The sequence below is a fragment of the Nocardia anaemiae NBRC 100462 genome (assembly GCF_001612725.1).
Lineage (GTDB): Bacteria > Actinomycetota > Actinomycetes > Mycobacteriales > Mycobacteriaceae > Nocardia > Nocardia anaemiae.
In genome coordinates this window covers 1-47,372 of sequence record NZ_BDAZ01000027.1, presented here as the reverse complement: position 1 = coordinate 47,372, position 47,372 = coordinate 1, and the positions used below count along the sequence as shown (strand labels likewise).

General features: G+C 63.6%; 49 protein-coding genes and 5 pseudogenes. 12 read left to right on the top strand and 42 right to left on the bottom strand.

What is annotated here, in order from left to right:
* From NA5_RS18360 to NA5_RS43230, 11 genes and pseudogenes are all read right to left on the bottom strand, one after another.
* The coding region (locus NA5_RS18360; protein WP_062987648.1) for a DUF6301 family protein at positions 1 to 355 on the bottom strand (355 nt) is incomplete at its 3' end.
* Between the two features lie 108 nt (positions 356 to 463).
* Positions 464 to 916, bottom strand: a complete 453-nt coding sequence (locus NA5_RS18355) for a DUF6301 family protein (RefSeq protein WP_157110492.1) — start codon at positions 914 to 916, stop codon at positions 464 to 466.
* A 638-nt stretch (positions 917 to 1,554) separates the two neighbouring features.
* The gene (locus NA5_RS40480) at positions 1,555 to 1,698 is read right to left on the bottom strand and encodes a hypothetical protein (protein ID WP_157110491.1); all 144 of its coding nucleotides are present in this window, start codon (positions 1,696 to 1,698) and stop codon (positions 1,555 to 1,557) included.
* A gap of 129 nt (positions 1,699 to 1,827) precedes the next feature.
* A complete protein-coding gene (locus tag NA5_RS18350) occupies positions 1,828 to 2,277 on the bottom strand; it encodes a TY-Chap domain-containing protein (protein WP_062987644.1) in 450 nt (149 codons plus the stop codon).
* Positions 2,274 to 2,663 carry a DUF6301 family protein gene (locus tag NA5_RS18345; protein WP_062987642.1) on the bottom strand — a complete coding sequence of 130 codons (390 nt, stop codon included), beginning with the start codon at positions 2,661 to 2,663 and terminating at the stop codon, positions 2,274 to 2,276. Before NA5_RS18345 ends, NA5_RS18350 begins: the two co-directional genes overlap by 4 nt.
* 176 nt (positions 2,664 to 2,839) lie before the next feature.
* Positions 2,840 to 3,190 (bottom strand): hypothetical protein, encoded by a 351-nt coding sequence (locus NA5_RS18340; protein WP_062987641.1) that lies wholly within the window; start codon positions 3,188 to 3,190, stop codon positions 2,840 to 2,842.
* A 33-nt stretch (positions 3,191 to 3,223) separates the two neighbouring features.
* Complete coding sequence (locus tag NA5_RS18335; protein ID WP_062987639.1) at positions 3,224 to 4,369, bottom strand: DUF6301 family protein; 1,146 nt, start codon at positions 4,367 to 4,369, stop codon at positions 3,224 to 3,226.
* A complete protein-coding gene (locus tag NA5_RS18330) occupies positions 4,366 to 4,695 on the bottom strand; it encodes a TY-Chap domain-containing protein (protein ID WP_062987637.1) in 330 nt (109 codons plus the stop codon). The genes NA5_RS18335 and NA5_RS18330 overlap by 4 nt, the downstream gene beginning before the upstream one ends.
* Positions 4,696 to 4,822: 127 nt before the next feature.
* Positions 4,823 to 7,438: a hypothetical protein gene (locus NA5_RS42295; protein WP_062987635.1), complete on the bottom strand. Its 2,616-nt coding sequence runs from the start codon at positions 7,436 to 7,438 to the stop codon at positions 4,823 to 4,825.
* A gap of 140 nt (positions 7,439 to 7,578) precedes the next feature.
* Positions 7,579 to 8,112, bottom strand: a complete 534-nt coding sequence (locus tag NA5_RS42290) for an SUKH-4 family immunity protein (protein WP_245672282.1) — start codon at positions 8,110 to 8,112, stop codon at positions 7,579 to 7,581.
* Positions 8,113 to 8,221: 109 nt separating this feature from the next.
* Positions 8,222 to 8,593 (bottom strand): annotated as a pseudogene (locus tag NA5_RS43230) (toxin glutamine deamidase domain-containing protein); the annotation flags it as partial.
* 69 nt (positions 8,594 to 8,662) lie between these two features.
* Between NA5_RS43230 and NA5_RS42285 the strand changes: the two are divergent.
* The 3 genes from NA5_RS42285 to NA5_RS42275 all read left to right on the top strand — a co-directional run bounded on the left by NA5_RS42285 (position 8,663) and on the right by NA5_RS42275 (position 11,599).
* Positions 8,663 to 8,908 (top strand): hypothetical protein, encoded by a 246-nt coding sequence (locus NA5_RS42285; RefSeq protein ID WP_062987631.1) that lies wholly within the window; start codon positions 8,663 to 8,665, stop codon positions 8,906 to 8,908.
* Between the two features lie 1,482 nt (positions 8,909 to 10,390).
* A complete protein-coding gene (locus NA5_RS42280; protein WP_062987627.1) occupies positions 10,391 to 10,714 on the top strand; it encodes a hypothetical protein in 324 nt (107 codons plus the stop codon).
* A gap of 465 nt (positions 10,715 to 11,179) precedes the next feature.
* Positions 11,180 to 11,599 carry a hypothetical protein gene (locus NA5_RS42275; RefSeq protein WP_062987625.1) on the top strand — a complete coding sequence of 140 codons (420 nt, stop codon included), beginning with the start codon at positions 11,180 to 11,182 and terminating at the stop codon, positions 11,597 to 11,599.
* On the opposite strand, the gene NA5_RS42270 is transcribed toward NA5_RS42275, so the two are convergent.
* From NA5_RS42270 to NA5_RS18260, 8 genes and pseudogenes are all read right to left on the bottom strand, one after another.
* Positions 11,596 to 11,826, bottom strand: coding sequence for a hypothetical protein (locus NA5_RS42270; protein ID WP_169811325.1), 231 nt, complete (start codon positions 11,824 to 11,826; stop codon positions 11,596 to 11,598). The two genes, NA5_RS42275 and NA5_RS42270, sit on opposite strands and share 4 nt — an antisense overlap.
* A 2,299-nt stretch (positions 11,827 to 14,125) precedes the next feature.
* Positions 14,126 to 14,413 (bottom strand): annotated as a pseudogene (locus NA5_RS43500) (WXG100-like domain-containing protein); the annotation flags it as partial.
* Positions 14,414 to 14,515: 102 nt separating this feature from the next.
* Positions 14,516 to 14,839, bottom strand: a complete 324-nt coding sequence (locus NA5_RS43495; protein ID WP_157110489.1) for a WXG100 family type VII secretion target — start codon at positions 14,837 to 14,839, stop codon at positions 14,516 to 14,518.
* 82 nt (positions 14,840 to 14,921) lie between these two features.
* A complete protein-coding gene (locus tag NA5_RS18280) occupies positions 14,922 to 15,365 on the bottom strand; it encodes a YbaB/EbfC family nucleoid-associated protein (protein WP_062987617.1) in 444 nt (147 codons plus the stop codon).
* A 4-nt stretch (positions 15,366 to 15,369) separates the two neighbouring features.
* The gene (locus NA5_RS18275) at positions 15,370 to 16,050 is read right to left on the bottom strand and encodes a hypothetical protein (RefSeq protein ID WP_062987615.1); all 681 of its coding nucleotides are present in this window, start codon (positions 16,048 to 16,050) and stop codon (positions 15,370 to 15,372) included.
* A gap of 135 nt (positions 16,051 to 16,185) precedes the next feature.
* Entirely contained in the window at positions 16,186 to 16,548 is a 363-nt protein-coding gene (locus NA5_RS18270) for a hypothetical protein (RefSeq protein ID WP_062987613.1), read from the bottom strand.
* Positions 16,545 to 18,614: a hypothetical protein gene (locus tag NA5_RS18265; RefSeq protein WP_062987611.1), complete on the bottom strand. Its 2,070-nt coding sequence runs from the start codon at positions 18,612 to 18,614 to the stop codon at positions 16,545 to 16,547. The genes NA5_RS18270 and NA5_RS18265 overlap by 4 nt, the downstream gene beginning before the upstream one ends.
* Positions 18,611 to 18,892, bottom strand: a complete 282-nt coding sequence (locus NA5_RS18260; protein ID WP_062987609.1) for a hypothetical protein — start codon at positions 18,890 to 18,892, stop codon at positions 18,611 to 18,613. The genes NA5_RS18265 and NA5_RS18260 overlap by 4 nt, the downstream gene beginning before the upstream one ends.
* 474 nt (positions 18,893 to 19,366) lie before the next feature.
* Between NA5_RS18260 and NA5_RS42865 the strand changes: the two genes are divergently transcribed.
* A complete protein-coding gene (locus NA5_RS42865; protein WP_281201723.1) occupies positions 19,367 to 19,492 on the top strand; it encodes a hypothetical protein in 126 nt (41 codons plus the stop codon).
* A gap of 114 nt (positions 19,493 to 19,606) precedes the next feature.
* On the opposite strand, the gene NA5_RS18250 is transcribed toward NA5_RS42865, so the two are convergent.
* The 5 genes and pseudogenes from NA5_RS18250 to NA5_RS18235 form a co-directional block, all read right to left on the bottom strand.
* Positions 19,607 to 19,972, bottom strand: a complete 366-nt coding sequence (locus NA5_RS18250; protein WP_084484238.1) for an acyl-ACP thioesterase domain-containing protein — start codon at positions 19,970 to 19,972, stop codon at positions 19,607 to 19,609.
* Positions 19,973 to 20,096: 124 nt separating this feature from the next.
* The gene (locus NA5_RS42260) at positions 20,097 to 20,579 is read right to left on the bottom strand and encodes an SGNH/GDSL hydrolase family protein (RefSeq protein WP_245672284.1); all 483 of its coding nucleotides are present in this window, start codon (positions 20,577 to 20,579) and stop codon (positions 20,097 to 20,099) included.
* Between the two features lie 73 nt (positions 20,580 to 20,652).
* Positions 20,653 to 20,889: pseudogene (locus NA5_RS42255) on the bottom strand (GDSL-type esterase/lipase family protein); the annotation flags it as partial.
* A gap of 299 nt (positions 20,890 to 21,188) precedes the next feature.
* Entirely contained in the window at positions 21,189 to 21,782 is a 594-nt protein-coding gene (locus NA5_RS18240; RefSeq protein WP_157110488.1) for a hypothetical protein, read from the bottom strand.
* Positions 21,783 to 22,398: 616 nt separating this feature from the next.
* The gene (locus tag NA5_RS18235; protein ID WP_062987601.1) at positions 22,399 to 22,971 is read right to left on the bottom strand and encodes a hypothetical protein; all 573 of its coding nucleotides are present in this window, start codon (positions 22,969 to 22,971) and stop codon (positions 22,399 to 22,401) included.
* A gap of 185 nt (positions 22,972 to 23,156) precedes the next feature.
* Between NA5_RS18235 and NA5_RS18230 the strand changes: the two genes are divergently transcribed.
* Genes NA5_RS18230 through NA5_RS18220 form a run of 3 tightly spaced genes read left to right on the top strand, consistent with a single transcriptional unit; the run spans position 23,157 to position 25,967 of the window.
* On the top strand, positions 23,157 to 24,008 hold the full coding sequence (locus tag NA5_RS18230; RefSeq protein WP_062987600.1) for an alpha/beta fold hydrolase: 852 nt from the start codon (positions 23,157 to 23,159) through the stop codon (positions 24,006 to 24,008).
* Positions 24,009 to 24,042: 34 nt separating this feature from the next.
* Positions 24,043 to 24,489, top strand: a complete 447-nt coding sequence (locus tag NA5_RS18225; RefSeq protein ID WP_062987598.1) for a VOC family protein — start codon at positions 24,043 to 24,045, stop codon at positions 24,487 to 24,489.
* 23 nt (positions 24,490 to 24,512) lie between these two features.
* Positions 24,513 to 25,967 carry a dihydrolipoyl dehydrogenase family protein gene (locus NA5_RS18220; RefSeq protein WP_062987596.1) on the top strand — a complete coding sequence of 485 codons (1,455 nt, stop codon included), beginning with the start codon at positions 24,513 to 24,515 and terminating at the stop codon, positions 25,965 to 25,967.
* Positions 25,968 to 26,159: 192 nt separating this feature from the next.
* On the opposite strand, the gene NA5_RS18215 is transcribed toward NA5_RS18220, so the two are convergent.
* Together NA5_RS18215 and NA5_RS18210 are read right to left on the bottom strand one after the other, a co-directional pair.
* Positions 26,160 to 27,107: an alpha/beta fold hydrolase gene (locus NA5_RS18215; protein WP_062987594.1), complete on the bottom strand. Its 948-nt coding sequence runs from the start codon at positions 27,105 to 27,107 to the stop codon at positions 26,160 to 26,162.
* The gene (locus NA5_RS18210; protein WP_062987592.1) at positions 27,107 to 27,535 is read right to left on the bottom strand and encodes an SRPBCC family protein; all 429 of its coding nucleotides are present in this window, start codon (positions 27,533 to 27,535) and stop codon (positions 27,107 to 27,109) included. The genes NA5_RS18215 and NA5_RS18210 overlap by 1 nt, the downstream gene beginning before the upstream one ends.
* Before the next feature lie 229 nt (positions 27,536 to 27,764).
* Here NA5_RS18210 and NA5_RS18205 point away from each other — a divergent pair, with 229 nt between their 5' ends.
* Positions 27,765 to 28,814, top strand: a complete 1,050-nt coding sequence (locus tag NA5_RS18205; protein WP_062987657.1) for an alpha/beta fold hydrolase — start codon at positions 27,765 to 27,767, stop codon at positions 28,812 to 28,814.
* A gap of 22 nt (positions 28,815 to 28,836) precedes the next feature.
* On the opposite strand, the pseudogene NA5_RS39355 reads toward NA5_RS18205, so the two are convergent.
* Positions 28,837 to 29,241: pseudogene (locus tag NA5_RS39355) on the bottom strand (ATP-binding cassette domain-containing protein); the annotation flags it as partial.
* On the opposite strand from NA5_RS39355, the gene NA5_RS18195 reads away from it, so the two are divergent.
* Positions 29,229 to 30,002 (top strand): SDR family NAD(P)-dependent oxidoreductase, encoded by a 774-nt coding sequence (locus NA5_RS18195; protein WP_062987588.1) that lies wholly within the window; start codon positions 29,229 to 29,231, stop codon positions 30,000 to 30,002. The pseudogene NA5_RS39355 and the gene NA5_RS18195 overlap by 13 nt on opposite strands.
* Positions 30,003 to 30,303: 301 nt before the next feature.
* Here NA5_RS18195 and NA5_RS18190 read toward each other — a convergent pair whose 3' ends face one another.
* The 3 genes from NA5_RS18190 to NA5_RS18180 are packed head-to-tail and all read right to left on the bottom strand — an operon-like array spanning position 30,304 to position 33,025.
* The gene (locus NA5_RS18190; protein WP_245672281.1) at positions 30,304 to 31,848 is read right to left on the bottom strand and encodes a multicopper oxidase family protein; all 1,545 of its coding nucleotides are present in this window, start codon (positions 31,846 to 31,848) and stop codon (positions 30,304 to 30,306) included.
* Positions 31,845 to 32,258, bottom strand: coding sequence for a hypothetical protein (locus NA5_RS18185; protein ID WP_062987586.1), 414 nt, complete (start codon positions 32,256 to 32,258; stop codon positions 31,845 to 31,847). Before NA5_RS18185 ends, NA5_RS18190 begins: the two co-directional genes overlap by 4 nt.
* Complete coding sequence (locus NA5_RS18180; RefSeq protein ID WP_062987584.1) at positions 32,255 to 33,025, bottom strand: SGNH/GDSL hydrolase family protein; 771 nt, start codon at positions 33,023 to 33,025, stop codon at positions 32,255 to 32,257. The genes NA5_RS18185 and NA5_RS18180 overlap by 4 nt, the downstream gene beginning before the upstream one ends.
* An 80-nt stretch (positions 33,026 to 33,105) precedes the next feature.
* Between NA5_RS18180 and NA5_RS18175 the strand changes: the two genes are divergently transcribed.
* The gene (locus NA5_RS18175; RefSeq protein WP_062987581.1) at positions 33,106 to 33,723 is read left to right on the top strand and encodes a TetR/AcrR family transcriptional regulator; all 618 of its coding nucleotides are present in this window, start codon (positions 33,106 to 33,108) and stop codon (positions 33,721 to 33,723) included.
* Positions 33,724 to 33,765: 42 nt separating this feature from the next.
* Here the strand turns inward: NA5_RS18175 and NA5_RS43225 are convergent.
* From NA5_RS43225 to NA5_RS18160, 5 genes and pseudogenes are all read right to left on the bottom strand, one after another.
* Positions 33,766 to 33,864: pseudogene (locus tag NA5_RS43225) on the bottom strand (LuxR C-terminal-related transcriptional regulator); the annotation flags it as partial.
* On the bottom strand, positions 33,843 to 34,046 hold the full coding sequence (locus NA5_RS40475) for a hypothetical protein (RefSeq protein WP_157110486.1): 204 nt from the start codon (positions 34,044 to 34,046) through the stop codon (positions 33,843 to 33,845). The pseudogene NA5_RS43225 and the gene NA5_RS40475, both read right to left, overlap by 22 nt.
* Positions 34,047 to 34,412: 366 nt before the next feature.
* On the bottom strand, positions 34,413 to 35,204 hold the full coding sequence (locus tag NA5_RS18170) for an alpha/beta fold hydrolase (protein WP_062987579.1): 792 nt from the start codon (positions 35,202 to 35,204) through the stop codon (positions 34,413 to 34,415).
* Positions 35,205 to 35,528: 324 nt separating this feature from the next.
* Positions 35,529 to 35,945: a hypothetical protein gene (locus NA5_RS18165; protein WP_062987577.1), complete on the bottom strand. Its 417-nt coding sequence runs from the start codon at positions 35,943 to 35,945 to the stop codon at positions 35,529 to 35,531.
* A gap of 30 nt (positions 35,946 to 35,975) precedes the next feature.
* A complete protein-coding gene (locus tag NA5_RS18160; RefSeq protein WP_062987576.1) occupies positions 35,976 to 36,476 on the bottom strand; it encodes a DUF2231 domain-containing protein in 501 nt (166 codons plus the stop codon).
* A gap of 138 nt (positions 36,477 to 36,614) precedes the next feature.
* Here NA5_RS18160 and NA5_RS18155 point away from each other — a divergent pair, with 138 nt between their 5' ends.
* A complete protein-coding gene (locus tag NA5_RS18155) occupies positions 36,615 to 37,307 on the top strand; it encodes a helix-turn-helix transcriptional regulator (protein ID WP_062987652.1) in 693 nt (230 codons plus the stop codon).
* A 261-nt stretch (positions 37,308 to 37,568) separates the two neighbouring features.
* On the opposite strand, the gene NA5_RS18145 is transcribed toward NA5_RS18155, so the two are convergent.
* The 4 genes from NA5_RS18145 to NA5_RS18130 all read right to left on the bottom strand — a co-directional run bounded on the left by NA5_RS18145 (position 37,569) and on the right by NA5_RS18130 (position 44,125).
* Positions 37,569 to 38,303: an O-methyltransferase gene (locus NA5_RS18145; RefSeq protein WP_062987650.1), complete on the bottom strand. Its 735-nt coding sequence runs from the start codon at positions 38,301 to 38,303 to the stop codon at positions 37,569 to 37,571.
* 170 nt (positions 38,304 to 38,473) lie between these two features.
* Positions 38,474 to 42,388, bottom strand: coding sequence for a non-ribosomal peptide synthetase (locus NA5_RS18140; protein ID WP_063813469.1), 3,915 nt, complete (start codon positions 42,386 to 42,388; stop codon positions 38,474 to 38,476).
* A 100-nt stretch (positions 42,389 to 42,488) separates the two neighbouring features.
* Positions 42,489 to 43,598, bottom strand: a complete 1,110-nt coding sequence (locus NA5_RS18135; RefSeq protein WP_245672279.1) for a hypothetical protein — start codon at positions 43,596 to 43,598, stop codon at positions 42,489 to 42,491.
* Positions 43,565 to 44,125 carry an alpha/beta hydrolase gene (locus tag NA5_RS18130; protein WP_062987567.1) on the bottom strand — a complete coding sequence of 187 codons (561 nt, stop codon included), beginning with the start codon at positions 44,123 to 44,125 and terminating at the stop codon, positions 43,565 to 43,567. Before NA5_RS18130 ends, NA5_RS18135 begins: the two co-directional genes overlap by 34 nt.
* Positions 44,126 to 44,559: 434 nt before the next feature.
* Between NA5_RS18130 and NA5_RS18125 the strand changes: the two genes are divergently transcribed.
* Positions 44,560 to 44,910: a hypothetical protein gene (locus NA5_RS18125; RefSeq protein WP_169811323.1), complete on the top strand. Its 351-nt coding sequence runs from the start codon at positions 44,560 to 44,562 to the stop codon at positions 44,908 to 44,910.
* A 358-nt stretch (positions 44,911 to 45,268) separates the two neighbouring features.
* Here NA5_RS18125 and folE read toward each other — a convergent pair whose 3' ends face one another.
* The 3 genes from folE to NA5_RS18110 all read right to left on the bottom strand — a co-directional run.
* Complete coding sequence (gene folE, locus NA5_RS18120; protein WP_062987563.1) at positions 45,269 to 45,865, bottom strand: GTP cyclohydrolase I FolE; 597 nt, start codon at positions 45,863 to 45,865, stop codon at positions 45,269 to 45,271.
* Positions 45,866 to 45,868: 3 nt separating this feature from the next.
* Positions 45,869 to 46,282: a hypothetical protein gene (locus NA5_RS18115; protein ID WP_062987561.1), complete on the bottom strand. Its 414-nt coding sequence runs from the start codon at positions 46,280 to 46,282 to the stop codon at positions 45,869 to 45,871.
* A 373-nt stretch (positions 46,283 to 46,655) separates the two neighbouring features.
* On the bottom strand, positions 46,656 to 47,372 hold a 717-nt coding region (locus tag NA5_RS18110), incomplete at its 5' end, for a TetR/AcrR family transcriptional regulator (RefSeq protein ID WP_062987560.1).

Here is a 47,372-nt window from a genome sequence, read left to right as displayed (position 1 = left end):
ACCGCACCTGCGGATAATCACCCGGCAATCGCGTAGTTGGCTCACCGAGCGCCTCAGTAAGCGCACGCGTCATGCGCACGAACGCGTCCCACACGTTGTCGGCCTCATCGGAGTCGATGTCGGTCACCCGTTGCACGATGTGGTGGGCCTGTCCATCCAAGCCGTCGACACGGCCACTCGCCAGCCCGAATCCTGTATCAAGGCGTGCCGAATCCGGGCCTATTCGCTCGACATGCCAACCGAATTCCGCGGCCAGTTCCGGCACGTCAGCCAACCGCCACGACCAATCCAGCGACCGCAATCGAAGCGCCAGCACGACAATCTCGGCGTCGTCCAGCGCCCGCCAACCCGTCATAACCCCGCCCTATCGTCACTCTCAACACGGCCAGTCCGCTCTCGCCCACCCTCGCACATGCACGCGCCTGGCATGATCCGCAAGGACCAGTCCTGTCGACGGGCGTTATCAATCTTCCTGGTCGAGGGCGCTGAGCCAGTCGTTGGTCACCAGCTGTAACCGGACCGTGTGGTGGAAATCGATCAGCCGCAGGGTTGTTTCCGGACCGGCCCAGCGGATTTCGGGAACCCTAATGTCGAGGCGAGCGGTTGGTTCGCCGATGGATCTGTTCAGTATGTCCGCCATCCGGGCATATGCCGCCACCGTTTTATCGCGGCCGTCCGGGGTGTCAGGCGCCGGGGTACTGACAGTGACTTCGATGCGTACCGCGTCGCCGTCGAAGCCGATGATGTCGACGGTGTCGGGGCCGAGACCGGAGGCGAACTGAACCTGGTCCGTCGAGTGGATCGTGGGTTCTTGCCAACCGAATACGATCACCAAGCGCAGCAGATCGTCCATCCGCCACGACCAGACCAGCGTACGCAGTTTCTCGGCGAGATCGGCGATCTCGTTGTCGGACAACGCCTGCCATCCGATAGGCCGCGGCATCGGCTGTGCGACGGGTATGTGGTCGGCGACGAAGAGGGGTTTCGACGCAGGTCGAACTGCGGGGCGTGTCAACACCTTTTCGGTGGCCGCCGCGTAGTCGAATGTCAGGTCGTCGTCGGAAGTGATACGGGCTCGCGGTGCTTCGGGGGGGCGGTGTGCCGTATGTGAAGGTGGCGCCCCACATTCGCGTGCTGGATTCTTCCAGAATTCTGCGTGCGCGCTCCAGTAAGGCAGCGCTGGGCACTGCGTCGCTTACCGTTGCATCCGCTGACAGATGCCGACCGATGACAGTCAGTCCTGCTGCGCGGCAGCCGACTTCGACGAGCCCGATCGCTGTCGCGATGTCGAAAAACGGGAGGGCATCAATAGTGATGGACCATTCATCGGCGCCGGTGCGCAACAGCGTGATAGCGGCGGCGCGAATTGACGGGTATCGCGGGTGGTTTCGGATTTGGCACCCCAATTCGCTGCCCACTGCATCCTCGGCAGCTCCGGATGGGGTAAGCCCGATGACCGCTCGAAGTTCCTCGCGTTGAGCTTGATCGAGCCGACCAGTTGTGACCAGGCGAAACCGCCGCTCCAGCCTCATTCAAGGCCTCCCGATGTTGCCTTCACGACTGCGCTACCAGGCGCTCGGGCGTTGTGCCGCTGTCCAGCCACGCAACTGCGATCTTTCTCGCAACGGCCCGATAGAGCATATCGTCGGTGCCGTTCTCCGACGCGATTACCTCGGTGGTCTTGTTCAGGACCAACATTGTACTGGCTGCCTTGTGTATCGGTGTACCGGTAGCGAACACGCTCCTCGTCTTCCTCAATTTTCTCGATTTCTGCGTATAGCGCCAAGGTCATGCTCTCCTTGTCCCGAAAGCTCGAATGACAACCGATCAATCCTGACGTGCCAGCCCGAGCAGTGGCAGGTGAAGGTCGCGTTCGTCCGCGTTCTTGTTCCACGCGGTGTAGGTCAACGACCCCGGGTCGCTGATTCGGAAAGCGTCACGGAGTCCGGTCACCACCATTGCCGCCAACTGGCGGTATATGGCTGAATTGACCGGCCATGGCAGTTCGATCCACCAATAGGGGCCATGGTCGTCATCGGGTTCCTGCCAGCCTGACTCGGTGATCAGGCGGTGACCCGTTTCGTCAGGCCGTGCGGCGGGTTCGAGGAACTCATCACCTACCAATTCGGCCAGTAGCTCGTTATCGGTCTGCGCGAACTGCGCGAACCGCTGGTGGCCTGAAGGAGGTCCCGCTTCGACGATCTTCACAATCGCGCCTGCCGGCAGTACAGCTAACTGCTCGGCCAGTCGCTCGGTAAATTCCGCCCATTCCGTCATGTCAGGCCCTGCCGTTCGAATTCGGTGGATCTATCGAGAGCCGCCAGCGAGATATTCGTCTGATACGTCAGCTGGACAGTATGTGCGAGACTCAGATTCCTCAGGCGCACTGTTGTTTCCGGGAATGCCCAACGGATTTCTACGAGTCCGGTCGCAACCGCGCTCGCGGAGTCGGTCACCATCGACTCGACTACCCAGTCGCGGCCTGTTACCGCAACGCTGCTCAGCCCGATATCGCAGTCGAGCATGACCCAATCCGCTAGGGTCATTAATACATACCAGTCGAACCTTTCCCCTATCGAAGGCACATCCTGCAGCTGCCACGACCAGTCCAACGACCGCAGTTCGACTATCTCGTCATCGGTCAGCGCACGCCATCTCACCATCGATTCACCTTATTCATATTGCCGGATCGGACGGCTGGTACCAGTGAAAATCGGAGATCCGATTATCGACAAACCGATCGATGCCACGGTCATGGCCATGCATTAGCGCTGGCGCAGAGACGCGCTTCAGTAGCAATAGCCCTCAGCGCATCCGGATCTATCTCGGGGCCACTGGATCAGTTGATGGTGCGTTCCTCGCTCAATGGGTTACCGGCCGCATCGACTTCCTCATAGTCGATACTGAATTCGACTTTCGCGCTCCGGCACTGCGCGGCAAGTTCATGTAGCCGGGCAACGGCGGCCTCGACGGCGCCATCGATGTGGCCTTCGAGGAGGAAATAATTCGGGGGATTCTGCGGTGATGCCTCATAGCAGAGCAGTTCGAAGTCGTCTGTTTCGTAGTGCGTTTCCCATCCTCGGCGAGGCCGCACACGTAGATCGTCGGTCGAAAGCCACGATCTCAATATCTGCTCGACAATTTCCGGATCATCGGTTTCGAAGCTTCCGTGGAACGACGTACTCGGCACGAATCTACTCCAATCTCACAATCGTAATCTCAGCTATTCTACCGAGCGGTGTCTGGCTTCGTCTTCATCGTAGAAGGTCGTGATACCCGGGCTCTGCCGCAGAATCATGCGGATCGAGGGCGGCTGGTAGGCGAGTGTCAACGTGTTCTCGATGCCTTCCCATTGGGCCCACATGTTTGTTCCGGTGGCGCGCCTGGTCGGCTCGCCGTAGCTTGCGGTAAGAGCCGTTGTCATTCGAGTGAAGGTCTCATCTAGTTGTGAGCGACTGTTGTCGTCACCAGTCAGGGTGGCGACCGGCAGATCAATGAATTCGGCATCGCCACCGCTGCCACCGATGTAACAGTTACCAGGAACGGATCTGGTGTCCATGGTGATTTGGTCGGATTCTACGTTTTCCAGTGACCAGAACGTTGCGGCGCCGCCGAGGCCGAGCAGGTCATCCATCCGCCACGACCAAACCATGTTACGGAGTTCACCGGCTAGTTCGACAAGCTCGTCGTCCTCCAGTGCTGATCGTCGAAAAGGTGGGGTGCGGAGTTGGTTTTCCTTGGCAGACCGGAACGGTCGGGTTTCGGGATCGACCTCATATACGAACGGTTCGAACGCCGAGCTCGGAGTCCCGTCACGCAGTACTCGGTCAACGATCTTGTCTGCTTTTCGACGTCTTTCCGGATCGCCGACGACGGCCGACCGTATCGGGATGGTGTCGTGGATCGCGTAGATAGAGGGATCGAAAGGTGGCAGGGGTTGATCGACGACCGCAGTGGCGTCATCGAGTGTGGATATCGGCGTGGTAGAGGTAGGCGAGCGTTCCGGTGATGCAATTTCGGTCTTGGCTGAGGGGGGTTCGGCAGCTGGTCGTCGACGCTCGGCAATAGTGAACCCTACTGCACGGCAGCCTAATTCGGCGAGACAGAGCCACTTGGTGTATTTTGTGCCGGGTATGGCATCGAGGGTGAGGGTCAATTCTCTGGTGCCGGTGCGCACCAGAGCGAGAACTGTCGAGGTGACCGTTCGGTATTTGGGGTGCTGTTCGGTCCGGCGACCCAATTCGGTGCCAACGGGGTCGACCCCGCTTCCGGATAGGCTGAGCCCCAGGCAGTCTCGCAGTTGATCGAGGTGGGATGGGTCGAGCCGATCGTGCAGGACCAGCGTCAGTTGTCTTTTCAGAAGTTTCACGTCGCATCGATCCAGTTACGCCCCAGCAATGAAAGGATCAGAAGCTTGTTATCGTCATTCGATTTCCGCGCGTCGTGAACCGGGCGCGTCGCGATCAACCAATTATCGACATGGTCGGTGTCCGGTAGTTGCCAACCGGCATCGCTAATTCGTAGTTGCCCCTCCGAGGTTGGGCGGCCGATCGGATCAAGGTGTGCATCACCAGACGATTCGGCCACCATCAACTCCTTGTCTATGGCGAATTGAACGAACCTGCTGATCGTGCTGACGGTCATCACTGCAAGCTTCTCGGTCAGTGACTCGGCGAATGGCGCCGGTTCGGTCACCGCTAGTGTTCCTTTTCCTGTGGAGACCCGTTAAAAGCGTGTGTCGATCGACGCCATTCCATCACGTGATCACCTTTAGTTGCTCGATCCCTGGCCAACACCGGTATCCAATATCCTTCCGCTCACGCTAGCGTTCGCGCTCCAGCCCTCGCTCGAGCGCCTCGATCTCCTTGGCTCTTGTCCGGTGCGGGGCCTCTTCGGGACGCTCCCGAACAGACTCGCGCGCATCCTGGCCTTGACTGAGCTCCCATAGGAAGCGTTGGGCAATGATTTCGCTCGGGAACCCGCGGTCGATTCCCTTGGCAGCTTCCGCATAGCGGCGCGCGAGCGAGTCGTACGGAACTTCGATCGGTTCTCGTCCAGGCTGCCGGTAAATCAACACCCCCTTCTCCGCAGACCTTCCGATCGGATCGTGATTGCGGACCAATTGATAGACTTTCGGATCGAGGGTCCGCATTTTATCCGCAGTCAGCTCGAGGACCTTTGTCTGCCCGACGGTCTCGTTGTGGTCCTGCCGAACGAGTTCACGACCCAAAACATCTAATACATTTTCATATGTCCGGGCGCGTTCGGCCTCCAAAATCCGAGTCGTGATATCGGTCTGCACGCGATTCAGCCCCAGCGTTTCGAGCGCGCGTGAATCGACTGCTCGTTCATGTTCCACAGCACGGTGAATCTGGTTGTACATCTCGCGCACCTGCGCGGGATCGGGTTCCTTGCCCAGCGCGGCGGCTTGTTCGAGTTCCCGGGCCCGCTCGCGGATTAGTTCCACGAATTGTGCAGTTGCTCGTTCCTCCGGTTCGCGAGCCTCCATGACCTTTTCGGTAGCCTGGCGCACGAATTCATTTCGGAACGCATCGCTAGCTCTGCCGAGGGTACTCGCGCGATCAAGTTCCAGCCCGTGAGCGACAATTCGTTCATGCTTCGGATCCAGCCCCAGTTTCTGAAGCGCTCGAGCTTCCATTTCTTGCTCATGCCGAATGACGCGTTCCACGGCATCGTAGTTATGTAGCACATCGGCCAGTTCCGGGGCCTTGCCCTCAGCAAGGATGCGCTCCAATTCACGAGCTCTGTCCAGTTCGTGCTGGACGAATCGTGCACGTTCCTCGAGGTGTCCTTCGCGAAATTCTAATACCTTCTGGGTGGCAGTCTCTAGGAGGTGTCGTTCGGCAACTTGGAGTTCAGCTGTTACCGAATGATTTTGCTCGTAGGTGCTGATTTCCAGAAGGTGCTCGACCATTTTCGCCGAGTTGCCCAGGTCGAAGTCGCGCAGCACGTCCAGGCGGCTTTCGAGTTCGAGCCGTTGCGCCGTGGTCAAATGATCTCTTGCCAAAACGAGATCCCTGCTCACCCCGGCCAGTGGACCTCCCCGCTCCAGTGCGCTCCATGCCCGGTCGAGAGCTTCCTTTGCTTGGGCGTGCGCGATCGTTGCCTCGATATTCGGCAGTCGGTCATTCGCCAGCTCGACGACCAGCTCCATACTTTCCCGCCAATAGGGGGCGATGGTCTCCAACACCTGCTCGCGCTGGGCCGCGAAATCGCGGGCCAGCTCCTGCTCACGTTGCGTGATCAGGTCGCGTGGGGGAGGGCTGGCGCGCTGATTGCCGTCGAGATTTTCGGCAACATCGGGAACCGGTTTGTCGTTTGGGAGCTCACCCTGGAAGCGGTAGAGGTCCTCGATCGCGCGCTGCGCTTCGCGCTCTCGGGCCCCGTTCAACCGGTCGGCTAGTTCCTGTGCCCGATCCTTATCGGTTGTTTCGACGACAGGAAGTTCGGGACTTGAATCGAACGCGCTATCCGGAACGATCAAAGATATGTCCTCGATGTTCAATTCTGGATATTTTGACTGAATTTCCTTGGCTGCCGCTTTGAGTGGCTTGGAGATATCGGATGTGGATCTGACAACTCCTTTCAGGACGGCGTTCGAGAATGTTCTTGCTTGGCTGTTGTAGGCGTTCTTGTTGGCATCTATTTGCTGAGCTAGATCCCATATTTCGGATCGGGTGAGATCTTTCAGCTTCAACGGCACTGTCGGCGCTGCATCAGCAGCTCGGATTGCGGCGCGACCGTCAAAGCGATCGGCAAGCAATTCATAGAACCGGTCCCGTTCGATAACGAGCGCGAAATCTACATCTTTCGCTTCGGGTTTGCGCAGCGCGGACCCTTGAATGTACGGGTCGAGGTCACCGAGTCCTGCGCGGTGGAGAGCTTCGTGAAAATCTCGAGCGAAGGCGTTGAAATGTTCGGCGCTGTCGAAGCGGTACGGGTAGCCGCGTTCCGAAACAACGTTGGCCCAATTATCTATGTGGCGCGCGAGGGTTTCTGCGTCAACAGGTTTCGCGATGCGCGATCCGGTCTGTATGAGATCGGCGATGCTGCGATCGCTGAGTCCGTGCTGGCGCCCTTGCTCGACCAGTGCGTTGAGCTCTCGGTCGCTGTAGCTGAGCGCGAATTTCTCGGGATCGCCTGCGACTCGATCCCGGACCTTGTCGATGAGTTCCTTGGCGGGGGTCTGTGATCGGTCGTCGGAGATGCGGCGACTGAGTTCGCTCTTGTCGACCGGCTCGCGGGACTGATTGCCGCCAGAGCTTTCTGCCTCGCGGGCGGGTTGGGTGGTGTGCTCGGGCTTGCCGATATTGAGGTTGTCCTGTAACGGATTCCGCGTAAGGCTCGGGTCGCTGCGATCGATATGGGGCTGGTCGCGATGTTGCGGTGCTTCAAATTGCCGGGGCTCGTCGAACACGGATCGACTACGCGGCTGGTCCGGCGGTTCGATATGGTCCCGAGGTACGTCGAACCCCTCTGTGCCGGCTGGTACCCAGTCGGGCGCCGACACCGATGTTGGAGCTTCAACACCTCGCTGTAGCTCCGTGTGGTCGGGGCCTAGTCCTCGAAGGTCCCCTGTTCCGGCCAGGTCCCGTCCTGGCGGGATTTCCATTCCGCCCACGCCGCTGCGCGTGTCGCGCGCGCCCAGGTCGGCCGAGTATTGAGTGGGTGCTTGGTGATGGTCAGTTGGAATTCCTCGGTCGGCTCCGGGGGTTGGACCAGCGACTCGATCCGGACTTGATACTGGATCATCTCCGAGTCCTCGTGTGTGCGTTGGATTGTCGTCCGGGTGCGATGTGGGTAGATCTGGGCGCCCTGGACCGGTTGGCCCGCTTCGATCGCCTGGTCGTACATCTCCCCGACCGTGAACGGATCCAGACTCGGGTGTACCGTCACCACGCCCGTTTCCCGGTTCACCACGTAACTGGTGAGGCCCAGATCCATGCCCCGCGCTGTCTCCTCCGGGGTGAGTTTCGGACGGCACACCCATCCGTGCTGGAACGAAATCGGCCCTTCGAACTGCAGACTCGGGAATGCCTGGGCCAGATACTGCTGGACCTGTTCCTCGGTTTGGAACCTTTGTGCCGCCATGTGATCCTCCATTCGGGTCGCAAATCATGAATCGCACCCCCATCGACCTGTCGACCAGGTGCGCCGGCGGCTTATCGGAGATGATCGGCGGCTTCGGTTGCGCGTCCACCCACATCGGCCCGCTCGCCCCGTGCGGGTAGACGATCGCGGTAGCGTGCGAACCCCCCATGATCGGGCTGCCGTCCGGGTTGTAGAGCTTTTGCCCAGTTTGCGGGTCGCGGGCGTGCCAGGCGTTGTGCACGTATGCCGATGCACCCGGTCCTTGTTGAGCTACCCAGTCATGCAATGCCTGGAACTGCTCGGGTATCGATCTGCCGCCGTCGTTGAAATGTTGCCAGGTGCCGCCGATCCACGCTTCGGCGCGCTGTAGACCGAGCGCTTCACCTGCGCGGGTGTCGATGCTGCCGTCAGGCAACACATCCGGCCATCGAGGGGCAGCGACTATCGGCCGACCGTTGTGCGTGGACAGGATGGCCATCGTGCAATCACTGCAGTCGTTGCTACGGCCCGGTTTCGTGGGGCCACCATCGTTGATGTGCTCTGCGTACAAGTGAGGATCGGCACCGACAAGGAATCGATTGCCAGAACGGACGGAATCCTCGACTACGTGCTGATACGCGGGATCCTCGATATCGGTAAGGTTGCCTTCTCCGATGACCCGACTATCCGCAACGTCGCCGCGGGTGACTGGGGTATTGGCCTTAGCGATGTCGTTGCTGAGCTGGCGAATCTCGTCCGGGCTCAACCCATGTCCACGTTGGCCTGGTTCCGATGGCAGTCCGAGATGGTCGCGTAACTGCTGGGCGATTGTGTCGGGATGGCTGTCGGGATGCCAGGGGCCAGAGGTGTCACTGACGTGGATGTGGAGGTTCGCTGCCGCCGGATCCGGTGTGTGCACCAAGTCGATCAATATCCGGTCACCGGATAACAACCGCTGACCGTGATTGAAGGTCAGATCCGTTGCCAACTGCGCCCTTTCCCACAACCGCGCCACCTGTTCCGGGGATACGCTGCGGTCGGCGGTGACATGCACCTTGATGCCGGCTACCGCGACGGGGCCTTGGTGCTCATCGGGGTAGCGTCGGAAGTCATAGGCGGGCTTGGTATTCGGTCCATGCTCGGTTGGCACCGGAGTGGAATGGCCGCCGTCGGGCAGTTGCTGGCGGTACCACTCACGTACCTGTCGGACTTGTTGTGCCTGCTGCAACTCCTGAGGCGACAGGTGTTGTGGATCCTGGTGCGGGCCGGGCTGGTCCGGCCTCGGCGCTCTGCTCGGTTGTTGGGGATCGTCTGGGATCTGTGGACCGCGCTGCGGTGTGCGTGAATCCGGTTGCGGTGGTGTGTGTTCCGCAGGACCTGCATGTCGTGCCCGTGTTGGCGGGACTGACGTGTGTGACTCGGTAACTCGCGGGGATGTCGAGCTACGAGGGGATTCGTGAGGTGCCACCGGAGTGCGGGGCAGCGGGGGTGAGACCTGGTGCGGGCTGAGTTCTGGTGGACGCGGGTGCGATGTCGACGGTGTGCGGGTTACCGGTTGGTGTGGTCCTGGCGTCACATTCGTTGGTGAGCGATGCGGTGCAGGAGGGACGGGTCGGTGTGTTTCAGGGGAATGCCGCGTCGGCGGTGTCGGAGAGTGCGACTCCGGCGCAGGCGCATGTGGTGTCGGCAGCGGTGACTCGGGGGCACGCGAGGACGTCCAGGGCGCGTGCGGCGAGGATGATTCCGAAGCGTGCGGCGACACCGAATGCGGTTGCGCCTGTGAATGATCTGGCGATACAGGCTGCCGGGGGCCCGGGTCAGGCGTGGTTGGTGGATGTGGTGTCGCTGGCGCGTGAGGTATCGGTGGCAGCGATTCCGGCGCTCGCGACGACCTCCAGGGTTCCTGTGGTGCTGGAGACTGGGACTCCGGAGCAGGATCGTGGGGGTGCCATTGTTGGGCGTCGAGCCAGTTGCGCACCTGGATGTCGTGGGGGCTCTCGCCCGGTGGGTGGGCGCGTGCGGCGGCGATTTCTTGCTGGGTGGGTTGGTAGCGGCCGATGTGGGGGTTGTATTCGCCGCTGTAGAACGGGTCCATGGGGATGAGGCGGCCGTCGTTGAATCTGGCGACGTATCTGTCGACTGTGGGGTCGAAGCCCGGTCGGTGCGGCGGCGGCTCCGGTTCCGGTGCTCGCGTCGACGATATTTCCGGGTGGGCGACCGGATTATCGTGCGGTGCAACCGATTCGGCCCTGCCCCCGTGTCCTGTTCCTGAGCGATCCGTTCCGTGTCCTGTGGACTGATGACCATCGCGGCTCGTGCCGAGGTCATGGGTTTCGGCGAATCGCGGGTTGTCGAGATGGGCGAAGCGCGGGTTGTAGACAGGTTCGCCGACCTGGACAGACATCTGAGTGCCGTGGGCGTCGAGGATGATCTCCCGCGGCCAGATTCGGTACACGGTGTCGCCAGAGATTCCGCCAGGGGCCAAGACTTCGGCTTCCTGGTGGCTGCCTGCGTGGTACCGGCTGTGGGCAGTGGCGTCGTGGAAGGTGGCGTCCACGTCGATGCCGTGCGGGTGGTAGAGCTCATGCATGTACAGCGTCTGCCGGTAGGTGCCGTCGGGTAGACGTTGTAGTTTCCCCTCGTCAGCGAGCCGGTTCAGGTCGTTGCGGGCGATCTCCGCTCCCCGGGCAATGGTGTGCTCGGGACTTCGCGACAGCGACACGAACCCGTCAGCCTGGCCGGTGCTGGTGTGGCCGACGTGTGCGCCGATGTTGAGGTTGCTGGGGTCCCGCGGCGCGAAGCCGGGGCCGAAGATCTCCACACCGCGCGAATCCATCCGGAACAGCGCGTTCTTGGCGTCCAGGAACGCATCCCCCGCACTGAGGTCACGCCATATCGGTGACAGATCGTCGCCCTGATGGCTGACCACAATCTTCGTGGGGTCGATCGGTGCCGCACTGTCGTTCAGCGCGTCCCGTGGCATGGACCGCGTCAGGTGATCGGGCAACTCGCTGTCGTGGCATCCCGGTTCGAACGCGTCGGGTTCGACGCTCGAGTAGAGCCGTTTCTCCGGCGAGTTGGCTAGCTCATGGGCCACGACGTCGGTGAGGTAGCGCGGGTCGAGCTGGTCGGGAGTCTCGATCCGCAGTTGCCGCTGACCCTTGTAGACACCATAGTCAGCGAGAACCAGCTTGCCGTCCTGAAGCCCGCGGACGACGTCGTCGAACGAGAGGCCATGCTGCGCGGCGTACTTCTCGACGAACTTCTGCTCGTGATAGGCCAACTCGAACGGCGCGGCGCCGGGCTGTTGGGTCCATGCGGACCGTTCCGCTGGAGCGTCCGCAACGCTGGATTCGTCACGCGGCCCTGGATGGTTGTGGTCTGTTGCCGAGTCGTGGGCGCCGGGGGCGGGAAAGGCGTGCTCGCCTTCACCAGGCACTCCACGCCGAGATGGACTATCGACCGGTTCGGGGGCCGATGTGTCGCGGCGCTCGCTCCCGTCGGCTAGGAGGCGATTACCCCGTTCTGCGGCCACGCTTTCTCGCGTTTGGCCCGCAGCATGATCTGTCCCGCCGCGGACCGGAAAATCACGTCCTCCGGTTGGTCCGTGCGGGCGGTGTTGTTCGTTGTATCGATCGTCAGGATGCGATCGAGGTTGTCCCTGGTCTCCCCGAACTGGTATTCCACCTCGTTCGGGTCGTTCCTGATTCGGTTGTAGTAGATCAGTAGCGCCATCGTGTCGTCCCCATAGTGTGTCGTAGCGTTCGCCGCTGCGCGGTGCCGCAACCGGTGCCCAGTTGTGGTCGATATTGGCGTGTGCGTGGGCGTCTTGATAGAGGGCCCCCGGGTTGTCGCGATAGTAGTTCGACTCCGCCAGTTCGTGTTCGAGCAGCACCATATCGGCGGGGTGCGGCCGACCGGATCGCAGTCGTATCCATGCTTCGGCGATGTCAGGGTCCGCGTCGTAGCGTCGGTGTGCGACGGTTCCGTCGTAGTCCTGAATCGGATGTTCTTCACGGAACAGGTGGTTCTTGATCTGCTCGACGTCGTCGCGGGTGAAATGCGTCCCGTCCTCACGTGGATGGTCGGCGAGAACACGGGCGATGTCGTCGATATCGCGGTCGTCGCTTCGGAAATGGTCGTAGGCGTCTTCGGCCCATTCGAACGCTGCGAAATCGTCGCGTGGCCGGACCGCTCCACCCGAATATGCGAGGTCCGGTTCGTCTGGTGTGGTGGCCTCACGCGGCGAGTGATCAGTCGAATCCGGGTGTGGCGAGTCGGCGCGACGCTCACCTGGTGCCGAAGAACCTCCACGGTTGTCACCGCTGGAAGGCGGGTGCGCGAGGACCTGCGGTGCCTGGTTGCCCGTGCCCCCGGTCGAGGTGTCGCGAACTTCTGGCTCCGGTGTGTGATCGTTCCTACCGTCGGGACGGTCCGAACGATCGGCGGTTCGTCGAGGTGGGACGTTGTCGGGTTCGTCGCCAGGTGCACGGTGGCTGCGGGGTTGCGTATTGCGGTCCGCGGCAGGTGGATTGCGGTCGGCGGCTGGCGCGCGGTTGGCAGCAGATTCCGGGGAGCGGGGCGCGACGCGTTGTCCCGTGTCCGTGCTGCGCGAATTCGCCGAGTTTACGGTCTCTCGTGGCGGGGAGGCGGTGTCACGTGGCCCAGGCAGGTGGGTATCGGGTCGACTGGCTGAGTTGGGGTGTGGTGACCGGTCACCGGTCCCGTTGGCCGGTGTCCGGTCAGTTGGCTGGTGCGGCGTGGAATCGAGACGTGGTGTGCTGCCAGCGGCTTCACGTGTGGGGGGTGTTGCCGCCGTCCGATCCGGGGTGTCGACACTACTGGGTGAACGAGGGGATTCGCTGGGGCGCTGTGGGGTTGTGGCGCGGTCGGTCGAGGCAGGTGTGTCTGATCGGGGCGAAACCTCCGAACCTTGGGGAAGGTCGGTGGATGCCCGAGCCGTACCGGCAGGCGAGGGACGGTCGCCGACGGCGGTAGCCGCGTTGGAGACAGGTGTCCCATGCGCGACTTGTCGGTCCGGTGTGGGTGTCGTGGTTGTCGCCGACGGCGCCTGTCCTACAGTGCCACGGTCGGGCGTCGAGGGCCCGGCGGCGCTGCCAGCTGGTGCGGCAGAGGGGTCGGAGGAAATGGAACGGCTATCGCCGGTATGGCCCGTTCCTATTGAATTGGATTGGCCCCCAACCGGATTCTCATGGCCGACGGCCGAAGTGGAAGTAGGGCCGTGGGTTTCCTGGACTCCTGTGGTGGTCGCGGCGGCCGAGGAGGTGCTCGCCTCTGGGTGCGTTGTGCTGGACGAGGGCGTTGTGTCGGTGTGGGTTTGGGTCGTCGGTGTGGACGCGGCGGTGGTGGAGGGTTGCTCGCTGCCGGCTGTGACGGGGGATTCACGGGAGGACTCGATGTGGGTACTGGCTGATGATCCGGTCTCGTGCGTAGGGACGACGTCATGTGGTTTGACGCGACCGAATCCGGCGCCTGCGCCGTCGGCGACAGTGCTGAAATCGACGTGTCCCCCGGACGCTGCGGCAGCGGCTGCGGTGTTGCCGGCGATGTTGCCGGGGACTGCACCCACGCCGCGGGTCAGTACTCCGCCCAGCGAATTCGATCCGACGTCGGTGCCCACCGCAGTAGCCAGACTCTGGCCGGCTTTTGCCGCGATCGGCCCGGCCACCGCGCCGGCAACCGCGCCTGCACCGGCGGATCTGCCAACCGAGCCCAGGTCGAGGCCCTCGCGATTGCCTTCAGCGATCTGGACACTCTGGGCGGCCAGATCCGTGCCCGCCCCGAAAGCCGTGCCAAAAGCCGAGCCACCGGCAGCTTCACCAACGACCTTGGCAGCCAGTCTCGATGCCGCCTGCTCACCCAACTCGCCAGCTGCTTTCAGACCAAGTCGCTCGACAAGAAACGCCGCCCCCTTGGCAGCCAGCTTGTCGATCAGCTCTTGCACCGTCTTACGGATTACGAGCTTGACGGCGGCGGCGGCAGCGAGGTCGGCGACCTGACCGATACCGGGTACGAAGGCTATCGCCAGCATTGCGGCCAACGAAAAGTAGATCGACAGCTTGGCGTACTCGATATCGGTGGCACCGTGTTCGAGTTGTTTCGCGAAGCTGTCGCAGGCATTGATGAGGCCTTGCAGATCGCTGCCGTCCCCGCCGGCGACATCTTGCCAGTATGTGGACATCGCGTCGTGAATTTTGCCGTCGATGGCGGACAAAGCGGTGTTCATCGCTTGATCGGCAGGCTGCTGCAGTTCCCGCAGGGCATTGGCCATATTCGACCAGTGTTCGGCTGTTCGGCGCATGGCGTCTTCATCGCCCTCGGGCCAATGACCGACCAGGAAGTCCTGAAGCCATCCCAGCGGACCCGGAAGCTGCGGAAACCACAGAGTCATAGGTGTCTGCCCCTACAGCGGCCGGAACGGGTCAGCGTTGTGCTGATCTTGGTTTTGCAGGCCATTGGCGGTGGTGGTGATGCGATCACCGGTCGTCTTCAGCTTGGTCGCCAAGTTCGCCAGCGCAGCAAGGCATTCCCCGACGCTGCCCTGGCCGTCCCCCTGCGGATAGTTCTGCTCGAACTGCTGTCCAGGCTTGTCCTCACCCCAGCAGCGGCCCTCCGACTGAAGCCCCTGCCGAAGCTGCTCCAACGCTGAATTCACATCATCACCCAACTGCTCGAACTGCGGTGATACCGCACGCAACCGGTCCGGATCAGCCCACAGCTCAGCCACGTTCACACTCCCACTTCAGGTTTCGGACGTCTTCGAATTAGACGCTGCGGCAGCGCCTTTGGTTCCACGGATCTATGTCAGCTCAAAGTGATTGCTCGGGCGGCGGCGATGTCCGCGACAGCACCGCCTGCAGATTCCGCAAACTCGGTGCGCCCGGGATGATTTCGTCGAGATCGGCCATACCGTCCACGATCGACTTGACGGGCGCCAGCACCTTCTCCCGGGCTGCGGCTGCCGCCTCGACCGCGCCGCGGATCGCGGCATTGAGATCCTCGCTCAACTGCTGCGGTGTGCTGCGACGGTAGGCGTCATCGGCGATGGTTACCTCCGTGACCATCCCGGATGAGTTCACGGTCACCCGCGCGAGATTCTTCGGTGTGGTCGCATGGATCTTCATCGCGGCCAGCTTGCGTTGGATCTCGCCCAATTCATCGATCTCACGGTCGAATTCGTTCTGGATCGCATCCAATGCCGAACGCAGACCAGCGTTTGCGGACCGGATCTGCTCCTGTTCCCACCGCTCCATGCGATCACCCGCCGTCGGATTCTGTTGCGTTGCCGTTGCTTTCGGCAACGATCCATTCCTGCCACCAATCGGCCAGATCCGAGCCCCGCAACTCCGCGTTCGGAAAGCCGTCAGGGTTGACGATCACAACCGTCCGCTCCTGCGTGCACACTTGCTCGAGCACTTCTCGACCCGCGACCATCCGGCGCAGCCACGGATTGACATCACCGAGCAACATGCCCGCAGAGGTATGGACGTCCAAGAGCATTGCGTCGCGTACGGGGCGCAGCGGCAAACCCCGCCGCCCCTCTGGATCATCGGTGGGCAGAACCACAATGAACTCACTGCGGCTGAACGCGTCGATGAATCGACCGATGTTGTTGAACCCGTACTCGAGTCGCCACATCACCAACTCGAACTCGTTCGCGATGTCCCGACGTGCGTACTGCGGAGTCGGTATGAAATCCGGATTCAACCAGATCTCCGCGAATCCGCCCTTGTCGTCGGCCAACCAGCCACCGATCACGTTGCTCTGCCCGATCGCCGACTTGTCGGCCCGCGGGTCCACGAAATGCTGCCACTTCCCTGGATTCGCACGTGCCCACGCGAAATCAGCCTCGCTCGGCTCCGGCAAGACCTGGGCATCGGCAAACGGATAATCGGAAATATGCAGCTTGTCCTGTCGAGCTCGCTGGCCCAGATTCATAACCGCCCCCTACCACTCGCTCGGGCCATGTTGGACACACTTGGGCGCCCCGGCCAGATCAACTCGCAACCTTATCTCCCGCAATCCACACACCTTGTTGCGCAGGCGAATAGAACCGCCCACTGAGGGAGCTCACTAGACCAACCAGGACTTCGGCGTGTCATAACCTTCTTCCCTGGCCTCGTCCTCGTCGGTCCAATCGGTCGGCATCACGTAGTTATCCCTGCTGTTCTTGCGCGCGGCTGCGGCAGCCCTAGCCCTGTCAGTGGCTTCCCGTAACAGTCGATCATGCTCGGCAAGGGCCTCGTCAGCCGCTCTGTGTTCCGGGGACTGCTCGTGTTGTTGTTCGCGCTGGATGAGCTCTTGGCGGACCTCGTCGAACACCTCTGCACCGCTCCGAGTGGTCCGGGCATCGGCGTCGAGAAAATGGGTGAGCACCGTGCGGGAAGCTGCTTGGTAGTCGGCGACGATTCGGTCCATCTCGGCCGCATAGTTCATTTCGGTTCGCCCATATCGATCTCGATCTTCACACCGTCATCTCGTGAAACCGGTGTTGTCGCGGGTTCGGGTAGCGGCGCCGGATCTGTAGGCGCTTCGGCATCCGAGGCCACTTGTGATCCGCTATCCAACGGCCCGGCTGTCGCCAGCACCGGTCCTAGGGCCGTTGCGCCGTCCGGCCCAGATGGGGCGTCGAATACCCCGTCGAAACCCGGAGAGGCGTTCCACATCGGTTGGGGTAGTACGAGTCCGGTGGAGCTGCGGTCGCGTTCTGCTGCGTTCTTGCCTCCGGCCGCGCTACTTCCAGGCATGCCGCTTGTTGTCGAACCTGTGGTTGCCTGCGAGCCACTCGCGGAGGAGCCGGACGTGGAATCTGTTGTTGCAGTGTGTGATGTCTGCTCCACTGACGTTCCCGACTGCGTTACGGGCACGGACAGTGTTGCCGTTGGCGCCTCCACCCGCGTTGTTGCCCCGCTTCCTGCTGTGGACCCCAAAGTGGGGGGCGCGGAGTCGTTGGATGTATTGGTTGTCGTGGGTGTTGTAGCGGATTCCGCAGTCGGGGTAAAGAACGGCACGCCGTCCTTGATTCCCATCGAGTACTGCTGCGACTTACCGTCGGGACCGGTGATCTTCGCGGTGACCGTACCGTCGGGTGCCTGTGTCACCGTCATACTTTGGCCGGCGACAGTGAAACTCGCCAGCGTCTTCGACCCGGATGACTCGCTCGTGCCGGCAATCGTTGAACCCGTACCGGTCGTGATCCCGCCGAGTCCGGACAATCCTTGTTGAACCGTGGTCCCGAGCTGGCTCAGACCCTGCTGCACTGTCTGTCCGGCCTGGCTGGCAAGGCTCGTCAACGTCTGCAGCGGATTCGTTTGCGATGTGGTCGGGGTAGCCGATGTGGGGATTGTTGATGTCGATTGCGGCGCAGTCTCCGACGTGGGCGAGTTGACCCCCGCGGTCTGCACCCCGGTGCTCGCCGCGCCGGTCTGGGACGTGGGAGATTGCGCTGGCGTCTGCTGGTCCTGCGGTTTGGGAAACGGTTTGGGGTCGTGGTTGTCCAGCAAGTCCATCACCGGCTGATAGGCACGGCGAATGTAGTAGTCGGCCAGCGCGCACTGATGGACGAAAGCCTTGAAAGCCTCTCGCACCGCCGGACCGAAATGATCGGTCAGCCATTGTTTGCACACCGGCTGGATCTTCGACATATTGCCCGCGCTGTTCAGCATGACCGAGCCGTCGGACTCAGTAATGTGCAGCTGCCGGATTGCGGTTTGTGTGTCGTTACCCAACCAGTCCCTGTCTCCCGATGCCACTGTGATGATCGCGCTCACTGGATCTTCGGCTCCGTCGAGCCGCATGGCGTGCCCGGCGACCGGACATTGGGAGCTGTCGAACCCAGCGACGAAATTCGCCTTGTCCCTGACGATCTGCAGTAGCACGTCGGGTAGCCCATTGACAGCTGCCGTAACCGCTTGCACGTACTGGGTCTGCTGATCGGCATGTGCGTGTAATCCGGCCAGATAATCCTGGGCGGCGCCGCCGGCGTTTCCCTGCCATACCTCAGGCACCGCGTCCTTTATACCGGCCAGGTCGGTGGTGATATCAGCCGTGCTGGGGTGAGAATCAGTCCCTGAGCAGGCAGCGGCGAGCGCTGCGGAGAGGCTGCGCAGGCTGTCGAGGTTCATGCTGCGCTGTTGGTCGTAGTAGGTCCACTCCAGACGGCGCATCTCCTCGTTCGGATCCTTGATGGTGTCGATACGTTCACCGCCGACCGCCGTACCGTCGAGACTCAGCGGCTCAACGACGATGCTGTCGAACCCCGGCAGCTTCAACAAATCCCACACACGGTGATAGCGAACCAGCGCCAACTGGAACCACTCGAGCCCGGGAGCAGCCTGATCCAGCAGTTTGTTGACATCGGAACCAGTGAGTTTCGGCTTGTCGTTCCAGATCGCCTTATCGAAGACGCTGTTGCCGTCTTCCTTGAGGAAACGCGCAAGGTCCTGCTGCGCCTTGCCGAGGTTGGCTTGATACTGCCGCTCATACTGTTGGGGAGTCGTCATGCCGATCCCAACTGGCCCTCGGCTGCGGCGATTTGAGCATGAGACTCCTGGTCGGTAGTCACTGTAGTAGTCACTGCTTGCCGCAGAACCTCGACCGTAGCGCCGGAAGCCTCAGACCACGACTGCAGCATCGTGACGATCCCCTCCACCCCCGCCGCGAGTTTGTTTCCCTGCTCCAGATAGTCCTGCCCGGCATGAGCTGCCTCGAAGCCAGCCTCCGCGATGAGTGTCGCGTGCCCCTGGGTGGCATCAACGGCCGGTTCAATGGTGCGTGCCATACCAAGCACCGACTCTGGGACGAAAAGCACTGCCCCTCCTCATCTTCCGATGTCACCCGCAGAATGCCAAGCCGTCGAAACCGGTCAGCTTCATGATCATGACACAGCCGAAAGAAGGCGCTCGATTTGAAAGACGTTGCTTTGCAATATCTTTACCTGTGCATGGTGGCAGTGATGGATTCGGGGCGTAATTCATCCGCGGTCACGGGGGATACGCGCCTCTAAATCGTCATCCGCCAGTCGTTGCCTCTTTGGGGGCCTGTGACTGCGGCCAAGACGAAGGAGCCTCTTCGCCGCCAGCTGGTCGAGGACGCCTGGATACACGCCGATCGAGGCCGAGTTCGGTGAAGTCTCCTCGCTAAACCTTCGGTGCGACAACTGATCTCGATGGCGGGTGGGTTCAGTGACAGGGGTGCGGACTCGCGGGAACCGGAGCGGGAGCGGGTCCGTTCTGCAGTACTTTTGGCGCTGCGCGTGGTGCTTCCACGCACCAGGCATCCAGCTGCCGAGGACACGGTCGCCGAATGGGGACAGATCCTCGAAGGAAACCGCATCGACAACGACTACTGGACCTACCACCTGAACCGCGAACACCAATGAGTCCACCCGACCATCAACTCGCCGCCTGATCAACAATCACTGAAAACGAGCTACTCCCAGTTAGCTCGGTGGCACCAGCGTCGCTGACATCAAAGTGGGAATCACCAACATCTACTATCCTGCAGCGGCACTCTCGGTCTCGATGAGTCCGCCCTCGCTGCCCTCGATTCGGACTCGCATGCTGCACCAGCGGGTGGATGTCGCCGAAGTCCACCGCCTCAGCGTGACGATCTCGCCAAAGGAGATCGGCCGGATCATGTCGATCACGGAACGGCGAACGATCCAGGCCTGATGCGCGCTCCCGTCGGGACATACCTCGAGATGGTCGTATCCGATGTCCTGCAGATAGCGTGCGACGCCATCGAGCCGCGGCGTCCGGTCCACTCCGGCGTCGCCGATCCTGACTCGTCGCGTCCGTGTGAAGGGTTCCACATGTCGAGGGCACGCGGGCAACCGCGATGCGGCATCGCAGATCTGCATGGATGATGTCATTTCACGCGCTTTCCTGCCAGTGGCAGTTTCGACAATGAGCCGGGCTGTTCACCGCCGACCGACCTGCGCGCTGACGACGCGATCGAGTCGCAAGGGTGAATGAACTCACGTCTCATAGTTCGGCCTCTTGGTGGTGAACCGGCTGCGGGACGGGACGTTTGGCGGTGCGACCGTCGCCGGAGGACTTGCCGGTCAAGCGGCGCCCCAACCAAGGGCCGAGAAAGGCGGCCGTCCAGCGGAATTCGCTGGTGATTGCGGTGAGTGCGCCACGGTCGGGCGGCGGCGGCAGCGGTCGGCTCCAGCTGTTGTCGGCGCCCGGCAGGTGTAGTGCTTCGGCGAGGGCTGCGGCGATGCGCTGGTGTCCGCCGGGCGCGCAGTGCAGTCGGTCGGTGCTCCACATGCGTGGATCGGTGACGACCTCGTGGTCGGCGGTCTCGGCCACGATGACGCCGTGGTGGGCTGCCGCGGTGCGGATGTGGTGGTTGAGCGCGGTGATCCGGCCGCGCAACGGTCGCGCGATGGGGATGATCCGCGTGATGTCCGGGACGGTGAAGGTTGCCACCGTCGCGCCCTGCGCCGTGAGGGCGCCGAACATGGCGTCCAGGTAGTGTGCCGACCGTGTCGGCGTCGAATCCGGGGCGCAGCAGATCGTTGACCCCGGCGAGGACCGTCGCCAGATCCGGCCGCAGTGCCAGCGCCGCGTCGAGCTGCTCTGCGTGCACCTGTGCGGCGAGTCGACCGCGGATGGCCAGGTTGGCGTAGGTCAGCTGCGGATTGAGTTCCGCGAGGCGTTCGGCGAGCCGGTCGGCCCAGCCGCGGACGCCGGTCCGGTCGTCGCCGTCGCCGACGCCTTCGGTGTGACTGTCGCCCAGGGCGACGTAGCGGAAGTAGGGTGCGCCGCTCATGCGTGGGCCCTTCGGTCGGCAAGCATGCAAACAAACATAGTCCTAATAGACAAGTAATTGCCTACTAGCTTTATTGTCTATCGCTGGTAGAAGACCTGAGTGGATGCCGGTGGTGCACACATCGGGTTAGACACCACCGGGTGCACCTCCGCACCGGGTTCACAGTAGGACACCCGCACGCAATGAACATCAACCATCGGGCGATCGCTCTAGCTGCGGCATACGGGGATCCGTACTCATCCAGGCGCTCGAGGGCCAGACGCACGGCCTTCTCACGACGCCGGTGCTAGTGGACATACTCACGAATGAACCAACACGCGCCTTGGAGGCATCGGCACTCGATAGGCGGCCATCGGCACCCAAAGCAGCAGGAGGACGCCTGAAACGTATGCGGCGGCAGCCAAAGGCTGATACATCGCTAGATAGCCGACCCCGGACACTGCTAGCGCAGCCGCGAGAACCAAGCCTAGATACGCGACAACATCGCGACGCCGCAGCGACGCGCCTGCTGCCAACCCAGCCAGAGCAAACATCTTCAACCCATCCAGTCGGCTGGTCAGCTCGAACAACACCGGAGTCGCTGTGGCCGACAGCGCCACCTCGACTCCGAACTGCGTCAAAGAGGCGCCCACTGCCGCCAAACCTCCCGTTGTGGCCATGGCTTTGGCGACGCCTGTCAATCGACCACGCAGCCCGATAACCACCACCGCCAGCAGCACGCCCGCGAGTCCATGCACGAAGAACGACTGCATTGCGAACCCGCCAGGCCGAGCCTCGTAAGCGGCCGCGATCTCGGTGTTCGTCGCACTTAACGGAACGCTAGCCGGACCGAACGCCAGCCCGATGACCCACACTGCCGAGTAGCAGATTGCGGCGATGAATGTAGAACGCACGATACCTCCGTGAGCATTGATCTTATTTGAGAGCATCGCTCTCAAATAAGATCATCTACCACGATTTGCCTCGGCGTCAACAGTGGCGCTGGTCCGCAGCGAGGCCTATGGACATGAACGTTGGTAACGGCCGTGTCGAACCGACAAAGGCGGACTGAATCGTCGGGTTTGGGGCCGCTTGCAGTCTTGTGGACGATGGTCTCCCTCCTGTCGAAGCGTTCCCCGCCCGACGACGGCAATGTGCTGCGTGATGCCGGAATCTCCGGTCCGTGCCGATGCTGTCGGCGCGAGCGAAATATGGAGAACGTCAATGAGCAGTCAATTCACCTCGGTAGCGGCACCCTTGCGGGAGGTTCGCGGAGTGATCCATGCGAAGGTTTCGCCCCGGGCGGCACGCCAGGTCCTGCCGAAGTTGTTCGGATTGCGCACCGTCCCGACCCGGGAAGAAAACAGCAACCCCCCCGCAATGGCGTCGGCGTGTGGGGTGGCTACGCTGGAACGGCGCCGACCCGTTGAGCAAGGCACCTCAGGTCGTCGGTTGTCAGGTCGCGGGACCACGCTCGGTGACGGGAGGCCGTCGCGACAGTCCTTCCCCGTTGAGTTGTCGGATGGTGGGTCAGTGGTTCCGGTGCTTCCAGGCCAGTAGTGCGGCCTGCGCGATGAAGAACACGCCGCCGCCCGTGGCGTAGATGGCCAGCACGTTCAGGGCCGGGGAGTCACCGGTGGCCTGGGCGATGTAGGTTGCGCCGACCAGGAACGACAGTCCGCCGGAGATCAGGGTCGGCCATTGCTTGCCCCATACGGGGCCACGCCGGCGTAAGCCGACTATCACTTGGGCCGCACCGGATATCACCGCCCAGACTCCGAATACACCCAGTACTTCAGCTGAACCGGAGACGATTCCGGCGAAACCGACGGCGACGGACGCGACCGCGCTCAGGACCCCGTTGAAGGCTGTCACGCGACGCTCGGGCCCTGCCGGAACCGCGAGAAGATCGAGCAGCGATGACACGGCATCGATCAGCGGGTAGAGGACCAGCAGTGTGATCGCCACGGCATCCAGGGTGTCGTGGGCGGCCGAAGCAAAGGTGACCGCCCATCCGATCGCCAGCACGCCGCGGCTCAGATACAGGCGGATCAGAGTCGAACGTTCGACCGTCGAAGCGGGCGGTGTCGCTGTGGTGTTCATGCACACAACTTTCGCCCAGCGAAGTCACCACCCACATCCGTCGGTTGACGCTGTATCGGCGTAGGTCACGAGGCACTGGGGGACCTACGCCGATACAGCGTCAGTTGACGGATGTGTGACCGTCACTCGGAGAGCAACAGTGGGACCGCACCTCTTCCAACCACTTGCTCGAAGGACGAAACACCATGGTCGACAACCGATATGGCCGTACCCGGCGCTACGCAACCCGGGCCCTGACGGCTCTCGCGGCCGGTATCGCCGGCGGTAGCCTCGTAGTCGCCTGCACCGCTGAGACCGTCACCCACGCCGCTCCCACTGACGATGCGCCGCGGCCCACCATCATCCTGGAACACGGCGCGTTCGCGGACGGGTCCAGCCGGAACGATGTGATCGAGAAGCTGAGCAAGGACCGGTATCCCGTTGTGGCGGCGGCCAACCCCTTGCGTGGACCCGTCAACGACGCCGCCACCCTTCGCGGCCTGATCAGCCACATCAATGGACCGGTCATTCTGGTCGGGCATTCCTACGGCGGGTCCGTAATCAGTGCAGCGGCGGCCGGGAACGAGAAGGTCAAGGCCCTGGTTTATGTGGCGGCCTTCCTGCCCGCACCCGGTGAGACAGCGCTCGAACTGACGAACAAGTTTCCCGGCACCACGCTGCCCGGCACCTTGAATCCGGTGCCGTTCACCGCTGTCGACGGCAGCAGCGGAACCGATCTCTACATCCAGCAGGACAAGTTCCGCGCCCAGTTCGCCGCCGATGTCCCCGAGGACCGTGCCGCCCTCATGGCCTTCACGCAGCGGCCGATCGCGCAGGCCGCGCTGGAGGAGAAGGCCACGGCCGCGGGTTGGAGCGAGAAGCCCAGCTGGGACATCGTGACCACCAAGGACCTGAATATTCCGGTCGAGGCGCAGCGGTTCATGGCCGACCGTGCCCATGCGCACGTCACCGAGGTCGAGGCATCGCATTCGGTGGCCGTCTCGCATCCGGATGTGGTCGTCGACGTTATCGAACAGGCCGCCGCTGCCAAGTACTGACCCGAAATCCCAACCACCACAGGAGAACACGACCATGGATATGAAACTCGAAGTCGTCGTGCTGCCCGTCTCAGATGTCGACCGCGCCAAGGCATTCTATGCCGAGCGACTCGGATTCCGCCTCGACGCGGACTTCACGGTCAACGATGGCTATCGCGTCGTCCAGGTGACCCCGCCCGGCTCCGAATGCTCCATCATCTTCGGGACCGGTGTCACTGCCGGAGCACCTGGCACGTTGCGCGGCCTGCACCTTATCGTGACCGATATCGAGAAGGCTGTCGCCGAGCTCACCGAACGCGGCCTCACCGTCGACGGCCCGTTCCGAGACGCGACCGGCGTTTTCCACCATGCCGGAACCACCGATCGCATTGCCGGAGCCCATCCGGCGCGCCGCAGCTACGGCTCCTTCGCCGCCTTCCACGATCCGGACGGCAACAGCTGGTTCCTGCAAGAAGTCACCCAGCGCGCACCCGGCCGCTGAGCATCCGGCCCCGAAAGAACAACATGTCTGACGAGAACATCCAGATATACGACGTCATCGTCCTCGGAGCCGGACCGGTCGGCGAGAATGTCGCCGACCGCACCAGCGCCGCAGGACTGAGCACCGTCATCGTCGAATCCGAACTGGTCGGTGGCGAATGTTCGTACTGGGCTTGCGAACCCAGTAAGGCGCTACTACGCCCCGCACTGCTCTACACCCAGGCCGCACGATTTCCCGGCGTCGCGACTGCGGTCACCGGGCCGCTCGATGCCCGCGCGGTCCTGAAACACCGTGATCGCATGGTCGCCGACTGGAACGACCGGGGGCAGGTCGAATGGCTCGAATCCGTTGGTATCGAGCTCATTCGCGGCCACGGACGACTCGACGGGGTCAAGCAGGTGACGGTCCGAACCCCGGACGGCGGCACCGTGCGATTGCGCGCCCGGCATGCGGTCGCGGTCTGTACCGGCACCCGCGCAGCGTTGCCGCCCCTGCCGGGGATAGAGGCGCTACGGCCGTGGACCAGCCGCGAGGCCACCAGCGCCCCGGAGGTGCCGCGCCGACTCGCCATTCTGGGAGCCGGTGTCGTCGCGGTCGAAATGGCCACGGCCTGGCGTGCTCTCGGCGCCGAGGTCATCCTCATCGCCCGGGAGTCACGGCTGCTGGGCCGAGTCGAATCCTTCGCCGCGGACCTGGTAGCCGACCGCCTCCGGGAGGCAGGCGTCGAGCTGCGATTCGACTCGGGCATCGTGACCGCCGCGCGGGCGGGCGGACCCGATGACGGTGTATGCCTGAGCCTGTACGACGGCACGCGGATCGTCGTCGACGAACTGCTGTTCGCGACGGGCCGTGCACCACGTACCGATGACATCGGCTTGGAGACGGTCGATGTGACCTCGGGGGAGTGGCTCACCACCGATGACTCGTTCACGGTGACCGCGGTGCAGGGCGAATGGCTGTACGCCGTGGGCGATGTCAATCGCCGGGCGTTGCTCACCCATCAGGGCAAGTACCAAGCGCGGATCGCGGGTGCGGTCATCGCCGAACGTGCGTCCGGCAGGGACCTCGATGCCTCGCAGTGGGGACCGCACACCGGAATCGCAGATCGCGTCGCCGTCCCGCAGGTTGTGTTCACCGATCCGGAGATCGCCGCCGTCGGTCGCACCACCGACGATGCTGCACAGCAAGGCCTTACCGTCGAAATCGTCGACTACGACCTCGGGAGGGTCGCTGGAGCGCTCCAGCACGACCCGGACTATCGCGGCCGCGCGCGCATCCTGATCGACCCGCAACGCGGGACGATCGTCGGTGCCACGTTCGTCGGAGCGGGTGTCGCTGAGCTGCTGCACTCCGCCACCATCGCCATTACCGGCGAGATCCCCCTGGACCGGCTCTGGCATGCGGTGCCCGCATTCCCCACCATCAGCGAGGTCTGGCTGCGACTGGTCGAAACCTATCGGGATCAGCGTGCCCAGTAGGACAACGAATCCGCCGGCCACGAGAGTTCGTGGCCGGCGGATTCGTCTGTGGTACAAGACGGCGCTAGCCCATGAGCTGCCGCGCCGTCGGTCCACAGCCGTGCCGTAGGGCGGTTTCCGACCAGATCAACATTGCTATCGTGCCGCATACGAAAAGCTCTGCGATGGGGGGTCGTTCGGGCTTCGGCGGGTTCATCGCATGATCCCTTCGGGGCCGTCATGTGTCGGTAGCGGCGTGGATGGTGTTGAGAGGGTGACGAATTCGCGGACAGAGTCGGCGAAACGCTCGGGTTCTTCCAGGTGTCCCATGTGGCCGCTGTGCTCCAGGACGGCCAGGCGTGAATCGGGGATGAGATCGTGTAGCTCCTGTCCCCAGCGCGGTCCGCAGATGACGTCGAAGCGGCCCACGATCACCAGTGTGGGCACGCGGAGCTTCGGTAGGGCCGCGCGGTCGTCGATGAGTTCGGGGGAACCGATCGCGTCCAGTCCTGAGATATATGTGGCGCGCACCGCATCTCGGAACGGAGCCCAGCGTTGTTCGTCGCCCCAGTAGTCGGCGAAGTACGAGGGCAGCACGCCGCGGGCGACGGCGAGGGTCTGTGCGTCACTCGAAATATCCTGCATCGCGGCGAATGTCGCGAGCACATCCCTCAGTTCGGGTCGATCGGCGTGTGCGGCGGCGAATCCCCGAAGCCGTCGCATGGCCTCCTCGCCATGCTCGGGACCGGTCACGGGTGCGCCCTCGTACAGGATGACGCCCGCGAGCCCGTCTGGCCGGTGGATCGCGTGGTAGGCGGCCACGAATGCGCCGTGCGAGTGGCCCAGCAGATACACCTTCGGCACATCGAGGTGGTCGATGATTCGTTGCACCGCGATGCTGTAGCGCTCGCGGGTGTAGCCGTTCGGATGCGTTGGCAGGCGGCCGGATTCGCTGGTGCCGAGGGCCTCGATGTACACCATCGTCAGGTGCTTTTCCAGCTCGGGCATGCGCAGGTATTCCCAATGGATGCCCGGCCCGCCGGGATGAGCCAGGCAGACCGGTCCACTGCCGTACACGTGGTACCGCTGGGTCACGCCGTCGGATTCGAAGGCGTGCACACCGGGTGTGAAAGCGCCGGAAGCGTTGTGCGAGTGCGACATCACGCCGCCTGTAGCGGTGCGGCGAAGGACTTGCGCAAAGAGGACGGGCCGACTAAGGGCAACAGCGCCGCCAGGATCTTGCCCTTGAACGCCTGCGGCGTCCGGGTCAGTTCGACATCGACGCGGCAGCCGGGCAGATCGGGCGTGATCTTGAAGACCCAGCCGCCGCCCGCCCCGAAGAGCTTGGAATCCAGCGTGGTGATGGTGACGGTGTCCCCGGCCGGGTTCCATTCGTAGCGGGCGCGCTCCCATGCGGCGGCGGTGCCCTCGGTGACCTCGGCCCAGGTGTCGCCGCGTTCGTGGACGACGAAGTGCTCGGCGTCGATGCTCGGCCACACGTCGGGGCGTTCGGGCCCGAAGTCGGTGAGCACGTGCATGACCTCGGCGGGGGACAGGGTCGACATCAGGTAAAAACGGACGGTAGTCATGAAAATACGATCGCTGACCAGGGCATTGTGGCGAATCGGTCAGATGACGCCGACCGTGACGTATTTCCATGATCAGCGGCGGGCGCGTGACCGGCCGACCGTCATTACGTCATCTGACGCTCGCGGGCGCATCGGCGCGCTACCTAGCGTCAGCGGGGCAGGCGGTGGTGGTTGTGACCCTTGGTCCGCGCCTCACCGCACCAGCCCAAGGATGACAGCAGGAGTGCAGATGGACCTCAGCAGACGACGACTCTTCGGTGGCGCGTTGGTGGCGGGTGCGGCAGGTCTTGCCGCGACCTCGCTGAGCGCGTGCGCCACCGATTCCGCCAGTGCACCCGCGACCGTGACACCGGGCGCGGACCTGCGAGCGGGCTCGGGCGCCAACACCACACTGGGCCCGATCAAGCAGATCGACGCCGGTGTCCTCAGCGTGGGCTACGCCGAATTCGGCCCCAGCACAGGACAACCCGTGATCCTGCTGCACGGATGGCCCTACGACCCCTACAGCTACGCCGATGTCGGTCCGCTACTGGCCGCCGCCGGATACCGGGTACTCGTCCCATTCCTGCGCGGCTACGGCCCTACCAGGTTCCTGTCCGCGCAGACGGTCCGCAACGGACAGCAATCGGCCGTCGCGCGCGACATCGTCGACTTCATGGACGCTCTGCATATCGATAAGGCGATTCTCGGCGGATTCGACTGGGGCGCGAGGACGGTGGACATCATCGCTGCGATCTGGCCGCAGCGCGTCAAGGCTATGGTCGCGGTGAGTGGCTACATCATCACCGTGCAGGCGGCCCAGCAGCAGCCGCTGCCACCAGAGGCCGAACTCGGCTGGTGGTACCAGTACTACTTCGCCACCGAGCGCGGCCGACTCGGCTACAGCAAGAATCGGCACGACTTCAACAAGCTGATCTGGAAGCGCGCCTCCCCGCAGTGGAATTTCGACGACGCCACCTACGACCGCAGCGCCACCACCTGGGACAACCCCGACCACGTCGACATCGTCATCTCCAATTACCGCTGGCGCCTGAGCCTGGCCCCGGGCGAACCCCAATACGACGCCTACGAACAGCAGCTCGCCACAGGGCCGGCCATCACGGTGCCCGCCATCACCATTGCCAGCGATTTCGACGGCGCGGCCAAAGACGGAAAGCCGTACCGGGCCAAGTTCACCGGCAAATACGAACACCGCGTGCTGGACGGCATCGGCCACAATGTCCCGCAGGAGGCCCCGCACTCGTTCGCCCAGGCGATCATCGACGTCGACCGCTTCTGAGCTGGGGCCCGGAGCCTTCCGGCTACAGCGAACCGCGCTGGTGCATGCGGCCGGAGGGATCGAGCTCGACGACCGTGTCGATACCGATCCGCCGCAGGAACGGGTCGTCGTGGCTGACAACCAGCACCGCACCGCGATAGCTGACCAGCGCATCGACAAGTTGGTCGACGCTGGCGATATCGAGGTTGTTGGTCGGCTCGTCGAGAATCAGCAACTGGGCGGGCGGATCAGCGAACAGCAAGCGTGCCAAGGAGACTCGGAAGCGTTCCCCGCCCGAGAGGGTCGAGACCGGCCGCTCGACACTGTCGCCGCGCAGCAGCATCCGGGCCAAATGATTGCGGATCGAGGCGGTCGGAGTGGCCGCCGCCACCGAGTGCACGTTCTCGAGCGCGCTGGCCTGCTCGTCGAGACGATGTGGTCGCCACGGTCCGCAAGGAGGCCGACCTCGATGCCCATGTCGGGCTGGCGAATGTGAAAACATTGCTGCTCGACGTGAACGATGAGCACGCCGACCTGGAATTCGGCGAACTGGCCCGCGCCCAGTTCGGTCGGGTCGACGCCCTGATCAACAATGCCGGTTACTACCAGTCCGGGCCGCTGGAGGCCAGCACCATGGACCAGGTGCACCGTCAGTTCCAGACCAACGTCTTCGGCCTGATCGCACTGAACAAGGCGTTCATTCCGATGCTGCGCGAGCAGGGTTCAGGGGTGATCGTGAACGTCAGCTCGATCAGCGCCGACGCCGGTTACCCCTACACCTCGGTGTACCAGGCATCCAAAGCCGCGGTCGCGGCGTTGACCGAGGGCTTGCATGCCGAACTCGCCGAGTTCGGCGTCACGGTCAAAGCTCTGCACCCGGGCAATATGAACACAGAAATCTTCAACAAGGTCGACTTGGCCGCCGACATGCCTTCCGCCTACCGAGAGCCAATGGACCGGTTCTTCTCCGCCAACGTGGTCCGTTCCGACCCGGCGCTGACCGTAGAGGTGATGTGGCGCATGGTCACCGACGGCGATACCCGCAAAGTGCATTACTACAGCGGCCCCGACGGTGAGGCGATCCCCCGGGTCAAGCAACTCCTGGGCCAGGACTGGTACCTCGATGAACACAATGCCAGCAATCGTCAGACTGCCAGCCCTCTGTGGCAGACACTGATGCCCCGCCCGAAGTCCGAGAACCGCAGCTGAACCTGTTGCGAGATGCCCCGCGGCCCCGGCCGCGCGGGCAGGCTTCCCGCCTGGATCTGACCAGATATCGGCGCAGACACGGGCCAGCTCCATCCGCCGGTCGTGCGCTTCAGCCAGCAACCAAAGCGCCAGTGCGGGAAGGCGTATCACCGCGCAGGTCAGGGCCTCAGGTGCGCATCTCGTCGGTGACCTTGCCCGTCCGGGCCATGTTCGCCCGCAACTCTTCGTTGGACGGTGCGGTCGGGCTCGCGTTGGGTGGCCGCGCCGGCGCGCGGTTGACCGGACATCTGTCGGCGAGGGGTTATTCGGTGATGAAGTCGGCCATCATCGACATGTCCTCATGTTCGAGGTTATGGCAGTGCAGCATGAAGTTGCCGGGGTGGTCGGTGAAGCGGACAGCGATCTCAACTGCTTCGGATGGGCGTATGTTCACGGTGTCTTTCCAGCCCGTGTCGAAGGGGCCAGGTGTCCGTGTATTGCGCCGGATTACTTGGAACGGGTTCAGGTGGACGTGGACCGGGTGGTGGAAATCGCTGACGAAGCGCCAGATTTCGGTATCGCCGAGGCGAGGGCGTGCCAGTGCCCGGCCAGGTTGGTAGGGCAGGCCGTTGATGGTCCAGCCATGGTCGGGGCGTAGTTGGAAGTGGAAGGACCGGGTTGTCGTCGCTTGGTGTGGGGCCAGGGTGGACTCGCTGCTGAGCCAGTCGGGGATGTGCGTGTCGTCGTGAATAGTGTTCGGCGCTATGTCGAAGCGCATGATCTGGGTGGTGGGGCCGGTGCCGAGGCGGTTCACCAACCGGACCTGGGTGCCTGGCTGGTAGCGGGCGAAGTCGACGATGATGTCGAATCGCTCGGCCGGTGCTATGTCGAGGGCATCGTGCTTGATCGGACGGTGTAGTAGGCCGCCGTCGCTGCCTATCTGCACCAGACCGCCGCCGCCAGGCGGCTGTGGTTCGAGTTCGAGCCGGTAGCGTCGGGCGTTAGAGGCGTTGAGCAGTCGTAGCCGATACTGTGCCGGGTTGACAGGAGCGGCAGGCCACGGCGCTCCGTTGACCAGAATGACATCACCGAGCACACCGTTCATGTACTCCTCGTGCACGCCGTGGGTCCGCAGTGTCGGGTCGAACATCGGGTATTGGAACGAACCGTCTTCGGCGAAGGAGCGATCGGTGATCATCATGGGGATATCGCGTTCCCCGGTGGGCAGCGGGAGCGCGGCTTCTTCGGTGTCGTGGATCAGATGAAACCCGGCCAGTCCCTGCCAGACCGCATGCCCGGTGAAGCCGTGTCGGTGATCGTGGTACCAAAGGGTCGCTGCCCGTTGCTGATTCGGATACGTGTAGTCGCGCTGTCCGTGGCTGACTGCGCCCGGGTGACCGGAATGTTCAGTGGGGAGCGAGGTCGTGGGCATGATCAGGTCCATCGGGTAGCCGTCGCTGTCAGCCGAGGTGTGACCGCCGTGCAGATGTACAACCGTTGGTTGCGGTAGCTCGTTGCGGTGCCGGACCACCGTTCTGCGGCCCGATTGGGTCATGATGCTCGGTCCGGGAAATGTGCCGTGATAGGTCCACGCCCGGGTTCGTAAACCGGGGATGATATCGAGATCGGCGACCTGCTGGGTGATTTCGAAGTAGTCGGTGGTCGCATCGCTCCGGACCGGCTCGAGCACCGGCGGAATCGGTAGTCGCGCCTGAAATGGGCGCGGCAGTGGTGCCCGGCTGACAAGCAAGCGCCCGGGTTCGCCGGGGCCCAGTAGTCGCGCCCCTGCGAACCATCCCGTGGCCGCGATGCCGGTGGTGGCGATTGACGCGCCGAGGAAGACGCGGCGTGTTATGCGGGCGTTCACCGGGTTTCGTTTCCCCCTGGTCGCCAGCTGCATGCCGCCACGATCACCACGCCGATCGTCAGCAGCACAGCGAGCGGCACGTGCGCGGTCAGGATCCGGTGCTGGCCGAGCGGAATCAGCGTGGTGGCAGCGACCGCCTGTGCCAGGCTTGCGATCACCGGCTGAACCATTCCCGAACTCAGTCGCCAAGCCAGTGCGGCCACGATCGTTTGCACTAGCAAGGCGGCAACCAATAGCCCGCCGTTGCGCGCGTGCGCGGTCAGCGATTCGTAGTTCCCGGACAGAAAACTACCGGCCAGCCCGGCCTGTAAAAGGATGAGCACCACAACCGCGGTCGTGACGATGCGCAACGAGACCAGTGCCCACCGCCGAACCATCGGCGGCCGAGGGATATCGGCGATCGCGGTCACCGATCGGTCTCTTTCTGCGTGATGGTGGCGGGCGTGCCAAGGTCCGCGGTGGTCAGAAACTCGACGATGAGATCGGCGATCATCGTTGCGCCGCAGGTGTTCTGATGGATCATGTCGGTGGTCAGCGCGAGGCCGCGGCGGCGGGCGATATCGTCGAACGAACGGCGCAGTAGGAAATGCTGTGTGGCGGCGCGGGCCGACAGCGCCCGGCCGTCCCGGAATCGGATGCCCGGAACGTGCTCGATCGCGATTAGATGGTTGATCTGCTGTTCGTTGAGCGGGAGATAGGCAACCTGGTGGGTTTCGGCGATCTCTCGTACCACGGCGCTGTATTGCACGCTGCGCTGGACGGACTCCGTGCCGAGTTCCTCGCCGAGTACCGGCAGGGACAGCAGGGCGACCCGCGCATCGGTCTCCGAGGTCAGTCGGTGCACGATCGAGGTGAGACTGTCCCGATACCAGTCGATGGTCGGCCGGGTTGCCAGCTTCTTCATCCGGGTCATCATGCGAATGTTCGTCTCGGTGAGGCTCGCGTTGGCGTCGTTGGTGCCGATGAGCACGGTCACCACGTCGGGTTGTAAATCGATCACCGCATCGAGGCGCTGCAGTGCGTTGTAGGCCAGATCGCCGTTGACGCCCGCATTGGTGAACCTGAATTGGTGTGCAGCCGTGCGACTTTCGAGCAGCCTGAGGTAGTCGGCGCTGACTTGGCCACGAGTGATGCTGTCGCCGAGGCAAACGACATGCCTGGATATGGTCGGATCCATTGCGACTCCAGTGGTTGGTGAATGCTTACTAACCACTATAGTTAGTGGGTGTCCACTTACTTGTCAACGGGAAGGCGCTCGTGAGTACTCGTGACCGCATGCTGGACGCGGCGGCGCATGTCATGCGCACCCGCGGCCTTGCTCGCGCGACCACCAAGGAGATCGCCAAGGAAGCCGGATATTCCGAGGCTGCGCTATATAAGCATTTTCAGGACAAGACGGCCCTGTTCCTCGCCGTGCTCACCGAGCGGATGCCGAGTGGGCTCGGGCCCGTGCTCGCCGACCTGAACCGGAGGGTCGGTCAGGGCTCGGTCCAGGAAACTCTGGACCAGGTCGCGCGGGCGGCGCTCGGTTTCTACCGGCTCGGGTTTCCGATGGCGGCCTCGTTATTCGCCGAACCCGATTTGCTGGCCGCCCACCGCGCAGCCCTGCGCGAGCGCGATGCGGGCCCCCAGCACGTCGGTACCGCACTGTCCGCCTATCTCGCCGCCGAGCAGGACCTGGGCCGCATCCGATCCGATGCCGATCCCGAGGCCGCCGCCGCACTCCTGCTCGGCGCCTGTCTTCAGCACGCATTTCTCGGCAGTTTCGCAGGCGAGTCGGCCGACCAGTCGACCGTTGATCGGATTGGAACCGAACTGGTCCGAACCCTGATGTCCGGCCTGACTCCCGACCAGGCAAACTCTCGAGAGGGGTGAGATCGATATCCCATGGGAGGTGACTCCCGGCCTCACGGCTACCTCGATGTGGTCCTCGGCGGTGTGTTGTGAGATCACCAGTTTGGCGGCGGTCTGCTTGTTGCTGAGTCCTTTGGCGATCAGGTCGGCGACCGGCCGCTCGGGATCATCGCCATCCGCTCGACAGCGGGATCGACCGCACCGCCCCGGGACTTGCCTCGAGGCCCGAACAGCGCGGCGATCGTCGCCGAGGTGACCGTCGCGCCTGGCAACGGCGCTGAGCACTCAACAGCGCCGCCACCGAGACCAGGGGGCCGATGGTGCTGTGCCTGGTGTCTGGTCATACGGGCCAATTCTTCTGTCCTCGGGGCATATTCGCTATTCCACGGCACCTTGCTTCGGGCTGTAGTGCGACGGGCTTCTAGGCCACGTGCGGCGTGTCCAAAAGTGTGGGTCAGCGTGGCCGTGCGACTGCCGATATTGTCTCCGTCAGCCCGGACCGATATTGTCGAATCCTTTCGGGCAGAGGCTATTTCGGACCGGCGGCTGGCAACCCATCGGTGGTGACCGTTCACGACGTGATATGCCGAATCAGGCGGTCGGCGATGACCAGAGAACAGTTCCTCGGCCTTGTGGACGAGGTATTCGAGCATCGCGACCGCCGACCGTTTCGTCGCGTCCGGGGCGTCGTCAAACGGTGAGGGTGTGGTCTAGGCGAACTGAGCGAGGAAGGTGCGGATCTCGGGGGCGATGGCCTCGGCGAGGTCATCGGCGGTGTGGAGGTCATAGGACACGCTGACCGAGGCCAGGCTCGCGCGGGGCATGGTGGCGGCGGCGGTTTCGGCGAGGGCTGTGGGATGGCGTGCGTCGGTTCCGGGAAAGATCAATGTGGGGGCGGTGATGGTGGCGAGTTCGGCGACGTCGCGGAAAGAGCGGTCGTGCCCGATCGCGGCGGCGGCGACGATGCTGGCCGGGTCCGAGCGTGGGATCGCGTCGTGGACCATGTCGGCGACCAGTGGCGGCATTTCGGACAGGATTGGTGCCCAGGCTGCTTCGATACCGTCGGTGGCGACCCGTGTGGCGAAGGCGTCGAGGAATTCGATCTCTGCCGTTTTTGCCTCGTCGTCTTCGATGTCCTCGACACCGATCAGGATGGCGGCCGTCACCAATTCCGGGTGTGCGGCGGCGGTACGCAGGGTGATGGTGGATCCCAGTCCGGCGCCGCCTATCGCGACGCGCGGCAGGCCGAATTGCTCGGCGAGGCTGATGACGTCGTCGGTGTAGCAAGCCCAAGTGTGCAACGCCGGGTCTGTGCAGATCGATCGCCCGTAGCCTCGCAGGTCCGGCAGCAGCACGGTGTAGCGGTCGGCAAGGCGGGTCGCCAACGGCAGCAGGCTGCGGTGGTCCGGGCCGCCTGCGTGCAGCAGGATCAGCGGCGGTTTGTCCGCGCCGACCACGGTGACGTGCAGCGGGCGTCCGTCGGATCCGTGATAGGTCAGCATGTGGTGGAAACTATGTGGAAGCCACGAGCTCCACAATCAGCGCGGCTGCCACGTCATATCGTGATTCGGTCATCGCGGCGCCTTGCCGACTGGACCTGCGGCGCTACCTCGTCCGGCGCGTGTTCGTGCCCCCCGCTGGTCGTGGCATGCGAATCGACGACTCCGCATCGCCACTGCTCGGCACGCTCCGACCGGTCGAGTCCGTGCAACGCGAGTACGGGGAGGGCGCCGATCGCGGTGAGCCCGACCCAGACCGCCCAATCGGCCCCAAGTGCCCGGACGGCGATGCTGACGTTCGAGTGCTCGGCGAGTCAGTCGGCGATGCTAGCTCCCGCCGACACCGAGGGCGGTCAATAGGACCAGTACGACGGTGGTGACGGCGAGGACGCCGTGGCCGCCGACGATCGCGACAGGGAAATGCCGTTCAGCCGGTTCGGGTGTCTCGGTCGCGGTGTGCGCCCGGTAGACGGGCAGCCAGCGCAGCAACATCGCGAACCCGAGCAGCGCCACCGGGATCAACAGCACGAACGCCACCCAGGCCAGGGCGTCGTTATCGACGGCGAGGTAGATGATCCACACGACCAGCCCGGCCACGGCGAGCAGGAAGTGCCCGAACACCACGGGAGCCGGGAGATGACTCGTGTTCGGCTGGCGTGCACCGCCTTTCGCGATCCACGTGCCGAGCAGAACGAAGCCGCCGGTCGCGGTGAGCAACCAGAGGATCAATGCCGCGATGCCCATGATGTCTCCTGACAGGTCAGTGGTAGGGGTTCAGCGGTGGAAGCCGGTGGCCTGAGTGGTTTCATCGGCCACCCGGACGCCGTAGTAATACGCGAGCTTGCCGCCGAGGTAGCCGGACACGGCCAGTGCCGCGAGACTGACGATCGACAGCACCAGTGTCTCAGACGGAACGGCGTCGTGTGGGCCGGTCCCGGAATTACGCCACCAAAAGTTGATCCCGTACGCCACGGTCACAGCCAAGTTGAGGCTCATGTGCACCAACCCGGTGCGAAATGCCGGGGTACCGGTCGGGATGGCGAACAGATCCAGCATCCCGACCATTGCCGCCGCCAGCGCACCGAGTACACCGAGCGCGATCAACCATGCCGAGCCGCGGGCGAGGAAGCTCGGATCGTCGACCGCGTGCGAGGCAATGTCGAACACCAGGCTCGCCACCCATGCGCCGATCGGCACGGTGACCAGGATCGGGTGGAACGGATGGCCGTACGGCCCGGCCAGCGCGGCGCTGACCGGCCGTTTCGCCTGCTGCATATCACCGACCACGACAAACCTCCGCCTGAGTATTTACACCAAAGATTATTGGCGTTATCTCTTGGATTGGTCAAGTGCGCGCGCCGCGTGTGTACCCAGTGACTTTCAACCAACACAGTTAGCGTTATTGTGGGTCATGTGACCAGCGAATCGGCGATCGCAGCCGTGGCCGCGCTCGATGACGAGCTGCGGCACGGGATGTACTGGTTCATCCGCCGCGCCCGCCGCCCGGTGACGCGAGATGAGGCCGCTGAGCGGGTGGGGATCTCACGGAAGCTGGCCGCGTTCCATTTGGACAAGCTCGTGGCCGCCGGATTGCTGCGAGCACGCTACGAGCAGGTCGGCGGGGTCCGGCGGGTCGGCCGGGCGCCGAAGGTGTACGAGCCCACCGACACCGAGCTGCAGGTGAGCATCCCTGAGCGCCGCCATGAGGTACTTGCCGAGATCCTGATGGATGCGGTGCTCACCGAGCGCGCCGGTGAAACCGCCCGCGACGCCGCGCAACGGGCGGCGGGCGATCGCGGCGTGGCCCTCGGCCAGGACACGCGAGAGCGGCTGCGGCCCGGGCGGCTCGGCACCGAACGCGCCCTCGCCCTGCTCCACACAATGCTCGCCGAGCAGGGGTTCGAACCCAGCCGCGACGCGTCGGGCTGCCTCCGATTGCGTAACTGCCCCTTCCATCCGCTCGCCGCCGGGGCACCCGAGCTCGTGTGCGAGCTCAACCGCATCTACCTGGCGGGCGTGCTGACCGGACTCGAGGCCGATACCGTCGCAGCGGTACTGGTGCCGAAAGTCGGCGAATGCTGTGTCGAGCTGCGCTCTACCACCTGATGAGGCAGACAGCTACCTTACATGGCCGCGCGGTGGCCGTTTCAGATTCTTGCCCATGCCCATCAGTGGCTCTCGATCACGGATCCGGTCGGTGGCAGGTGTTGGCAGCAGGGCCGCGGGTACCGGCGCGCCATGGAAGCCTCACCGGGAATTGCCGAATCGTACTGGATGGACTCCACCAGGCAAACGTCGTATCCGGAGGTGACCGACGACGTCGAGGTGGATGTGCCGTGATCGTGGCGGGATCCGGGCCTGGTCGTATCAGCCGAGATAGGTCGATTCGAGCACGAGGTCTTGGATGATCTTCTGGTATTCGGCGTGCGTCCGATGTTCTCGGGTTTGCCAGTGGGCGCCCTCATGGCGGCGCATGAATGCTCGATACCCCGGGACGCCTGGGTATTTGACGTTGTCTGCCACGACGACCGAACCGGGGTGCAGCCAGGCCTGATCCAGGATCCGGCGGAGATCGGGAAGATATTCGTTCTTCTCGTGGTCGAGGAAGGCGAAATCGAGTGTGCCGGGCGCGAACTCATGTTTGTCGCCCAGTGCGCTGAGGGTCTTTCCGCCGTCGCCCAACGTGCCGACGATCACGACGATGCGCTCGCCGATGCCCGCGTGATCCCAGATCCGCCGCGCAACGGCGGCGTTGGCCGGATTGAATTCGATCGAGTACAAAATGGCATCGGCGGGCATGACCCGCGCGATGCGCAATGCGCTGTAGCCGCAGTAGGTTCCGAGCTCCAGCAGGCGGTGCGGATGCGCGGCGGCGACGGCGCGGTCGAGGATCCGCCCCTTCTCGTCACCGATATTGATCAGGTAACTCTTGGTGTAGCAGAACTCGTCGATCGCCCTGATGACGTCGTCGATGTCGTTTCTGCGCGCATGCGTGCACACGTAATCGGCCAAGGCTTGTTCGCGGCCGTCACCGACCTGCCAGGTGGCGCCCATGTGCCGTAGGCCGAACAGAAACCGCACATACGACCATCGCAGAAACATAACCGGTTTGCCGACGCACTCGTTGGCGGCAACTGCCAAGGCGATTGCAGCGATGGCGGCCAGCATCGACCGCGGGAGACGTAGACCGAGCACTCTCGGCCGAGGTGCGGTCAGCAGGATCGACGAAGCAACCGACACCGCGGATGCCACGATGGCAGCGGAATGTTTGCTCACATATCCTTCCCTTCGCCTTGCCGCCGACTCAGTTCGGCCGCCAGGATCGGCCCGATGACCGCGAGCGCCTCGGGGTTGGTCATTTGGGCGTGAGTTACGTCGACGAAGTGTTGCGTGATCTGTCCGGAAAAATAAGGTCGCCACATATCGCCGGTCAGTTCGCCGGTGATGCCTTTGCGTGCCGAGAAGTACAGCAGATCGCCGTCGTAGGATGCGGGTCGGTAGGACGTGGACATGGCAACACTGTCGACATATCCCTGGTGCAGCCGTTCGAGCTGCTCGCGGGTCAATCCACGACCAGGACCGGTGCTGGTGGCGAGCAATTCGACAGCTTCGTCGATGGTGAGCGGCCGGGTGTCTGGAGTGGCTGACTCATTGCCCTGTAAGTGAGTGAACAGATCACGTACGGTCGGCGGCTGCGGCTGGGGTGCACCGTCGGCGAATGCCACGCTGTCGAGCATGACGAGCAAATCCACGCTGTGCCCTCGGGCGCGCAGCCCAACGGCGAGCGCGTGCGCGAGTTGCCCGCCCAGGGACCAGCCGAGCAGGTGGTACGGACCCTCCGGTTGCACGCGGATGAGTTCGGGCAGATACACCTCGGCGAGTTCCTCGACGGTGCGGTATCGCCGCGATTGGCCGGAAATGGCGGGGGACTGCAGCCCGTAGACGGGCCGGTCGGTGACGTATTGCAGCAAGCCCGAGTAGCACCACGACAGTGGAACAGCGGAATGCAGACATATCAACGGCGTCCCAGAACCGTTGTTACGCAACGGAAGGACCGTCTTCAGAGCCGAACCACCAGTTATCACATCGGTGTTCGCATCGACCGCGGCGGATTCGATGGCATCGGCCAAGGTTTGCACCGTCGGGGTGAACAGCGACGAAACTGTCACTGTAGTGCCGGTCCGCTCCGATAATCGCTGGCACAGTTCGACGCCCAGCAACGAGTTGCCGCCGAGTTCGAAGAAGTTGTCGTCCAAGCCGATGCGAGACTGTCCGGTCACTTCAGCGATCGTCTCTGCCACCGTGTGTTCGGTCGGTGATGTCGGCGCGCGGAATGTCGGGCGCGGCAGCGTCTGTGGATCTGGTAATGCGGATCGATCGGTCTTGCCGCTGCTCGGATTGATCGGTATCTCGGGCAGCGGTACCAACATTGCCGGAATCATGCCGGGCGGCAAGACTTTCCGTAACCGCGCCAATACAGCGGCACGGTCGAAATGATCCTTCTCGGCCGCTGCGGGGACGACATAGCCGATCAACCGGTCGCCGAGTGTCTCGGACGTCCACATTCGCACCACGGCCTGATCGACTGCGTCGTCCGCGGCCAGCGCGCGCTCGACCTCGGACGGCTCGATGCGCTGCCCACGTAGTGAGATCTGAACATCGCCTCGGCCCAGGTACTCCAGCGTGCCATCGGCTTGCTCGCGGACTATGTCACCGGTGCGATACATCCGGGTTCCCGTCCGCCCGTATGGATTTGCCACGAAACAATGTGCGGTGATCCCGGGCCGTCCCAGATACCCTCGCGCCAACGCGTCACCGGCGAGATACAGTTCGCCGCGGGCGCCGCGTGGAGCTGGGCGTAACCGGGCATCCAGCACGAGAGTCTGCACTCCGGGCAGTGCCCCGCCGATGGTGATCGTCGAGTTCGGGTCGAGCGGTTCGGTTTGGGTCACCACGACGGTGGCTTCGGTCGGGCCGTAGGAGTTGAACATCGGTAGCCGCCCGGCCCAGCGTCTGGCCAGTTCAGGCGGGCATTTGTCTCCGCCGACGGTTACGGTCTGCAGCGAGGGCAATCGGTGCGGGTCGAGCGTTGCCAAAATAGCCGGTGTGACCACCAGGTGGGTGATCGCTTCGTCTTGCATCACCCGTGAAAGCCTTTGGCCGGCCACGATGTCCGGCGCCAAGGCGACCAGCTTCGCCCCGGGAGCGAATGCGGAGAGGTATTCGAGCATCGACGCGTCGCAAAATGGTGAATGTGCTTGCAGCACTATGGATTCGCTGCTGATGCGGTTACGGGTTCGCAGGTCGTCGGCCAGTGTTGCCAGACCTTCGTGGGTGCTCAGCACACCCTTGGGCTCTCCGGTGGATCCGGAGGTGTAGATCAGATAGGCAGGGTGAGCGGCACGCAGCGGTCTTATCCGATCCGCGTCGGTTACCGCGGCGGCAGACCGGGACGCGGCGGCGCAGGCGAACTCGTCGCTGTCGAGCATCAACCACTCGACCGTCGTGGCCGCCAGTGGTGTGCGCCACCGGGTGAGGGTGACTCCCAGCGCCGCACCTGAATCGGTGATCAGCTTCGCCACGCGCGTCGGCGGATCGGTGGGATTTACCGGGAAGAACACCGCGCCCGCCCGGGCAACCGCCCACAAGGCCATGACCGATTCCACCGACCGGGACAACCCTACTGCGACAACCACTTCCGGTCCGGCGCCGTGCGCGATCAGCTCACGCGCCCATTGGGCCGTGACCTCGTCTAGTTCGCGATAAGACACCGACCGGTCCGGCCCGCTCAGTGCAATCCGTTCACCGGCACCGATTCCGCCCGTGAGTAACTCCGGCAGCAACCGCTGGTGGCGTCGCTGCTGTGGGGCAGCGATTGTGCGCGTGTCGGCGATAGCCGCGAATACCTTCTCCTCGCCAGACGCCAACAGGAATCGGGACAGGCAGTCGATGAACTGTTGTCGATACCTATCCACCTCGTCTGCTCTGTACAGCTCACGGTTGGCATGAAAGTCGATGGTGAGGGGCCCGGCACGGAATCGGTAGCAGCTGATCGCCATATCCTCCACCGGCCCAGCCGAAAGCAGCTGCGTTCGACCGCGGACGACACCGAAGCCGATACTGTCGGGCAAGGTGAGGACGTTGATCAGCGGACCGTAACCATGGCGACCGGCCCGACCCACGCCGTGGTCACGGAGCAAGTCTTCGTGCCGATACAGCTGGTGGCGCAGCGCGCCGATCATGCTCAGGCGTACCTGTTGGACCAGGTCACCGACCGTGCTCGCGGCCACGCCCCGCACGCGTAAGGGCACCACGTTCGAGACCATTCCCGCCGATTGTCGTAGCACCCCGGTGGTGCGGGCGGCGACCGGCAGTGACACCGTGATATCGGTATCACCGGTCATTTGCGCTAGAAACGCGGTCACCGCCGCGACGAGCACCTCGGCCATGCCGGTGCCGTACCGGCCTGCTGCAGCATCGAGCCGCGCCGTTGCCGCCGCATCGACAGTTGCGTGCGCGATATGTGGCCGTGCCGACGATGCAGCGTACCGATCACTGAGCCGTGTCACGTGATCGAGGCCGGTGAGCTGCTTTCCCCAGTACTCGCGATCGGCTGCGAACCGCGGCGAGCACCGATACCGCTGCTCTGCTGCCACAATCTCGGTCAGCGACACTGCCCGGCACGGTGTCGCGGTCCGCCCTTCGGTTGCGGCGGAATACAATTCGGCCGTTCGCTGCAACACCTGAGCGGCGCCGAAGGCGTCGACCGCGATGTGGTGGCTGCGCGCGTAGCAGCGGTATCGGCCGGGGCCGAGTGTGAACAGCACCGTCTTTGTGACGTCGGCGCCTGTCAGGTCGATGCCGCCTTGATGGTCGTTGCTCATCCATACTTGCGCGGCGTGTTCGGGGTCGGGGTGATCGCTGAGGTCTATGCAGTCGAATCCGGTGTCCAGGTCGTGGTCGAGGTATTGGCGCGGTTGGCCATCGACGACTGCGAATCGCACATGCGGCGACTGCAATTCGCGACCGGCGCGGCGCAGACAGTGCTGGAGCAGTCCGAGGTCGAGATGGCCCTGCAGGTCGGTGTATTGAGAGATGGAAAACGGAACTGTCGGATGTAATTGCTGGGCCAGCCACAGTTCGGATTGCGCGACAGACAATTCGAAGAAGTCCGCGTCGGGAGTCATGCTGCCATTGCGACGCGCAGTACTCGACAGGTCTACCACCGCAATTCCTTAATTCTCGACGGTAAGGATGTCAGCGAAGGTGATCATGTAAGCAGCGTCGTCATGAACCGACGCTTGTCTCGAGGAAGCCGCTTACCTCATCCATCATCCGGCTCACCGAATCGGCGACGAAGAGAACGGGTTGACAAATGCTGTCGTCGATTCCGCTGGCGACTATGTCCTCGACTCGGAACTCCCTCAAATCCGCACCCACGAAGGACTCCATCTCCTTGACCGAGGACAAGATGGCCGCTCCGTACGCTCGCGGGTGACCCTGTTCCATGACCACGCCGACCTCCAAGGTGAACCAGAACAACCGCGCGATCGCTGTCCGCGCCTCGTCCGAGGTGGCATGGTTGGAGGCTCGTCCGAAGCAGCGATACAGTTCTGCGAATTCCGGATCGGCAAGCATTACCGCATGTCCGACCAGTTCGTGGATGACGTCGGGATCAGGCGAGAACGATTGCTCGGTCACCGGGCGCACGTCCGGGATTGCGTGCAGGATGCCGTCGGCCAGCGAACCGTAGAACAGGCGCCCGGGCAGGCTTCCTAGAGCCGGCGCAAGCTCGAAGCCGGTCAACGGACGAAGCGCCCGCGAGACCTCACTCAGTTGCGGTACCCGGTCGGCGGGGAGCTTCACGCGGCGAGCGGCCGAACGATAGTGGCCGCAACCGAACTGCTCGTGCATGGCGCGAAGCCTCTCGAAAACACGCGACCACAACGCGTCCTCGTCGCCGCTGTAGACGAATTCGGGCAAGGGCTGCCCCGGGCGGCACGCGCGGACAACGCGCTCACGCTCGGATCGAACGTCGAGACCAACCGTCATCGCACTCAATCCTCTCCTCGAGTTGCCTTGGCTGCGCAGGTCATCACCACTCGAAATTGATCGGCGCTGACAACAGGTACGTTCTGTTGGCGCGGGTACCCCCGCCGATTGCCTGCAAACAAATCGGCAACGCCAGCCCAGATAACAGAAGACATGGCTTCCCGCAAGACATTTCGCGGTGTATTTGCAATTGGTCGACGCTGCCCGAGATCGCCTGCGGGGAGCGAAAACGGGGGTGTCCGCCGAGCGATGGATTCGCCGTCTGACCGGTCGCTTTCGGCTCCAGGTGACCATGCGGCCTTCGAAAACGATCAGGCGCCGAGCGCGGCCGCGAACATCGGCCACGAATCGTGCAGTGCGTCTTGCCAATATCCCCAAGCATGGGTCCCTGTCGGCCGGAACTCGATCCGCGCGGGCACATCAGCGGCACGCAACGCCGCAGCGAGCCGAAGCGTGCACCCGTTGACCATCGATTCGAACCCGCCGCCCACCACGACGCGATCGGCGAGCGCGATCGGGTTGCGCGCGACGTCGTGATCGCCCAACACGACATTCGCGTTCTTGTCGGCGAAGAACGCTGCCGCGTCCGTGCGATCGAGCCACCCCGACCCGGTCTCCCCTCCGTCCAAGCCGTCGAGGAGATACAACGTCGGCCGGGGCGTGGAGGTATCCGCAGGCCGCAAAACCCGCAAGGGGACGAGCCGGTCCATCGCCGGCGAGTACACGTTCAGGCTGACCTGCTCGGCGACCGGCGACCGATCCGCCGCAATCGGATCACTGCCTGCTGATGCCGCGCCCACGGTCGTCGTCGAAAGGAGCAAGACGAAGACCACGGCGAGCCACCGCACACCTCCCGTGGTCAGGTTCGGCATCGACCCTCCGATCTTTCCCGCACCAGCAACGGTAATCAGTCAAGCTACTACAAGGCAGGTAGCAAATTCGGGGGTTTGCCACCACATTGCTGGCCCAGGTTTCACTGGGATCGCCACGGCGCTGCTGCGGGGGAGCCGAGGTTACCGCGGTCGAGCCTGGTGCGGAGATGGCCGCCCAGTGTCGCAGGGATGTTCCGGGCGTGCCGGTCGTTCGCGGAGACGGCAATGCGCTCCCACCGGCCAACACTTCCCACGACTTCATCGCCTACGCGCAGTGTCGGCAGCGGTCGGCCGACTGGGACACACGGCCAGTAGTGACATGCCGTTGCTGACATCGTGGAAATGCGCGCTATCCGGCTGATTTCGGGCTTAGTGTGCCTACCAATCCGTAGCGTCGATCAGAGGAGAACAGCGTGACGCCAGTGTCCCCGCAGTTGCCCGAGCTCACCGACGCGCAGCTGCTCGCGTATCGGGCGGTTCTGGCGCTGTTACGCGCCGAGAAGGAACTGAGCGGTGTGGAATTCGTCGAGCTTCACGACCGGGTGGCCGGCCGGTTGGGGGTCGAGGACACGGCGAAGCTGGCTCACGCACTGCATCGGGCGGTGTTCTATCTGCCGTTCTATGTTCGGGCGCTGAGTTCGGGCAGCGGCGATGGCAAGAATGTGGAGCCTGATGAGGCCGCGTTCGCCCACAACGCGGCGGTGTCGCTGAGCAAATGGACCGAACGGTTGATGCGTGGTCTGGACAGCCGGTGCCCCGACGTCACGTCAACAGCAGAGGTGTAGTCGCAAACCCATTCTGGGACCATGTGTGCCCTCCGCATTCCGGTCGAGGCCAGTGCTGGGCATGGTTGCGGCGGAGGAAGAAGGTTTGCCGAATCGGTGTCTGGCACATAAGGACTGGACAGAGCTTACGCGTGGGGCGTGTGGTTCTCTGTCCAGTCGTTGGGTCGATGTCACTACATGGGCATGTTCGGGAACACCATGTTCCACAGGTTCCGTGCCATGTCCACGAGCTGCATCAGCATCGGTGACATCATCACTTTCCTCACCTCCTGACCCATTGCTGGGCACTTTCTGCCTACCCGCGAACGCGGGCACTATGCCCGGTTCGGTGGTGCTCGCGGCCATATGCGGGTGGGCATCAGGGTGCGATTCCGGTGAGGGAAAGGAATTCTTGGCGTGAGCGGGCGTCTTCGCGCAGGGTGCCCAGCAGGGTCGAGGTGACGGTGGTGGTGCCGGTGGCTTGGACGCCGCGCAGGGTCATGCAGGTGTGTTCGGCCTCGATGACGACGCCGACACCTTGGGGTTGCAGGTGTTCGGCGAGCCAGTCGGCGACCTGCTTGGTGAGTCGTTCCTGGACTTGGGGGCGGCGGGAGAAGTGTTCGACCACGCGGGCCAGTTTGGATAGTCCGAGGATGCGCTCACCGGGCAGGTAGCCGACGTGGGCGACGCCGACGAACGGCAGCAGGTGGTGTTCGCAGACCGAGCGCAGCGGGATGCGGCGGGCGAGCACGAGTTCGTCGTAGCCCTCGTCGTTGGGGAAGGTCGTCAGGTCGAATGGCCGTGGGGTGAACAGTTCGGCATAGGCGCGGGCCATGCGCCCGGGGGTGGCGTGCAGGTGTTCGTCGTCGAGTCCGACACCGAGGGCGGTGAGGAACTCACCGGCAGCGCGTTCGGCGGCGGCCAGGTCGATGGTGTTGACCGGTTCGTGGACAACGCGCAGAACAGGGCGTGACACGGGCTAGCTCCCCCCGACGCCGAGCGCGGTCAGCAGCACCAACACGACGGTGGTGACGGCGAAGACACCGTGTCCGCCGACGACGGCGACGGGGAAGTGCCGTTCGGCCGGGGGCTCCTGCGCTGTGGTGGCGCGGTCGCGGTAGACGGGGAGCCATCGTGCCAGCAGGGTGAATCCGAGCAGGGCGACCGGTACGAGTAGCGCGAACGCGATCCAGGCCAGCGCGTCGGTATCGGCGAGCAGATACACGATCCAGACGATGAGTCCGGCGACGGCGAGCAGGAAGTGACCGAATACCACCGGTGGTGGTAAGTGGGTGGTCGATTGCCGGGTCCCGCCTTTGGCGATCCAGGTGCCCAGCAGGACGAACCCACCGGCGGCGGTCAACAACCAGGTGATCAGTGCTGCGATGCCCATCGTGTGCTCCTTGGATGACGGATCGCGAGAGGTTCAGTGCCGGTATCCGGCGGGGAAGGCCCTCCACATCGACTTGAATAATGCCAAAAATTATTGGCGTAATTGTCGTGAAGGTCAACCCGGTGCATGTCGAGGACGGACATGGGTGTTTTCACCTGTTTTGATAGCCGTTATTGTGGTCGAGTGAGCGATGTAGCGGCGATCGGTGCCGTCGCGGTTCTCGGTGACGAGTCGCGGCGCGGGATGCCTATGTCGAGACTCCGGTGGTAACCGGACGATTCACCAACTTTGTCCGGGCAGGATCTCGATCGCGGTCGGCTGGATCGAGCTGTCGTTTCGGTGGTCGATCCCTGTGGCCACAGCGCGCCGTGGGTCAATCGGATGCGGGCCGCAGATTGTTCATGAGCAGGCCGAGGGTGAACTCGAACCGGTCGGGTCCGGTGCCGGAGATCAGCTCGGCGGCATGGCGTCGAGTCAGGGGGAATTTCTCGGCGGGCAGGGCGGTGAAGCGGTCCAACAGCTCATCGTGGCTGAGCACCCATTCCTGATCCTGGCGTCGGCGCCGTTGCTGAACCAGCGACTGTTCGAGTGCATAGGCGCTGACGTAGAGGGAGAGCGCGTCGCGGGCCCATCCGGCCGTCCTCGGTTCGATGCCACCCGCGAGCAGGATCGCCAGGATTCCTTCGCCGACGCGCAGTGTCTCGAGATTGGTCGGCACCGTGGCAAGCGCGGCACGCGAGACGCCGGGGTATCTCAGATACTGGTCGCGGATCTGCGTGTATACCCCGAGTAGCTGCGCGCGCCAGGTAGTCGGGTCCGGTTCGGGGAGCGCGACCTCTGCGTAGAGCCTGCCGATCAGCAGATCGTCGATGTCGTCCTTGTTGACGATGTGTGCATAAAGCGACGACGGACCGGTGCCGAGCACAGCGGCGACCCGACGGACGGTCAGGGCGTCGTACCCCTCGGTGGCAACGACTTCCAAGGCGGCGTCAGTGATCCGTTCGACGGTGATCGGCTGCTTGCGTGGTGCCGCCGCGGCGGCCCCCGCAGCGGGCTGTGCGTGGCGAGCGGCGCGGCGTTGGCGGGGAGC

Excerpts from the sequence above, each read along its gene's own strand:
- NA5_RS40475 (WP_157110486.1), bottom strand. The coding sequence starts at position 34,046 with ATGACCAGACACCAGGCACAGCACCATCGGCCCCCTGGTCTCGGTGGC.
- NA5_RS42275 (WP_062987625.1), top strand. The coding sequence starts at position 11,180 with ATGGGCCACGACGTCGGTGAGGTAGCGCGGGTCGAGCTGGTCGGGAGT.
- NA5_RS18215 (WP_062987594.1), bottom strand. The coding sequence starts at position 27,107 with ATGTCGCACTCGCACAACGCTTCCGGCGCTTTCACACCCGGTGTGCAC.
- NA5_RS18170 (WP_062987579.1), bottom strand. The coding sequence starts at position 35,204 with ATGCTGACCTATCACGGATCCGACGGACGCCCGCTGCACGTCACCGTG.
- NA5_RS18225 (WP_062987598.1), top strand. The coding sequence starts at position 24,043 with ATGGATATGAAACTCGAAGTCGTCGTGCTGCCCGTCTCAGATGTCGAC.
- NA5_RS18230 (WP_062987600.1), top strand. The coding sequence starts at position 23,157 with ATGGTCGACAACCGATATGGCCGTACCCGGCGCTACGCAACCCGGGCC.
- NA5_RS18160 (WP_062987576.1), bottom strand. The coding sequence starts at position 36,476 with ATGCAGCAGGCGAAACGGCCGGTCAGCGCCGCGCTGGCCGGGCCGTAC.
- NA5_RS42290 (WP_245672282.1), bottom strand. The coding sequence starts at position 8,112 with ATGGCGGCACAAAGGTTCCAAACCGAGGAACAGGTCCAGCAGTATCTG.
- NA5_RS18220 (WP_062987596.1), top strand. The coding sequence starts at position 24,513 with ATGTCTGACGAGAACATCCAGATATACGACGTCATCGTCCTCGGAGCC.
- NA5_RS18145 (WP_062987650.1), bottom strand. The coding sequence starts at position 38,303 with ATGTTTCTGCGATGGTCGTATGTGCGGTTTCTGTTCGGCCTACGGCAC.
- NA5_RS18265 (WP_062987611.1), bottom strand. The coding sequence starts at position 18,614 with ATGACGACTCCCCAACAGTATGAGCGGCAGTATCAAGCCAACCTCGGC.
- NA5_RS18140 (WP_063813469.1), bottom strand. The coding sequence starts at position 42,388 with ATGACTCCCGACGCGGACTTCTTCGAATTGTCTGTCGCGCAATCCGAA.
- NA5_RS42270 (WP_169811325.1), bottom strand. The coding sequence starts at position 11,826 with ATGGCGCTACTGATCTACTACAACCGAATCAGGAACGACCCGAACGAG.
- NA5_RS18115 (WP_062987561.1), bottom strand. The coding sequence starts at position 46,282 with ATGGGCATCGCAGCACTGATCACCTGGTTGTTGACCGCCGCCGGTGGG.
- NA5_RS18250 (WP_084484238.1), bottom strand. The coding sequence starts at position 19,972 with ATGCAGATCTGCGATGCCGCATCGCGGTTGCCCGCGTGCCCTCGACAT.
- NA5_RS18350 (WP_062987644.1), bottom strand. The coding sequence starts at position 2,277 with ATGACGGAATGGGCGGAATTTACCGAGCGACTGGCCGAGCAGTTAGCT.
- NA5_RS18345 (WP_062987642.1), bottom strand. The coding sequence starts at position 2,663 with ATGGTGAGATGGCGTGCGCTGACCGATGACGAGATAGTCGAACTGCGG.
- NA5_RS18235 (WP_062987601.1), bottom strand. The coding sequence starts at position 22,971 with ATGAACACCACAGCGACACCGCCCGCTTCGACGGTCGAACGTTCGACT.
- NA5_RS18210 (WP_062987592.1), bottom strand. The coding sequence starts at position 27,535 with ATGACTACCGTCCGTTTTTACCTGATGTCGACCCTGTCCCCCGCCGAG.
- NA5_RS18260 (WP_062987609.1), bottom strand. The coding sequence starts at position 18,892 with ATGGCACGCACCATTGAACCGGCCGTTGATGCCACCCAGGGGCACGCG.
- NA5_RS42260 (WP_245672284.1), bottom strand. The coding sequence starts at position 20,579 with ATGTTCGGCGCCCTCACGGCGCAGGGCGCGACGGTGGCAACCTTCACC.
- NA5_RS42280 (WP_062987627.1), top strand. The coding sequence starts at position 10,391 with ATGACCATCGCGGCTCGTGCCGAGGTCATGGGTTTCGGCGAATCGCGG.
- NA5_RS18165 (WP_062987577.1), bottom strand. The coding sequence starts at position 35,945 with ATGGGCATCGCGGCATTGATCCTCTGGTTGCTCACCGCGACCGGCGGC.
- NA5_RS18270 (WP_062987613.1), bottom strand. The coding sequence starts at position 16,548 with ATGAACTATGCGGCCGAGATGGACCGAATCGTCGCCGACTACCAAGCA.
- NA5_RS18180 (WP_062987584.1), bottom strand. The coding sequence starts at position 33,025 with ATGGATCCGACCATATCCAGGCATGTCGTTTGCCTCGGCGACAGCATC.
- NA5_RS18205 (WP_062987657.1), top strand. The coding sequence starts at position 27,765 with ATGGACCTCAGCAGACGACGACTCTTCGGTGGCGCGTTGGTGGCGGGT.
- NA5_RS18275 (WP_062987615.1), bottom strand. The coding sequence starts at position 16,050 with ATGAATCTGGGCCAGCGAGCTCGACAGGACAAGCTGCATATTTCCGAT.
- NA5_RS40480 (WP_157110491.1), bottom strand. The coding sequence starts at position 1,698 with ATGTTGGTCCTGAACAAGACCACCGAGGTAATCGCGTCGGAGAACGGC.
- NA5_RS18130 (WP_062987567.1), bottom strand. The coding sequence starts at position 44,125 with ATGCCGAACCTGACCACGGGAGGTGTGCGGTGGCTCGCCGTGGTCTTC.
- NA5_RS18280 (WP_062987617.1), bottom strand. The coding sequence starts at position 15,365 with ATGGAGCGGTGGGAACAGGAGCAGATCCGGTCCGCAAACGCTGGTCTG.